46 protein-coding genes (2 of these 46 cut by a window edge) are annotated in these 57,671 nt (G+C 46.0%); 36 read left to right on the top strand and 10 right to left on the bottom strand.

Features of this window, described 5'->3' with window-relative positions; all coding sequences use genetic code 11:
* Window positions 1-345, bottom strand: the 5' portion of a protein-coding gene (locus tag AC0QUU_RS11595; RefSeq protein ID WP_474542951.1) for an ABC transporter ATP-binding protein. It extends 1,377 nt beyond the left edge of the window; only the first 345 of its 1,722 coding nucleotides appear in the window; its start codon is at window positions 343-345; the stop codon falls past the left edge of the window.
* A gap of 303 nt (window positions 346-648) precedes the next feature.
* On the opposite strand from AC0QUU_RS11595, the gene AC0QUU_RS11590 reads away from it, so the two are divergent.
* Window positions 649-1,578, top strand: a complete 930-nt coding sequence (locus tag AC0QUU_RS11590) for a tRNA dihydrouridine synthase (protein ID WP_474542950.1) — start codon at window positions 649-651, stop codon at window positions 1,576-1,578.
* Here the strand turns inward: AC0QUU_RS11590 and AC0QUU_RS11585 are convergent.
* Both AC0QUU_RS11585 and AC0QUU_RS11580 read right to left on the bottom strand, forming a co-directional pair.
* Entirely contained in the window at window positions 1,539-3,167 is a 1,629-nt protein-coding gene (locus AC0QUU_RS11585) for a CTP synthase (RefSeq protein WP_474542949.1), read from the bottom strand. The genes AC0QUU_RS11590 and AC0QUU_RS11585 overlap by 40 nt on opposite strands.
* A 321-nt stretch (window positions 3,168-3,488) precedes the next feature.
* Complete coding sequence (locus tag AC0QUU_RS11580; protein ID WP_474542947.1) at window positions 3,489-4,967, bottom strand: DUF1846 domain-containing protein; 1,479 nt, start codon at window positions 4,965-4,967, stop codon at window positions 3,489-3,491.
* A 245-nt stretch (window positions 4,968-5,212) separates the two neighbouring features.
* On the opposite strand from AC0QUU_RS11580, the gene ftsH reads away from it, so the two are divergent.
* The 4 genes from ftsH (at window position 5,213) to AC0QUU_RS11560 (ending at window position 11,186) form a co-directional block, all read left to right on the top strand.
* Entirely contained in the window at window positions 5,213-7,246 is a 2,034-nt protein-coding gene (gene ftsH, locus AC0QUU_RS11575; protein ID WP_474542945.1) for an ATP-dependent zinc metalloprotease FtsH, read from the top strand.
* Between the two features lie 137 nt (window positions 7,247-7,383).
* Window positions 7,384-9,234, top strand: a complete 1,851-nt coding sequence (uvrC, locus tag AC0QUU_RS11570) for an excinuclease ABC subunit UvrC (RefSeq protein WP_474542943.1) — start codon at window positions 7,384-7,386, stop codon at window positions 9,232-9,234.
* A 59-nt stretch (window positions 9,235-9,293) separates the two neighbouring features.
* On the top strand, window positions 9,294-10,226 hold the full coding sequence (hprK, locus tag AC0QUU_RS11565) for an HPr(Ser) kinase/phosphatase (RefSeq protein WP_474542941.1): 933 nt from the start codon (window positions 9,294-9,296) through the stop codon (window positions 10,224-10,226).
* Between the two features lie 24 nt (window positions 10,227-10,250).
* A complete protein-coding gene (locus AC0QUU_RS11560) occupies window positions 10,251-11,186 on the top strand; it encodes an ROK family glucokinase (protein WP_474542939.1) in 936 nt (311 codons plus the stop codon).
* Between the two features lie 89 nt (window positions 11,187-11,275).
* Here the strand turns inward: AC0QUU_RS11560 and AC0QUU_RS11555 are convergent, their stop codons facing one another.
* The gene (locus AC0QUU_RS11555) at window positions 11,276-13,855 is read right to left on the bottom strand and encodes a transglycosylase domain-containing protein (protein ID WP_474542938.1); all 2,580 of its coding nucleotides are present in this window, start codon (window positions 13,853-13,855) and stop codon (window positions 11,276-11,278) included.
* Between the two features lie 291 nt (window positions 13,856-14,146).
* On the opposite strand from AC0QUU_RS11555, the gene AC0QUU_RS11550 reads away from it, so the two are divergent.
* Window positions 14,147-14,800 (top strand): YigZ family protein, encoded by a 654-nt coding sequence (locus AC0QUU_RS11550; RefSeq protein WP_474542937.1) that lies wholly within the window; start codon window positions 14,147-14,149, stop codon window positions 14,798-14,800.
* 85 nt (window positions 14,801-14,885) lie between these two features.
* On the opposite strand, the gene hpf is transcribed toward AC0QUU_RS11550, so the two are convergent.
* Window positions 14,886-15,443, bottom strand: coding sequence for a ribosome hibernation-promoting factor, HPF/YfiA family (hpf, locus tag AC0QUU_RS11545; protein WP_474542936.1), 558 nt, complete (start codon window positions 15,441-15,443; stop codon window positions 14,886-14,888).
* A 198-nt stretch (window positions 15,444-15,641) separates the two neighbouring features.
* On the bottom strand, window positions 15,642-17,471 hold the full coding sequence (gene typA / locus AC0QUU_RS11540; RefSeq protein WP_474542935.1) for a translational GTPase TypA: 1,830 nt from the start codon (window positions 17,469-17,471) through the stop codon (window positions 15,642-15,644).
* A gap of 238 nt (window positions 17,472-17,709) precedes the next feature.
* Here typA and AC0QUU_RS11535 point away from each other — a divergent pair, with 238 nt between their 5' ends.
* The 11 genes from AC0QUU_RS11535 (at window position 17,710) to AC0QUU_RS11485 (ending at window position 31,346) form a co-directional block, all read left to right on the top strand.
* The gene (locus tag AC0QUU_RS11535; RefSeq protein WP_474542933.1) at window positions 17,710-18,339 is read left to right on the top strand and encodes a single-stranded DNA-binding protein; all 630 of its coding nucleotides are present in this window, start codon (window positions 17,710-17,712) and stop codon (window positions 18,337-18,339) included.
* A gap of 134 nt (window positions 18,340-18,473) precedes the next feature.
* The gene (gene dapB, locus AC0QUU_RS11530; RefSeq protein ID WP_474542932.1) at window positions 18,474-19,232 is read left to right on the top strand and encodes a 4-hydroxy-tetrahydrodipicolinate reductase; all 759 of its coding nucleotides are present in this window, start codon (window positions 18,474-18,476) and stop codon (window positions 19,230-19,232) included.
* Between the two features lie 55 nt (window positions 19,233-19,287).
* Window positions 19,288-21,249 carry a fructose-1,6-bisphosphatase gene (locus AC0QUU_RS11525; protein ID WP_474542931.1) on the top strand — a complete coding sequence of 654 codons (1,962 nt, stop codon included), beginning with the start codon at window positions 19,288-19,290 and terminating at the stop codon, window positions 21,247-21,249.
* Window positions 21,250-21,278: 29 nt separating this feature from the next.
* A complete protein-coding gene (locus tag AC0QUU_RS11520) occupies window positions 21,279-22,130 on the top strand; it encodes a sigma-70 family RNA polymerase sigma factor (protein ID WP_474542930.1) in 852 nt (283 codons plus the stop codon).
* 76 nt (window positions 22,131-22,206) lie between these two features.
* Complete coding sequence (locus tag AC0QUU_RS11515) at window positions 22,207-22,575, top strand: hypothetical protein (RefSeq protein WP_474542929.1); 369 nt, start codon at window positions 22,207-22,209, stop codon at window positions 22,573-22,575.
* 108 nt (window positions 22,576-22,683) lie between these two features.
* Window positions 22,684-23,472, top strand: a complete 789-nt coding sequence (gene hisA / locus AC0QUU_RS11510; protein WP_474542928.1) for a phosphoribosylformimino-5-aminoimidazole carboxamide ribotide isomerase — start codon at window positions 22,684-22,686, stop codon at window positions 23,470-23,472.
* 72 nt (window positions 23,473-23,544) lie between these two features.
* A complete protein-coding gene (locus tag AC0QUU_RS11505) occupies window positions 23,545-24,864 on the top strand; it encodes a transposase (RefSeq protein ID WP_474541810.1) in 1,320 nt (439 codons plus the stop codon).
* A gap of 307 nt (window positions 24,865-25,171) precedes the next feature.
* Window positions 25,172-27,751, top strand: coding sequence for a preprotein translocase subunit SecA (secA, locus tag AC0QUU_RS11500; protein ID WP_474542927.1), 2,580 nt, complete (start codon window positions 25,172-25,174; stop codon window positions 27,749-27,751).
* A gap of 33 nt (window positions 27,752-27,784) precedes the next feature.
* Window positions 27,785-28,907 (top strand): peptide chain release factor 2 gene (gene prfB / locus AC0QUU_RS11495; protein ID WP_474542926.1). Its coding sequence is split into 2 segments (ribosomal slippage): window positions 27,785-27,859 and window positions 27,861-28,907, totalling 1,122 coding nucleotides; the frame shifts between segments, so codons are not numbered across the junction.
* Window positions 28,907-30,127 (top strand): homoserine dehydrogenase, encoded by a 1,221-nt coding sequence (locus AC0QUU_RS11490; protein WP_474542925.1) that lies wholly within the window; start codon window positions 28,907-28,909, stop codon window positions 30,125-30,127. The genes prfB and AC0QUU_RS11490 overlap by 1 nt, the downstream gene beginning before the upstream one ends.
* 16 nt (window positions 30,128-30,143) lie before the next feature.
* Complete coding sequence (locus AC0QUU_RS11485; protein WP_474542924.1) at window positions 30,144-31,346, top strand: cofactor-independent phosphoglycerate mutase; 1,203 nt, start codon at window positions 30,144-30,146, stop codon at window positions 31,344-31,346.
* Window positions 31,347-31,446: 100 nt separating this feature from the next.
* Here the strand turns inward: AC0QUU_RS11485 and AC0QUU_RS11480 are convergent, their stop codons facing one another.
* Both AC0QUU_RS11480 and AC0QUU_RS11475 read right to left on the bottom strand, forming a co-directional pair.
* The gene (locus AC0QUU_RS11480) at window positions 31,447-31,833 is read right to left on the bottom strand and encodes a helix-turn-helix domain-containing protein (RefSeq protein ID WP_474542923.1); all 387 of its coding nucleotides are present in this window, start codon (window positions 31,831-31,833) and stop codon (window positions 31,447-31,449) included.
* A 135-nt stretch (window positions 31,834-31,968) separates the two neighbouring features.
* Window positions 31,969-32,418, bottom strand: a complete 450-nt coding sequence (locus AC0QUU_RS11475) for a CYTH domain-containing protein (RefSeq protein WP_474542922.1) — start codon at window positions 32,416-32,418, stop codon at window positions 31,969-31,971.
* Window positions 32,419-32,627: 209 nt separating this feature from the next.
* On the opposite strand from AC0QUU_RS11475, the gene AC0QUU_RS11470 reads away from it, so the two are divergent.
* From AC0QUU_RS11470 to AC0QUU_RS11415, 12 genes are all read left to right on the top strand, one after another.
* On the top strand, window positions 32,628-33,182 hold the full coding sequence (locus tag AC0QUU_RS11470) for a DJ-1 family glyoxalase III (RefSeq protein WP_474542921.1): 555 nt from the start codon (window positions 32,628-32,630) through the stop codon (window positions 33,180-33,182).
* 96 nt (window positions 33,183-33,278) lie between these two features.
* Complete coding sequence (tig, locus tag AC0QUU_RS11465; RefSeq protein WP_474542920.1) at window positions 33,279-34,568, top strand: trigger factor; 1,290 nt, start codon at window positions 33,279-33,281, stop codon at window positions 34,566-34,568.
* Between the two features lie 70 nt (window positions 34,569-34,638).
* On the top strand, window positions 34,639-35,220 hold the full coding sequence (clpP, locus tag AC0QUU_RS11460; RefSeq protein ID WP_474542919.1) for an ATP-dependent Clp endopeptidase proteolytic subunit ClpP: 582 nt from the start codon (window positions 34,639-34,641) through the stop codon (window positions 35,218-35,220).
* Window positions 35,221-35,241: 21 nt separating this feature from the next.
* The gene (clpX, locus tag AC0QUU_RS11455) at window positions 35,242-36,513 is read left to right on the top strand and encodes an ATP-dependent Clp protease ATP-binding subunit ClpX (RefSeq protein ID WP_474542917.1); all 1,272 of its coding nucleotides are present in this window, start codon (window positions 35,242-35,244) and stop codon (window positions 36,511-36,513) included.
* 144 nt (window positions 36,514-36,657) lie between these two features.
* Complete coding sequence (lon, locus tag AC0QUU_RS11450) at window positions 36,658-38,976, top strand: endopeptidase La (RefSeq protein ID WP_474542916.1); 2,319 nt, start codon at window positions 36,658-36,660, stop codon at window positions 38,974-38,976.
* An 8-nt stretch (window positions 38,977-38,984) separates the two neighbouring features.
* Window positions 38,985-39,581, top strand: coding sequence for a ribosome biogenesis GTP-binding protein YihA/YsxC (gene yihA / locus AC0QUU_RS11445; protein ID WP_474542914.1), 597 nt, complete (start codon window positions 38,985-38,987; stop codon window positions 39,579-39,581).
* Between the two features lie 11 nt (window positions 39,582-39,592).
* Window positions 39,593-40,768, top strand: coding sequence for a sporulation integral membrane protein YtvI (ytvI, locus tag AC0QUU_RS11440; RefSeq protein ID WP_474542912.1), 1,176 nt, complete (start codon window positions 39,593-39,595; stop codon window positions 40,766-40,768).
* 109 nt (window positions 40,769-40,877) lie between these two features.
* Window positions 40,878-41,036: a rubredoxin gene (gene rd, locus AC0QUU_RS11435; protein WP_474542910.1), complete on the top strand. Its 159-nt coding sequence runs from the start codon at window positions 40,878-40,880 to the stop codon at window positions 41,034-41,036.
* Window positions 41,037-41,296: 260 nt separating this feature from the next.
* Window positions 41,297-42,160: a DUF8171 family membrane protein gene (locus AC0QUU_RS11430; protein WP_474542908.1), complete on the top strand. Its 864-nt coding sequence runs from the start codon at window positions 41,297-41,299 to the stop codon at window positions 42,158-42,160.
* Entirely contained in the window at window positions 42,150-43,892 is a 1,743-nt protein-coding gene (locus AC0QUU_RS11425; RefSeq protein ID WP_474542906.1) for an ABC transporter ATP-binding protein, read from the top strand. The genes AC0QUU_RS11430 and AC0QUU_RS11425 overlap by 11 nt, the downstream gene beginning before the upstream one ends.
* On the top strand, window positions 43,885-44,721 hold the full coding sequence (locus tag AC0QUU_RS11420; RefSeq protein ID WP_474542904.1) for an energy-coupling factor transporter transmembrane component T family protein: 837 nt from the start codon (window positions 43,885-43,887) through the stop codon (window positions 44,719-44,721). The genes AC0QUU_RS11425 and AC0QUU_RS11420 overlap by 8 nt, the downstream gene beginning before the upstream one ends.
* 120 nt (window positions 44,722-44,841) lie before the next feature.
* Window positions 44,842-45,651, top strand: a complete 810-nt coding sequence (locus AC0QUU_RS11415; protein ID WP_474542903.1) for a PHP-associated domain-containing protein — start codon at window positions 44,842-44,844, stop codon at window positions 45,649-45,651.
* Window positions 45,652-45,665: 14 nt separating this feature from the next.
* Here the strand turns inward: AC0QUU_RS11415 and AC0QUU_RS11410 are convergent, their stop codons facing one another.
* Both AC0QUU_RS11410 and AC0QUU_RS11405 read right to left on the bottom strand, forming a co-directional pair.
* On the bottom strand, window positions 45,666-45,986 hold the full coding sequence (locus AC0QUU_RS11410) for a hypothetical protein (protein ID WP_474542901.1): 321 nt from the start codon (window positions 45,984-45,986) through the stop codon (window positions 45,666-45,668).
* A gap of 134 nt (window positions 45,987-46,120) precedes the next feature.
* Entirely contained in the window at window positions 46,121-46,963 is an 843-nt protein-coding gene (locus AC0QUU_RS11405; protein ID WP_474542899.1) for a MurR/RpiR family transcriptional regulator, read from the bottom strand.
* A 431-nt stretch (window positions 46,964-47,394) separates the two neighbouring features.
* Here AC0QUU_RS11405 and uvrB point away from each other — a divergent pair, with 431 nt between their 5' ends.
* The 7 genes from uvrB to AC0QUU_RS11370 all read left to right on the top strand — a co-directional run.
* Window positions 47,395-49,380 (top strand): excinuclease ABC subunit UvrB, encoded by a 1,986-nt coding sequence (gene uvrB, locus AC0QUU_RS11400; protein ID WP_474542897.1) that lies wholly within the window; start codon window positions 47,395-47,397, stop codon window positions 49,378-49,380.
* Window positions 49,381-49,437: 57 nt separating this feature from the next.
* Entirely contained in the window at window positions 49,438-52,284 is a 2,847-nt protein-coding gene (gene uvrA, locus AC0QUU_RS11395; protein ID WP_474542895.1) for an excinuclease ABC subunit UvrA, read from the top strand.
* Window positions 52,285-52,490: 206 nt separating this feature from the next.
* On the top strand, window positions 52,491-53,480 hold the full coding sequence (gene mreB / locus AC0QUU_RS11390; RefSeq protein WP_474542894.1) for a rod shape-determining protein MreB: 990 nt from the start codon (window positions 52,491-52,493) through the stop codon (window positions 53,478-53,480).
* Window positions 53,481-53,536: 56 nt separating this feature from the next.
* A complete protein-coding gene (gene recD2 / locus AC0QUU_RS11385) occupies window positions 53,537-55,747 on the top strand; it encodes an SF1B family DNA helicase RecD2 (RefSeq protein WP_474542892.1) in 2,211 nt (736 codons plus the stop codon).
* A gap of 17 nt (window positions 55,748-55,764) precedes the next feature.
* Window positions 55,765-56,439, top strand: a complete 675-nt coding sequence (locus AC0QUU_RS11380; RefSeq protein WP_474545573.1) for a double zinc ribbon domain-containing protein — start codon at window positions 55,765-55,767, stop codon at window positions 56,437-56,439.
* 111 nt (window positions 56,440-56,550) lie between these two features.
* Window positions 56,551-56,919 (top strand): hypothetical protein, encoded by a 369-nt coding sequence (locus AC0QUU_RS11375; protein ID WP_474542890.1) that lies wholly within the window; start codon window positions 56,551-56,553, stop codon window positions 56,917-56,919.
* Window positions 56,912-57,671 carry the 5' portion of a DUF2062 domain-containing protein gene (locus tag AC0QUU_RS11370; RefSeq protein WP_474542888.1) on the top strand. Its footprint extends 359 nt past the window's final position, so 760 of the gene's 1,119 nt are visible here — the first part of the coding sequence; it begins with the start codon at window positions 56,912-56,914; its stop codon lies off the right edge, out of view. Before AC0QUU_RS11375 ends, AC0QUU_RS11370 begins: the two co-directional genes overlap by 8 nt.

Genomic DNA, 57,671 nt, shown 5'->3' with positions numbered 1-57,671 from the left:
GGAATTGTTCCGGCTGTAGTAGGAGAAGGAAAGCTTCTCATAGTGATCGAAAAGCCGCTGACGCATATCCCGCTCCATGTGCGCGCCCATCATGTGTCCCTGGTAGCTTACATAATATTTGCACAGACTCTGCACAATGTACATAAGAAGCAGTCCTGCTGCAATCAGGGGCAGGGCGTTCAGAATGACACTGCTGTTTCTGGTGAAAAGCGTATTTGTCATTGTACGCAGGATCTGAGGATAGGCCAGATCTACAAGGCTGATCAGAGCCGCGCAAAAAAGATCAATAAAAAAGACCGCTTTGTACGGGCCATAGTAGGCAATAAACTTTTTGATTGTGTGCATGATATTTCCTCCTGTATATGACAGGGCGTTCCGGAAAATTCTGACGAGGCTTTTCTGTGCTGCAGATTTGCCGCATACCGGGTCTGCAGTCCGCAGATTATTTCAGAAACGCCGATTATGGTTTCAGTCTATGAATCATCTTAGCACACCCGTTTTTCCTTGACAAGAACAGAAATTCTGTGTTACCCTCAGTCGGCGGGAGAGGGATTTCTGTCCCCGCCTGTCCGGGCCGGCTGCCCGGCGCGGCAGGACCGGCCGCCCGCAGAATATACGTTTTATGATGAAATAGTTAAGGAGAGAAAAATGCAGCTGTATCTTGCTCCTTTAGAAGGAATTACAGGATGGATATACCGGAATGCGCAGCACGCCTGTTTCGGAGGATTTGATAAATACTTTATTCCTTTTATCAGTCCGAATCAGCATGGACATTTCAGCGCCAGAGAGAAAAAGGACGTCATGCCGGAACATAATCAGGATATGTATGCAGTGCCTCAGATTCTGACCAATCAGACGGATGACTTTCTGTATACGGCCAGGAAGCTTCAGGAGTATTATGGGTATGAGGAAATCAATCTGAATCTGGGGTGTCCGTCCAGGACGGTAGTTACAAAGTGCCGCGGCGCGGGATTTCTTGGAGAGCCGGAAAGGCTGAAGCGGTTTCTGGATGAGATCTTCGAAAAATGTACTATGAAGATATCAATTAAGACAAGGCTTGGAATGGAAGAGCCGGGAGAGTTTGAAAAAATTCTGGAGATTTATAATGACTTTCCGGTTGAAGAAGTGATTATCCATCCCAGGGTTCAGAAAGATTTTTATAAAAATACACCGGATCTTGACGCATTTGCAAATGCATTTGTCCGGACGAGAAATCCGGTGTGTTATAACGGAGATATTACATCAGTATCGGATTATCAGAGAATCAGTGAAAGATTTGCCGGGCTGGACCGGGTAATGACCGGGAGAGGAGTACTGGCAGATCCGGCTCTGGGGAGAGAGCTGAAGGGAGGCCTGTCGGCTTCTGTTCCGGAAATCCGAAAATTTCACGACCTTCTTTATGAGGGATACTGCCGGGAAATGTCGGGAGACAGGACCATCCTTTATAAAATGAAGGAGATGTGGTCCTATCTTGCCCCTTCTTTTCCGGAATCGAAAAAATATGCGAAAAAGATAAAAAAATGTGAGAAATGCCGTGCTTATGAAGCTGTAGTAGAGGAATTCTTCGCACTGTACTGAAGCGCAGCCTCTACAAATCCCTTAAACAGCGGATGTGGCTTGTTTGGCCGGGACTTCAGCTCCGGATGCGCCTGAGTGGCGATAAACCATGGGTGCTCCGGGATTTCGATCATTTCTACAATCCGGTTGTCAGGAGAGAGTCCGCACAGAGTCATGCCGCCTTTCTCCAGGTCTTCCCGGAAATCATTGTTTACTTCATAGCGGTGGCGGTGACGTTCATGGATTTCCTCTTTTCCATAGAGCTGTCTTGCCAGCGTCCCTTCTTTTAAGATGCATGGATAGGAACCTAACCTCAGAGTTCCTCCGATATCTTCCACACCGATCTGATCCGGCATGATATGAATAACCGGATGTGTAGTATCCGGGTTGAGTTCAATGCTGTGGGCGTCATTATATTTCAGTACATTCCGGGCAAATTCTACAATTGCAAGCTGCATTCCGAGACAGAGTCCCAGATAGGGGACTTTGTGGGTCCTTGCATAATGAATCGCTTCGATTTTTCCTTCTACACCCCGGTGTCCGAATCCGCCCGGCACAAGGATACCGCTTACATCTTTAAAGATTTCTTCTGCGTTTTCCGCAGTAACAGTCTCAGAGTCAACCCATTTGATATTTACTGTAGTGTGGCTGTAAATGCCGCCATGTTTTAATGCTTCCACTACACTGATATACGCATCGTGAAGCTGAATATATTTTCCTACCAGCGCGACAGTTACTTCCTGGGTGGGATGACGAAGATTCTCTACCATTTCAGTCCAGTCTTTCAGATCCGGTTTCGGGCAGTCCAGATGGAGACATTCGCAGACTACCTCGGCCAGCCGCTCTTTTTCCATTGCCAGAGGCGCTTCATACAGATATTCCACATCCAGATTCTGGAGAACGTGATTCGCGGGAAGATTACAGAAGAGAGAGATTTTGTCTTTCATCTCTGTGCTGAGCGGGTATTCAGAACGACATACAATAATGTCCGGCTGAATGCCCATGCCCTGCAATTCTTTGACACTGGCCTGGGTCGGTTTTGTCTTCATTTCCTGAGAAGCCCGCAGATAGGGGATCAGCGTAACATGAATGAGAATAACATTTTCCCGTCCCCGTTCGTGCTGGAACTGACGGATAGATTCAAGGAAAGGCTGGCTTTCGATATCGCCCACGGTGCCTCCAACTTCGATAATGGCAATTTCAGTGCCTTCTGCAGCAGGATTGCGGTAGAACCGGCTTTTGATTTCATTTGTGATATGGGGGATAACCTGTACGGTTCTTCCTCCAAAATCGCCCCGACGTTCTTTCTGAAGAACAGACCAGTAGATTTTGCCGGTTGTGACATTGGAATTTTTTGTCAGGCTTTCATCAATAAATCTTTCATAGTGCCCCAGATCCAGATCGGTTTCTGCCCCATCGTCTGTGACAAATACTTCGCCGTGCTGTACCGGATTCATAGTACCGGGATCTATATTAATGTAAGGGTCGAATTTCTGCATAGTTACCGAGTAGCCCCGGGCCTTTAAAAGCCGTCCCAGAGAAGCGGCGGTGATTCCTTTTCCAAGACCGGATACAACGCCTCCTGTAACAAATACATATTTTACTGCCATTGTAGTTCCTCCTTTTGTTCTGTGTAAAAAATGTCCGGAAAACAAGCTGATTCTGTCTGATTTCTCATGAAAGCGGTTCTGTTTTCCTAAAAAAGAGTACAGTTCAACCACAGCCTGCAGAACCGCGCCGTTGCGGTCTGACTTAAGATGCATATGATTGAACTGTATGAAATAAATACTTTCTAAGTATACACCTGATCCGGGAAAAAATACAGTTTTTTTTCTGAATCAGGTCATAAATTTATAATCAGACGGCAGAACAGAAATCCGGAAACGGGATAAACGACTGCTGTGCATATACTGTCAGACGATCTGTGCCAGTCAGTGATAGAGGTGGGAATGCTCATAGACTGCTTCGCAGGTCAGCTGTACGCCCAGTTTTTTGAAAATTTTGATATCCACATCCGAGAGCATGACGGAAGTATGTGCCTGACACCCGTCCAGTTTGGGCAGCTGAGAAAGCGCCAGTCTTGCCTCCGGACTGTCTGCCGCGCTGGCCGAGAGCGCGATTAAAACTTCGTCTGTATGAAGCCGGGGATTTTTACTCTTCAGATAATCAACCTTCAGTTTCTGAATCGGTTCGATAGACTGAGGAGAGATAATATGAAGATCGTGGTCTATGCCGGCAAGCTCTTTTAAAACATTCAGAAGAAGAGCTGCGGAAGCACCCAGAAGATTAGTTGTTTTTCCGGTAATGATTCTTCCGTCTTCCAGTTCGAGGGCAGCGGCCGGGCCATCGGTTTCTTTTGCGCGTTCAAGTGCCTTTACGGCTACTTTTCTGTCTTCAATGCTGACTCCCGCCATATTCATAAGAAGCTCGATTTTCTGTGTTTCCTTATCTGAGCAGTCTCCTTCGAGAAGAGCATCCAGGGCAGCATAGTAGCGGCGGATGATTTCCTGCCTGGAGGCTTCCCGGCATACCTCATCATCGCAGATACAGTTTCCTGCCATATTAACGCCCATATCTGTAGGAGATTTATAGGGGCTTTCGCCGTATATTTTTTCAAAAATTGTGTTCAGAACAGGGAAGATCTCCACATCTCTGTTATAATTAACGGTTGTTTCACCGTAAGCCTCCAGATGAAAAGGATCAATCATATTTACATCGTTGAGATCCGCTGTTGCCGCTTCATAAGCCAGATTGACCGGATGCCTGAGAGGAAGGTTCCAGATAGGAAATGTCTCGAACTTTGCGTATCCGGCACGGATTCCCCGTTTATGTTCGTGGTAGAGCTGGGAAAGACAGGTTGCCATTTTCCCGCTTCCCGGTCCCGGAGCTGTAATAATTACCAGAGGCCGTGTTGTCTCAATATAATCATTTTTCCCGTATCCTTCATCGCTGATGATCAGAGGAATGTTGGCGGGATATCCGGGAATGACATAGTGCAGATAAACCGGGATGTTCAGGTTTTCAAGACGGTGCTTGAATAAAAAAGCGCTTTCCTGTCCGGAAAACTGTGTAATAACAACACTTCCGACATAGAGGCCCTGCGCACGGTAAGTTTCTATGAGACGAAGTACGTCTGTGTCATACGTAATGCCCAGATCTCCGCGGATTTTGTTTTTTTCAATATCTTTGGCACTGATAACGATGACGATTTCAGCCTGGCTGCTCAGTTCTTTGAGAAGACGGAGCTTGCTGTCCGGGGCAAATCCCGGAAGAACCCGGGAGGCATGGTAATCGTCAAAAAGTTTGCCGCCGAATTCCAGATAGAGTTTATTGTCAAACTGATTAATCCGGTTTCGGATATGTTCGGACTGCATTTTCAGATATTTTTCATTGTCAAAACCGATTTTCATTTTCATTCTCCATTCCGATTTGATAACTTGTAAAGGTCTGTTTCCTGTATAAAATACTTTCTCAGTATACTATAAAATGCCACGGTTTTACAATATTTTCATAATCTTTTTATTGATTTATGGAAAACCTGTACTTATAATGGTAATAACGCTGATATGCAAAAATAATGTACTCTGCAATGTGGCAGGTAATGTCAGGCAGATTTTTTTGCGTACCGGCTTTAGTTAATTTCAGGAGGCAGGTAATGGATAACCAGAATAAAAAGAATTCCAACAATAACCGGCAGGGGTGGGGCGTTATACTGATTACCACTCTGCTGGTCACTTTTGTTGTTATGGGATTATATTCTCTTATGCAGGGCTCCAGTCCGGAAGAGATCAGTTATGACGAATTTCTTGATCTGGTGGAAGATAAGAAAGTAGAAGAAGTACAGCTGGCAAGCAACAGAATCTATATTACTCTTACGGACAGAGCCAGAGAGGAAGAATCCCGGGAGAATGACAGCAGCGGCGGAATCTCCAACATTTTCGGTCAGATTCAGAATCAGGCCGGCGGCAGCGGAGAGAGTGATCCGGACTATTATACCGGGTATGTCAGTGACGACAGACTGCCTGAGATTCTCGATGAGGCCGGCGTAAAGTTTTCCGGCGAAGTGCCGGATACGGCAGGCTCTCTGATTTTTGAAATTGTTGTGACAGTGATACTGCCGATTGTCCTTCTTGTTGTTTTGTTCAGCTTCCTCATGCGGAAGATGACAAAAGGCGGCGGTATGATGGGCATCGGAAAGAGCAATGCAAAAATGTACATGGAGAAAGAAACCGGGGTCACATTCCAGGATGTGGCCGGGCAGGATGAGGCAAAGGAGTCTCTGCAGGAAGTAGTGGATTTCCTTCATAATCCGGGTAAATACAGCGGCATCGGCGCGAAGCTTCCGAAAGGAGCACTTCTTGTAGGGCCTCCGGGAACTGGTAAGACACTGCTGGCGAAAGCTGTGGCGGGAGAGGCAAAAGTGCCGTTCTTCTCTCTTTCGGGTTCTGCTTTTGTGGAAATGTATGTAGGCGTGGGCGCGTCCCGTGTGCGTGATCTGTTCAAGCAGGCTCAGCAGATGGCTCCGTGTATTGTGTTTATTGATGAAATCGACGCCATCGGAAAAACACGTGATACAGTTATGGGCGGCAATGACGAGAGAGAACAGACGCTGAACCAGCTCTTGGCGGAGATGGATGGATTTGACACGAATAAAGGTCTTCTGATTCTTGCGGCAACCAACCGTCCGGAAATCCTGGATCCCGCGCTTCTGCGTCCGGGACGGTTTGACAGACGGATTATTGTAGACAAACCGGATCTGAAAGGGCGTGTGGATGTACTGAAGGTTCATGCCAAAGATGTACGGATGGATGAGACAGTAGATCTGGAGGCCATTGCTCTGGCTACGTCAGGAGCTGTAGGTTCAGATCTTGCCAATATGATCAATGAAGCCGCTATTAATGCCGTGAAGCATGGCAGACAGGTGGTAAGCCAGCAGGATCTTTTTGAAGCGGTGGAAGTTGTTCTTGTAGGTAAGGAAAAGAAAGACCGCATTATGAGTAAAGAAGAAAGACGAATCGTTTCCTATCACGAAGTGGGCCATGCTCTTGTGACAGCTCTTCAGAAGAATACAGAGCCGGTACAGAAGATTACAATTGTACCCAGAACTATGGGAGCTCTGGGATATGTTATGCAGACGCCGGAGGAAGAGAAGTTCCTTAACACCAAAAAGGAACTGGAGGCAATGATTGTAGTTGCTCTGGGCGGAAGGGCAGCCGAGGAGATTGTGTTTGACACGGTGACAACCGGAGCGGCGAATGATATTGAACAGGCAACAAAGGTTGCCCGGGCTATGATTACTCAGTACGGAATGTCAGAGCGGTTCGGCCTGATGGGGCTTGAGTCCGTGCAGAATAAATATCTGGACGGGCGGGCTGTGCTTAACTGCGGAGACGCGACGGCTGCGGAGATTGATGAAGAAGTAATGAAGATGCTTAAGCAGGCTTACGCAGAGGCAAAACGTCTGCTGAGTGAAAACCGGGAGGCGCTTGATAAGATTGCGGCATTTCTGATAGAAAAGGAGACAATTACAGGAAAAGAATTTATGAAGATTTTCCGTGAGGTTAAAGGAATGCCGGCGCCGGAAGAAGGACAGGAAGAGAAAATACAGACAGAGCGCATTTCAATGAAACCAGTTGAAAACACTGAAGCTGCGGATAATCCGGATAATCCGGATTATCCGCAGCCGTAACAGATTTTTATCAGAATATAAGAGATTACTTAACAGTCAGGGATTCTTCAGAAACAGCGGAAGAATCCCTGACTGTGTTTCTGTCTCTTTTTTTGATTCCCTTGCCAGAAACCAGGGGGAAAGGTATAATAAAACACATGGAAAGCAATAATTTTGATATACAGGAAGAACTGAAAAAACTTCCGGCCAGACCGGGAGTCTATATAATGCACGATGAAAAGGACCATATTATATATGTGGGAAAGGCAATCAGCTTAAAGAACCGGGTGCGCCAGTATTTTCAGGCCAGCAGAAACAAAGGCGTCAAGATCGAACAGATGGTGACTCATATCCGGAGGTTCGAGTATATCGTAACGGATTCGGAGCTGGAAGCTCTCGTCCTGGAATGCAACCTGATTAAGGAACATCATCCGAAATATAATACTATGCTTATGGATGACAAGACCTATCCGTTTATTAAGGTGACTACAGGCGAAGCATTCCCGAGAGTAGTGCTTTCGCGAAAGATGCTGAAAGATAAGGCAAAGTATTTCGGCCCGTATACAAGTTCGCAGGCTGTCCGGGATACCATCGATCTGATCCATAAACTGTATCATCTGAGAAGCTGTAACCGCTGTCTTCCGAGAGACATCGGGAAAGAGCGCCCCTGTCTGAATTATCACATTAAACAGTGCGATGCGCCATGTCAGGGATATATTTCACAGGAGGAATATGGAAAAGCGGTGAACGAGGTGCTGCGTTTTTTAAATGGAAATTACGATGCGGTGCTCAAAGAGCTGGAAGAGAAGATGAATGCAGCTTCAGAATCCCTGGAATTTGAACGTGCAATTGAGTACCGGGAGCTCATCAGCAGTGTCAGAAAAGTTGCCCAGAAGCAGAAGATTACTGATTCCAGCGGGGAAGACCGGGATATTCTGGCTGTAGCTTCTGAAGAAGAAGACGCAGTGGTTCAGGTGTTTTTTATCCGCGGAGGCCGCCTGATCGGCAGAGATCATTTTTATCTGCGTATTTCGAAGGGAGAGAGTCCTTCGGAGATATTGAACAGCTTTGTAATGCAGTATTATGCAGGGACTCCGTTCATTCCGGCAGAACTGATGCTTCAGGACGAGGTGGAGGACCGGGAACTGCTGGAGGAGTGGCTTAGTTCAAAGCGGGGGCAGAAGGTCGCGATTAAAGTACCGAAGAAAGGTACAAAGGAAAAACTGGTTGAGCTGGCCCGGGAAAATGCGCTGCTGGTTCTTTCTAAAGATAAGGAGCGCCTGAAACGGGAAGAAGGACGTACCATCGGCGCTGTAAAGGAAATTGCGGCTCTTCTTGATCTGGATAAAATAGTCCGTATGGAAGCCTATGATATCTCAAATACCAATGGATTTGAATCTGTAGGATCTATGGTAGTCTATGAGCGGGGACGCCCCAAACGGAATGATTACCGTAAGTTCAAAATCAGAGGAATCCAGGGAGCGGATGATTACGGAAGTATGCGAGAAGTGCTGACACGCCGTTTTACCCACGGACTGAAAGAAAGAGAGGAAAATGTGGAGCTGGGGAAATTCACCTCATTTCCGGATCTGATTATGATGGACGGCGGCAAAGGACAGGTAAATGTAGCGCTTCAGGTACTTGATGAACTTCATCTTCACATTCCGGTGTGCGGCATGGTAAAAGATGATCATCATCGCACACGCGGGTTATACTATCAGAATGAGGAGATACCAATTGACAGATCCTCAGAAGCGTTCCGCCTGATTACCAGAATACAGGACGAGGCCCATCGTTTCGCTATAGAGTATCACAGACAGCTCCGCGGAAAAGGACAGGTGCATTCTATTCTGGACGATATTGAGGGGATCGGCCCTGCCAGAAGAAAGGCTCTGATGCGGCATTATATGAGCCTTGACGATATACGGAAGGCAAAAATAGAGGAGCTTGCCCAAATACCTTCTATGAATGAAAAAGCAGCTGAATCAGTGTACAAGTTTTTTCATTAGTGATATAATCGACCTAAGTGTGAAGTGTAAGAAATCGAACAATGAAAAGGAGAAAACCAATGGGACACGGTGTAAAGTTAACAGAGATTGTGGAGAAAATGGATCTGAAAAATCTGACCCCGAAAGTAGAACTTGTGGATCGTGAGGTAAACGTACCGGATGTGAACAGACCTGCGCTCCAGCTGGTTGGATTTTTTGACCATTTTGATTCAAACAGAGTACAGATTATCGGAAATGTGGAGTACAATTATCTTAAAACTCTTACAGAAGAAAAAAAGACAAAAGTTTACCATGAATTGCTTGAATATAAACTCCCCTGTGTTATATTCAGCAAAAGTCTGCAGCCGGACGAGATTTTTCTTGATCTGGCAGAGCAGCATGATGTTCCTGTCTTCAATACAACGAACAGAACTTCTGCTTTTACGGCGGAGCTGACCCGCTGGCTGAATGTGAAACTTGCTCCCTGCATTTCTATCCATGGAGTTCTTGTAGATGTGTACGGTGTAGGTGTTCTGATTATGGGCGAGAGCGGAATAGGAAAGAGTGAGGCTGCTCTGGAACTGATCAAAAGAGGTCACCGTCTTGTGACAGACGATGTGGTGGAAATCCGCAAAGTCAGTGATGATACACTTGTAGGGTCTGCGCCGGATATTACCCGTCATTTTATCGAGCTTCGCGGAATCGGTATTGTAGACGTAAAATCTATGTTTGGTGTACAGAGTGTAAGAGACACTCAGAATATTGATCTTGTTATTACCCTGGAAGACTGGGACAGAGATAAAGAGTATGACAGACTTGGTCTGGAAGAGGAGTATACCGAATTCCTGGGAAATAAGGTGGTCTGCCACAGCATCCCGATTCGTCCGGGACGGAATCTTGCCATCATTGTTGAGTCTGCGGCAGTAAACCACAGACAGAAACAGATGGGCTACAATGCGGCACAGGAACTTTATAAGAGAGTTCAGGAAAACCTGATAAAAGGGAAAAAATAAAGAAAGGATTGGAGGAAGAGGAAAATGAAATATTGTTTTGGCGTGGATATCGGAGGCACGACAGTAAAACTGGGACTGTTTGAGGCAGAAGGCGCTATTGTGGATAAATGGGAGATTACCACAGATATTTCAGATGAAGGATCGGCAATTCTTCCGAATGTGGCTGCTTCTGTAGCAAAGAAGATTGAAGAGCATCAGATTGACAAAAAGGATATTATAGGAATTGGTGTAGGGGTTCCTGCCCCGGTAACATCTGACGGGGTTGTAAATGGAAGCGCCAATCTCGGATGGAAATATAAGGAAGTCAAACGGGAACTGGAAGAGCTTTCGGGACTGAAGGCTGTGATCGGAAACGATGCCAATGTTGCTGCTCTTGGAGAAATGTGGAAGGGCGGCGGCGCCGGCGAAAAAAATATGATTATGGTGACGCTGGGCACCGGAGTCGGCGGCGGAATTATTATTGACGGAAAGATTCTTGTGGGTGCGACCGGCGCCGGAGGAGAGATAGGCCATATCTGTGTCAACTATGACGAAACAGATCACTGCGGCTGCGGAAACTGTGGCTGCCTGGAACAGTATGCATCGGCTACAGGAATTGTAAAACTGGCCAAAAAGAAGTTGGGACAGGAAATGCGTGCCACGATTCTTAATAAAGAAGATGTAACTGCCAAAGATGTATTTGACGCAGTAAAAGCCGGTGATGAAGTCGCAGATGAGATTGCGGTGGAATTTGGAAAGTATCTGGGGTATGGTCTGGCAAGTCTTGCCGCGGTATGCAATCCTTCTGTTTTTGTAATTGGAGGAGGAGTGTCGAAAGCAGGAGAAGTGCTGATACCATACATACAGAAGCCCTATCTGGAGCGTGCTTTTTTTGCGGATAAGCAGGTGAAATTTGTTCTTGCGGAGCTGGGAAATGATGCGGGAATATGCGGAGCTGCAAAATTGGTAATGGAAGACTGAAAAGTGATGATTTAATACGGCATTGTTATGAGGTCAGAAAAACAGAGGATTCAGAACTTGAATCCTCTGTTTTTTGATAAATTCTGCAATTATCCGCCGTTCTGATCCGAAGTCGATGGAGTCGATGGATTTGATGGCTGATTCGAATCAGATGGCTGATTTGAATCAGACGGCTGGTTGTCAGACGGCTGGTTGTCAGACGGCTGCTGATTTGAATCAGACGGCTGCTGATTTGAATCAGATGGCTGCTGACTGTTGCTGTTATCGTTCGTATTTTCTGAGTCATTGTCTTCATCGGAGTCGGCCGGAGGAGTATATCCATGTCCGGAGCAGCTTTGAGTCGGCACAGTGTCCTCATCAAAGTATTCTGTGATTGACGGGCAGCCGCTCACTGCCAGAAGGCCTGTCTGTGTACACACTGTCTTTCTTACGACAGATGACGGAATATCAAACTCTTTATTCTCAAGATCTTCATGCACCCGATCCATAATATTTTTCCAGAGGGTTTCACGCCAGCTGGCGTTCATGCCTTCCATGGATTTGTTGTCATCATATCCGCCCCAGACACCGGCAGTATAATATGGCGTATATCCCACAAACCAGAGATCCGTGCTTTCGTCAGTTGTACCGGTCTTTCCGGCTGCGGTCATTCTGTCCAGCCTTGCCGGAGTTCCGGTTCCCTGAGTCACAACGTCTTCCATCGCGCTTGTCAGAAGATAAGCGGTGGATTCCTTGATTATCTGATGAGTATCCGGTGTAGTGTTATCGAGCAGAATGTTGCCGTCATGATCAAGAATTTCCGTGTATAATATTGGCTCTGTATATTCCCCGCCATTGGCAATGGAAGCATACGCTGCTGTCATTTCTATATTATATACTCCGCGGGTAATACCGCCGAGAGCAGTGGACTGAGCAATATCAGTATAACCCGAATAGCCTTCCTGAGTACCATCGACGAGAGTTGTAAATCCGAAATTCAGGAGATATTCATATCCTTTTTCCAGCCCTACGGTTTCGGTAAGCGTTCTTACTGCGCAGACATTCATGGAATGCTCTATAGCGTATCGGGTGGTTGTCCATCCGATATATCTGCCGTCCCAGTTGCGGACCGGTTTTCCGTTTGTATAATTGTATGGCTCATCATTTATTAGTGTGGCAAGTGTCATACCACATTCGTTAAGTCCCGGCGCGTAAGTGGACAGAATTTTGAATGCAGAACCGGGCTGTCTGGTTGAATCGGTTGCCCGGTTCAGCGAGCGGCTTGACTTTTTCTCTCCGCGTCCGCCGACAATTGCTTTTACCTGTCCAGTGTACTGATCCATAACTACGACAGAAGTCTGTGGCTGGAGTGTTATTTCAATATTTTCGTCCACCTGATCTCCAGCTTCGGTATCAATATTCAGTGTACTCTTGTATTCCTCTACTGCCGCCAGAGCTTCTTCTTCTGAGCTGAATACAGTAGGATTGCTGTCATTGTGAGCTTCTTCAATATAATCAGCCAGTTGTTCTTTGCTGTAATTTTCCGAAGTGCCGTCAGCTCTGTGTATAGTGAGTGCATATTCAATTCCATATTCGGTTATTGTCAGATACTGGCCGACATCGGCAACTTCTTCATCGCAGATCTGCTGGATTGTGGAATCCTGGGTGGATTTGATTGTAAGACCTCCGCTGTAAAGAAGATTATAAGCCTGAGTTTCCGTGTATCCTTTTTCGTTGATAAGGTCCTGAATTACATCGTCAATAAGAGCATCTACAAAGTAGGAATAAGGCTCTGAGTCATCCGTTGCTGCCGCAGTCTGCAGAATCCGGTCATAAACGGGATCCGCTATGGCCTCATCGTATTCGGACTGAACAATCCATCCCTGTTCCAGCATATTGTCCAGCACCTGTTTCCGCCTTTTCTCGTTGGCTTCGGGGTGGGTTACCGGGTCATAGCCGGTAGGGTTCTGGGTGATGGCTGCAATAACAGCACATTCAGACAGAGTCAGATCCGACACATCCTTATTGAAGTATCGGGTAGATGCCGTCTGGACTCCCAGGCATCCCTGCCCCAGGTTGATCGTGTTCATATAGGCTTCCAGGATCTCTTTTTTGCTCATCTCTTTTTCAATCTGCAGAGCAAGATATTGTTCCTGAAGCTTTCGCTCCACGCGGTCGTAAAGTGTTTTTTCACTTACAAAGTTCGGAAACACATTATTTTTGATGAGCTGCTGGGTAATGGTGCTGGCACCTTCTGAAAAATTAAAACCATTGGTTATGCCTACAACACCTGCGCGCAGTATACCCTGCAGGTCAATTCCGTTATGTTCGTAAAAACGCTCGTCCTCTATGGCTACAAAAGCATGAGCCAGATATTCGGGGATCTCATCATAGGACCGGTATACACGGTTGGAATCAGAGTTCTTAAGCGTCTCGATTTCCGTGCCGTTCTGATCTACAATTGTGGTCGTATATCCCTGCGGCATTATATCGTCTGCCGTTACATTCGGTGTATTGTCTATAATCCTTTTTGCCATAACAGCGATTCCGATAACACATATTACAGCCAGAAGCAGTATACATATAATGAGTGCCTTGAAAAATCGGACACCGACGCGTTTTGTCTTCATTCTCTTTTTGGAAGAGATTTGGTTCTTTCTTTTCGAAAGATTCTGTTTCCCGTAATTCACGAATAGCATCCTCCTTTTTTAACTCTTATGATTATATCAAATATGGTCTTTTAAATAAAGGATAAAATAAAAACTTCACATTTTGGCCGTAAAAATTAAGAAAAATTTCTGATTTTATCAAAGAACGTACAGATACGGAGAAATTCCCCGGTATGATTTGTCTTGTGAATCGGGGAGGGGTCTGTTATAGTAAAATATAACCGGCAGTGCCGCAGACGGATACGCATGGTACAGATACAGCAGACCATATATGGTTTGGTACGATTAATAAAAACAGAAGAGGAGCGAGATATGGACAGCTATTGTACTGTTTACAGGGAAGGAACAGGAGAAATCGTGGAAAAAAAATCCCGTTTTATTGCCCGGGTCTTTCCTGTTGCATCAGAGGAAGAAGCCTTTGATTATCTGGAGGCCGTAAAAAAAGAATACTGGGATGCAAGACACCACTGCTGGGCCTATATAATCGGAAGAAATCCGGGAAACGAAAGAATGAGTGATGACGGGGAACCTTCCGGAACGGCAGGTAAGCCGATTCTGGAAGTACTGAGAGGAAAAGGTTTGACAGATGTATTTGTGGTCGTAACAAGATATTTCGGAGGTACTCTTCTTGGAACCGGCGGGCTGGTCAGGGCATATTCGGGCGCGGCGGCAGAAGGTCTCGCGCATACAGAGATTATAACCAGAATTCACGGCGCAAAACTCAAGATTGATACGGATTATACAGGAGCAGGAAAAATCCAGTATCTTCTGGGACAGAGAAAGTTAACAGTTCTTGACAGTATTTATACGGAAAAAGTAGAATTTCTTGTTTTAGTTCCGGAAGAAGAAAAAAATGCAGTGAAAAAGGAAATTATGGAAGTTTCATGCGGACAGGCAGGAGTAGAAGAACAGTGCGAATGCTGGTTTGCGTGCACAACAGACGGCATACAGATAACAGAGGAATAAGAGAAGAAGGGACGATTCCCGTGGGGAACCGTCCCTTCTTCTGTCCCTGGGGACAGAGGGCATTCAACCAAAATTATTTATCGGCTTATGAAAATTCCGGTTCAATCAGACCGAAAGAACCGTCTTTTCTCTTATATACCACATTGACTTCATCTGTTTCGGCATTGGAGAATACGAAGAAACTGTGTCCCAGAAGTTCCATCTGAAGACATGCATCTTCCGGATACATGGGTTTGATGCCGAAACGTTTTGTGCGGACAATCCGTATCTCGTCATCTTCCGGCGACGCTTCCTCAGACTCAATAAATTCTTTTTTAATTCCGCCTGCAGATACTGCGGAAGTAGGATGTCCCTGGCTGCGCGCAACCAGCTTGTTTTTATATTTGCGAAGCTGGCGTTCGATAACTTCTTCCACAAGGTCAATAGATACATACATGTCGCTGCTTGTCTGTTCAGACCGGATAATATGTCCTTTTACGGGGATTGTCACCTCGATTTTCTGCCGGCCTTTTTCTACGCTGAGTGTTACAATAATTTCTGTTTCAGGAGTGAAATACCGTTCAAGCTTTCCTAATTTCTGTTCGATAGCGTCCTTTAATCCGGAGGTTACCTCAATGTTTTTTCCGCTGATAATAAAATTCATGCTGCTCAACTCCTTTGTTCATATTTAACATAAACGGAGAAGAAAACTCTGTTTATATTATAAAAATATTATAACATGGAACCACATTAATGTATAGAACGAATCAGCGGATCATGAATTTTTTTGAACAGCGGGATAAACTGTCCAATACTGGTAAAAAAATCTCCCTTTTCCGGCGGGGATAAAGGGAGATTTTTTTCAGTTTTTCATAGCGCTTCTCTTACGCATTCTGGAATCCAGGATTTTTTTGCGGATACGGAGGGATTTCGGCGTTACCTCCAGCAGTTCATCTGTGTCGATAAAATCGAGAGCCTGTTCCAGACTGAGGATCTTAGGCGGCGTAAGACGCAGAGCCTCATCTGCGCTGGAGGAACGGGTATTGGTCAGATGCTTGGTTTTGCATACATTAAGTTCGATGTCTTCTGCTTTCCCGTTCTGTCCTATTACCATACCGGCATATACTTTTTCGCCGGGGCCAATGAACAGAGTGCCGCGCTCCTGAGCGCTGTACAGTCCGTATGTGACAGATTCTCCAGTCTCAAAAGCAATAAGTGAGCCCTGCTTACGGTACTGGATATCTCCTTTATATGGAGCATAGCCGTCAAAACTGGTATTCAGAATACCATTTCCTTTTGTATCGGTAAGAAATTCGCCTCTGTATCCGATCAGACCGCGTGACGGAATAGAGAATTCCAGGCGGGTGTATCCGCCGTTGGACGCGCCCATATTGCGGAGCTCCCCTTTTCTCTGCCCCAGTTTCTCAATTACAACTCCGGTAAATTCATCAGGAACATCAATATATGCGACTTCCATCGGCTCCAGTTTCTTTCCGTTTTCATCTGTCTTATAAAGAACTTCCGCTTTGCTGACGGCAAATTCGTATCCTTCTCTTCGCATATTTTCAATCAGTACGGAAAGATGCAGTTCACCGCGGCCGGATACTTTGAAGCTGTCTGTATTGTCCATCTCTTCTACACGCAGACTGACGTCAGTGTTCAGCTCGCGGAAGAGACGATCCCGCAGATGACGGGAGGTTACATATTTTCCTTCCTGACCTGCAAACGGGCTGTCATTTACGATAAACTGCATGGCAATTGTCGGCTCTGAGATCTTTTGGAAGGGGATCGGCTCCGGATTTTCAGGAGAGCAGAGGGTATCTCCGATTGAAATGTCCGAGATGCCGGAAATGGCTACAATCGAGCCTATGGTTGCTTCCTTTACTTCAACTTTATTCAGCCCGTCAAACTCATAGAGGCGGCTGATCTTTACTTTTTCCCGCTTGTCCGGATCGTGGTGGTTGACAAGGACCATTTCCTGGTTTACCGCAATTGTGCCGTTATCTACTTTCCCGATTCCGATACGCCCTACATATTCATTGTAGTCAATTGTACTGATCAGAACTTGTGTCGGCGCCTCCGGATCTCCTTCCGGAGCAGGGATGTATTCGAGAATTGTTTCGAAAAGGGGCTTCATATCTTTTTCTTCGTCGGACAGATCCAGGACTGCCACACCTGCTTTTGCCGATGCATAGACAAAAGGACATTCCAGCTGTTCATCGGAAGCGCCAAGATCGATAAACAGTTCAAGCACTTCGTCGATTACGGCATCCGGGCGTGCTTCCGGACGGTCGATTTTGTTAATGCATACAATGACCGGAAGGTTTAATTCCAGCGCTTTGCGGAGGACGAATTTGGTCTGGGGCATAGCTCCTTCAAAAGCATCTACCACAAGGATAACGCCGTTTACCATTTTCAGCACGCGTTCCACTTCACCGCCGAAATCCGCATGGCCGGGGGTATCGATAATATTGATTTTTACTCCTTTGTAATGGACAGCTGTATTTTTGGAGAGAATGGTAATACCTCTCTCTCTTTCGATATCATTGGAGTCCATAACACGTTCTGCGACCTCCTGATTTTCACGGAATACGCCGCTCTGCTTTAAAAGTTCATCGACCAGAGTGGTTTTGCCGTGGTCGACATGGGCAATAATCGCAATATTTCTTATATCTTCGCGTTTGGTCTTCATATTTCTACACTCTTTTCCTTCAATAAATAATCTTCGGTTATGCCGGTAATATGATGGCTGTAACTTTTTTATTTTATCACATAATTTTTATTTGGCAAGGTTCAGATGCAAGACAGGGATTCAGGTCTCGGAATATGTCGAACGATTTCTGATACGTGAAGTTCTAATCAGTAATCTTATTTCATACATTTAGTAGTGACTCAAAAATACCGAAAAGAGGAAGGGAGAACTACAAATTATGTCAGATAAGATTATTGAGAACAATCAGGTGACGGTCATTGGAGAGGTGGTATCAGAATTTACATACAGCCATGAGGTTTTCGGAGAAGGCTTTTATATGGTCGACATCCTGGTAAAGAGGCTGAGCAGTTCAAATGACAGGATTCCTGTCATGGTGTCGGAACGCCTGATCGACGTAACAGAGGATTACAGAGGCGAGTGCATTATGGTTTCCGGACAGTTCCGGTCTTACAACAGGCATGAGGAACAGAAAAACCGTCTGGTGTTATCCGTATTTGCAAGGGAGATTGAGTTTATTGATGAGGAGCCGGACGGAGCCCGGACAAATCACATTCTCCTGGAAGGATATATGTGTAAACGTCCGGTTTACCGGAAGACGCCTCTGGGAAGAGAAATTGCGGATCTTCTGCTTGCAGTAAACCGGCCGTACGGGAAATCGGATTATATTCCCTGCATCTGCTGGGGAAGAAATGCAAGGTATGCTTCCGGGTTCGACGTAGGGGAACATGTGAGGATTCTGGGCCGGATTCAGAGCAGGGAATATGTGAAAAAACTCTCGGAAACAGAGACGGAGACACGCACGGCCTATGAGGTTTCGGTAAGCAAACTGGAGTGTATTGACGATTGAAAGGGAATGCAGAAGCAGCCGATCATTCAAAGATTAAATGGATATCATATATTGAGATAAGCTCTCAAATGTGATATCCTCTTTTTATAGTTTGTGTTTTATTTCAGAATGCAGAAATAGAGAGGAGAAAGACGATGATAAAAATACTGATGCATGGATGCAACGGGAAAATGGGAAGAATGATTACAGATATCGTGAAAAACGATGAAAATGCTGTTATTTCTGCAGGTGTAGATGCTTATACAGCGGTTCCGAATGATTATCCGGTGTTCGAATCCCTGGAGAAATGCGATGTGGATGCCGATGTAGTGATTGATTTTTCCAATGCCGGGGCAGTGGACGGACTTCTGGATTACTGCATGGAAAAAAATCTGCCGGTTGTGCTGTGTACAACCGGACTTTCTGAAGAGCAGCTTGAGAAAGTAAAAACTGCTTCACAGCAGATCGCAATCCTTAAATCCGCAAATATGTCCATGGGAATCAATCTTCTTTTGAAGCTTCTTGCAGAGGCAGCCAAGGTTCTGGGACCGGCAGGATATGATATTGAGCTTGTAGAGCGGCACCACAACCAGAAAGTTGACGCACCCAGCGGCACTGCGCTGGCTCTGGCCGATTCCATTAATGAGGCTCTCGACAATAAATATACTTATGTATATGACAGAAGCCAGGTGAGAAAGAAAAGAGAAAAAGACGAGATTGGCATATCAGCAGTCAGAGGCGGAACTATTGTGGGGGACCATGAGGTGATCTTTGCCGGTACAGACGAAGTAATTGAGTTTAAACACACCGCGTATTCCCGAAGCGTTTTTGGAAAAGGAGCAGTGGAGGCCGCAAAATTCCTGGCAGGTCAGGAAGCGGGAATGTATGATATGGGAGATGTGATTCATTTTTAAGCAGGCGGCGATGCAGACTGCGGATATCCGCTTGATTAATTAAGGAGAAAAAAGAATGAGAGATCTGGAAACAAGATATCTGGAAAGGCTGTCAGATTTGTATCCAACCATCGCATCTGCCTCCACAGAGATAATTAATCTTCAGGCAATTCTGAATCTTCCCAAGGGAACGGAGCATTTTCTGACAGATATCCACGGAGAGTATGAGGCCTTTTCTCATGTTCTCAAGAACGGCTCAGGGGCTGTCAGAAAGAAGATAGATGAAGTCTTCGGCAATACGATGAGCGCCAGGGATAAGAAGACGCTTGCAACGCTGATTTATTATCCGAAGGCGAAGATGGATATCATTAAGCAATCAGAGACGAATATGGAAGACTGGTACAGAGTCCATCTGTATCTTCTGATTGAGGTGAGCAAAAGGGCGGCCAGTAAATATACCCGATCAAAAGTGAGAAAGGCGCTTCCGAAGGATTTCGCCTATGTGATCGAGGAACTGATTACGGAAAAGGCGGAAGTCCGGGACAAAGAATCTTATTACAATGAAATTATTTCTACGATTATACGGATCGGACGGGCGGAGAATTTTATCATTGCCATATCAGAACTGATTCAGCGCCTGGTCGTAGATCATCTGCATATAGTGGGGGATATTTATGACAGAGGACCGGGCCCGCACATTATTATGGATAAACTGATGGCGTATCATTCTGTTGACATTCAGTGGGGCAATCATGATGTTGTATGGATGGGGGCAGCTGCCGGACAGAGAGGCTGTATTGTCAATGTGATCCGGATCTGTGCCCGTTATGGAAATCTGGATATACTGGAGGACGGATACGGAATCAACCTTCTGCCTCTGGCAACTTACGCCATGCGGGTATATGGAGATGATCCCTGTTCCTGTTTTAAACTTAAGGGAGCAACAGACACAGCCGCGACAGATTCTGAAGAAATGCAGATGAATCTGAGAATTCACAAGGCAATTTCAGTGCTTCAGTTTAAGATTGAAGGACAGATCATTCAAAGGAGGCCGGAGTTCCATCTGGAAGAGCGGGCCATGCTTCACAGAATCAACTATGAGAAAGGGACAATTACTCTTGAAGGCAAGGAGTATCCTCTTTCCGATACGAACTTCCCCACCATTGATCCGGAAGATCCCTACAGGCTGACCCCGGAGGAAGAAGAGATCATGAACCGTCTGGAACATGCTTTCGCGAACTGCGAAAAACTGCAGCAGCATATGCGGTTCCTTCTTACAAAAGGCGGGCTGTATAAAGTGTATAATGATAATCTGCTCTATCACGGCTGCGTGCCGCTCAATGAGGACGGAAGTCTGAAAGACGTGGAGATTTACGGAAAAACATACCGGGGCAGGGAACTTTATGACGTGCTGGACAGTTATGTCAGAAAAGGATTTTTTGCACTGGATGAAAATGAAAGACAGGCCGGAAAAGATATTATGTGGTTTATCTGGCTGCATCCGGACTCTCCGCTTTTCGGAAAGAATAAAATGGCTACCTTTGAGAGATGTTTTCTTGCTGATTCCGAGACTCACGTTGAGAAAAAGAATCCTTATTATTTCCTTATCGAAAATGAGAAGGTAATCGACGGCATTCTCCGGGAATTTGGCCTTGACCCGGAAAAAGCTCATATTGTAAACGGACATGTTCCGGTAAAAAGGAAGGACGGAGAGAGTCCGATTAAATGCGGCGGAAAAGTAATGGTTATTGACGGAGGCTTTTCAAAGGCATATCAGAAAGAAACCGGAATTGCGGGATATACGCTGATTTACAATTCTTATGGACTTCGTCTTGTGGCGCACGAACCTTTCGAGTCCACAGAGGCCGCTATTGCCAAAGAAAATGATATTCATTCGGAAACGATGGTAGTACAGAGAGTATATGACCGGTATCTGGTAGGAGATACGGATGCGGGAAGAGAGCTGAGAGAGCAGATTGCCGATCTGGAACGTCTGCTTGCCGCATACCGGAACGGAGAGATTACAGAGAAGATCTGAATACTTCAGAGACATCACAGGAGGAAGATATGGCACAGAATTCAGAAAAGACAACGAATTATTCTCAGGAAGCAGAGACATCCGAACCGCTGAAGATTTATCTGCAGGAAATCGGACAGATCCCTGTTCTTGGTGAAGAGGAAGAAAAGGAACTGGGCAGAAGAATTGCCCGGGGAGATGAGTCGGCCAGAAAGAGGCTGGCTGAGGGCAATCTGAAACTGGTCGTATCCCTGGCAAAGCATTATAAGGGAAGAGGCGTTCCTCTTCTGGATCTGATACAGGAAGGAAATATGGGACTGATGCATGCGGCGGAAAAGTATGACTATCAGAAAGAAAACCGTTTTTCCACTTATGCGGCATGGTGGATAAAGGAGGCCATGATGCGGGCGATTGACCAGCAGTCCCGGGAAATCCGGGTCCCTGTCCATGTGGCCGAAAATATGAAAAAAGTACAGAAAGCGGCCAGAGAGCTGCAGCAGACGCTGGGGAGAGATGCCACTCCGGGCGAGATTGCGGCAAAGCTGGGGGACAAATCTGAAGAAGATGTAAAAAATATCATAACATATCTTCAGAACCCGGTTTCGCTGGAAACTCCCGTGGGAGAAACGGGAGAGGACAGTCTCGGCGATATGGTGGAGGACAGGACAGAGAAAACTCCTGAAGAAGCAATGGAGCAGATTGTAGAGAAAGAGGAGGTATCAGAACTTCTGGAAGCGCTGAATGAGCGGGAACGCCAGGTTATCCGGCTGCGGTACGGCCTTGATGGAGGCAGGACGCATACGCTTGAGGAGATAGGAGAGCAGCTGAATGTAACAAGGGAAAGAGTGCGCCAGATTGAGGCCAGAGCAATGGAAAAGCTGAGAACAAACGCAGAAAAGTAAAAAAATCCCTGTATAAATATTGCAAAAGTGCAGATAGTAACAGTACTACAATATTTATGGAAAGGGAGATAATCTTATGAACAAAATGAAAAAAATTCTGCTGCTGACAACCTGCGCTTTTGTTCTCCTCGGAACAACTGCATGCAGCAGTAAGGATAATGCGGATAACGGAGCAGATCAGACCACACAGGACAATAATAATACAGATAAGAATACGGACAATAATACAGACAGTCAGAAGAATGATACTATGAACGATGCTACCGGCGGAGACAGAGACGGAGACGGCGTCCTGGACAATGCCGTAGATGATGTAACTGATGGGGTAGATAAGGTGACGGATGACATTACAGATGACGTGGACAAGGCAGCAGATGATCTGACTGAGAACAATGGCCCTCAGAAGGATACGGATAATTCGGACGGGAATAATAATTCAAACTGATAATTTTACCAGACAGCAGAGACATGGCCAGGCGGATCACAGATCTGTTCTGGCTTTTTGTTTCGGAAAAAGTCCTTCCGGGCAGAGTTTTATGAAAAGGAGCAGTATATGAGATTCAGACCCTGTATTGATATACATAATGGAAAAGTAAAACAGATTGTAGGAGGAAGCCTTCGGGATGAAGGAGACAGCGCAAGTACAAATTTTTCTTCAGAAAAAGGAGCAGCTTTTTATGCTGATCTGTACAGAAAAGATCATCTTACCGGCGGGCACATTATCCTTCTGAATCCGGCCTCGTCAAAATACTACAAGAAAACAAAAGAGCAGGCCATGGAAGCTCTGAAGGCCTATCCGGGAGGACTTCAGATCGGAGGCGGCATTACGGCGGAAAATGCGATGGAATATCTGAATGAAGGAGCCAGCCATGTGATTGTGACTTCCTATGTTTTCTCAGAAGGTTCCTTCCGGAAAGAAAATCTGGAGAAGCTGGTACATACAGTGGGAAAAAAGCGGCTTGTTCTTGATCTGAGCTGCAGAAAAAAGGACGACGGTTATTACGTAGTTACAGACAGGTGGCAGAAATTTACCGGGGTAAAAGTAATGCCGGAGACGTTGGATAAGCTGGCCGGTTATTGTGACGAATTTCTCATACACGGGGTTGATGTAGAAGGGAAAGGTTCCGGTATGGAGTCAGAGCTGGTTCGTATGCTTGGCCGGTGGGAGGGGATTCCGGTCACCTATGCAGGAGGCATTGGCTCACTTTCTGATCTGGAGGCTTTTCGCAGGGTCAGCGGAGGGAAGGTGGATTTTACGATTGGAAGCGCACTGGATCTTTTCGGAGGTACAATCCCTTACAGCCACGTAACAGCTTTGACAGGTAAAAATAATTCGCACTAAATCTATTGAAAATACACAGCTTCACTGCGAAAATAGAATTATTACAAAAAATTTTTTCGCGGTGAGGCTGAAATGGGAAGAAAAGAACAGAGAATACAAAAGAAACTTGAAAAAAATCCAATTAGAGAACTTAATAAAATCCAAAACAGATATTATAGTCAGCTGTTTTGGAAGTTTGCCCAAACAAAGGATCCCCGACATCCGAGCTATATCACATATACAAACCGGATGATGCTGGGGACTTTATATTATAAGGGAATCGCGGGGATTGACAGTATGCAGGAGATGACAGAACAGTTTAATGAAGAGACGGTTTCTAAAAATCTGTCTGCATTTATAGGGGAAAAAGCCGGGGAATACGTTCCCCATCATGTAACAGAGAATGAGTATCTGGAAAGGCTTGCTCCTATGGAGTTGGAAGAAATCAAGCAGGACCTGGTGTATCATCTGATCCGGAGACGATGCTTTGAGGATGCAAGATATAAGAAAAAATGGCTGATCATAGTGGATGGGACACAGCTATACTGCGGACAGAGAAAACTGAATGAGCATTGTCTGGAACGGTGCTGTAATAAGGGAACAGACAAAGAGATCACACTGTATCACCGGGATGTGCTGGAGGCGAAGATCTTCTTTGGAGAAAAGCTGGTAGCCAGTATAGGGAGTGAATTCATCGAGAATAACGGGGAAGACCGGAAACGCCAGGAAAAAATGAGTGCGGAGGAGATCAAACAGGATTGTGAGACCAAAGCATTTACCCGATTGGCAGGACGGATCAAGAAAAGATTTCCCCGGCTGCCGATCCTGCTGCTGGCAGACAGTCTGTATGCATCAAAACCGGTTATGGATCTGTGCAGGGAATATAAGTGGGAATTCCTGATCCGGTATAAAAAGGGAAGTATTCCGAGCATAGCGGAAGAATACGAAAAGATACCGGAAAAAGGGAAAACAGAGAAAGCCGAATTCGTGAATGATATTGATTATGATGGCAAACCGGTACACGTATTAAGATATCGGGAAGAAAAGGCTGGAGAAACAACAGAATTCCAATGGCTGAGCAGCATAAGGATTACCAAAGGGAATGCGGAAAAGATGGCGGAAACGGGAAGAAAGCGCTGGAAGATAGAGAATGAAGGATTTAACCGGCAGAAGAACTGGCAGGGAAGCATTACCCATACATGCAGCTGGGATGACCAGGCGCAGAAGAACCATTATCTAATGGCACAGATCTCGGATTTTGTGAAACAGTTGTATGAGTATTATTATCTGGAGAAGAATGGGATCAAAAAGAAGCAAAAAAATATATCTTCTGATTTGTTAGCCAGCTTTGGACGGCAACTAACAAAAGAAGATATATTCCCAGTTGATGAAAATACACAGTCATTCAACTGAGATAAGTATAGCAAAGGAAGTGGTGCCTGCCAAGAGGAAAATGAACTGAATTATCTACAAAAAGAGGAAATTCGGTCATCAGGGCCTTAAAAGTGAATAAGTTCGGAAGAAAAACCAGTGTTGTGGATAACTTATTTTTTCTTAGAAATTCATTGGCATATGGCAGGCAAATATATTTTTACCGTTTAAAACTGGCCACGTAAAGAATTTGTTGAATTAGACGACGGTTAGTGTTAGAATGAAAAACAGAGCGGCGTCTGGGGTGACCGACGGCGCCGAAATTAGTATAAGGAGTTTATTGCTGAATATGGGTATTATAGAGAAAATTTTCGGAACCCACAGTGAAAATGAATTGAAGAGAATCTATCCCATTGTAGACCGGATAGAGGCACTGGAGCCGGAGATGAAGGCGCTGTCGGATGAAGAACTCAGAGGAAAGACAAGAGAATTTAAGGAACGCCTGAAAGAAGGAGAAACGCTGGATGATCTTCTGCCGGAAGCGTATGCGGCTGTCCGCGAAGCGGCCTTCCGGAGTCTGGGCATGCGTCACTACAGAGTACAGCTGATCGGCGGAATTATTCTTCATCAGGGAAGAATTGCCGAGATGAAGACAGGAGAAGGAAAGACTCTTGTGTCTACTCTTCCTGCATATCTGAACGCTCTGGAAGGGAACGGCGTTCATATCGTCACTGTCAATGATTATCTGGCAAAACGTGACGCTGAATGGATGGGAAAAGTACACGAATTCCTTGGGCTTACTGTGGGCGTTGTGCTGAACAGCATGGATAAGACGGAACGTCGCGCAGCCTATGACTGCGATATTACTTATGTAACAAACAACGAGCTGGGATTTGACTACCTGCGGGACAATATGGTTATTTACAAGGAACAGCTTGTACAGAGAGGGCTTCATTTTGCCATCATCGATGAGGTTGACTCTGTTCTGATTGACGAGGCCAGAACGCCTCTGATTATTTCCGGTCAGAGCGGCAAGTCCACAAAACTCTATGAGGCCTGCGATATTCTTGCCCGCCAGCTGGAGCGCGGTGAAGCAAGCGGAGAATTCTCCAAGATGAACGCGATCATGGGAGAAGAGATTGAGGAGACCGGAGACTTTATTGTCAATGAAAAAGAAAAGACCGTCAATCTGACCGAAGACGGCGTAAAGAAAGTGGAAAAATTCTTCCATATTGATAATCTGGCTGACCCGGAGAATCTTGAAATACAGCACAATATTATTCTTGCCCTGAGGGCACATAATCTTATGTTCAAAGATCAGGACTATGTGGTTACCGCTGAGGGGGAGGTTATGATTGTCGATGAGTTTACCGGACGTATTATGCCGGGCCGCCGGTATTCGGACGGACTGCATCAGGCAATTGAAGCCAAGGAACATGTGAAGGTAAAAAGAGAGAGCAAAACACTGGCCACCATTACTTTCCAGAATCTTTTTAACAAATTTGACAAAAAGAGCGGTATGACAGGTACGGCTCTGACAGAGGAAAAAGAATTCCGCGATATTTACGGCATGGATGTTGTGGAGATTCCCACCAATGTGCCGGTTCAGAGAAAAGATCTGGAAGACGCGGTATACAAGACGAAAGCGGAAAAATATAAAGCCGTTGTTCGGGCGGTTAAGGAGGCGCATGCCACAGGACAGCCGGTTCTGGTCGGTACAATTACCATTGAAGTATCAGAACTTTTGAGCAAGATGCTGAAAAAAGAAGGCATTCCTCATAATGTGCTGAACGCCAAATATCATGAACAGGAAGCGGAGATCGTTGCGGATGCAGGTGTTCACGGCGCGGTAACCATTGCTACCAACATGGCAGGACGTGGTACCGATATAAAGCTGGATGACGATGCGAGAAAGGCGGGAGGCCTGAAGATTATTGGTACAGAGCGGCATGAATCCCGTCGTATTGATAATCAGCTTCGCGGACGAAGCGGACGTCAGGGCGACCCGGGAGAGTCCCGTTTCTATATTTCTCTTGAGGATGATCTGATGCGTCTGTTCGGTTCTGAGCGTCTGATGAGCGTGTTTAATGCTCTGGGTGTTGCAGACGGCGAGCAGATTGAGCACAAGATGCTTTCCGGAGCCATTGAGAAGGCTCAGAAGAAGATTGAGAGCAACAACTTCGGTATTCGTAAAAATCTTCTGGAATATGACCAGGTAATGAATGAGCAGAGAGAGATTATTTACGGAGAGAGACGCCGGGTTCTTGACGGCGAGAGTATGCGCGATACGATTTACAATATGATTACAGAATATGTGGAAAATATTACAGATAAATTCGCATCTTCTGAAATACATGCAGATGACTGGGATATCAAAGGCCTGGCTCTGACACTTCACAATGAGATACCGCAGATGGAAGTTCCGTCAGAAGAAGAGTGCAAAAAGATGCATCAGAAGGAACTTAAACATCTTCTGAAAGAGCGTGCTGTTAAAGCATATGAGGCAAAGGAAGCAGAGTTCCCCGAGGCAGAGCAGCTGCGTGAAGTGGAACGTGTTGTTCTGCTGAAAGTCATTGACGCCAGATGGATGGATCATATTGATGATATGGAACAGCTCCGTCAGGGCATCGGCCTTCAGGCATACGGACAGAGAGATCCTCTTGTTGAATACAAGATGACAGGATATGATATGTTCGGCGCTATGACAAATGCAATCGCGGAGACGACAATCCGTACTCTCTTCCATATTCGTGTAGAACAGAAGGTAGAGAGAGAAGAAGTCGCGAAAGTAACCGGAACGAATAAAGACGAGTCTGCTGTACGGGCTCCGAAGAAACGGGAAGAGAAAAAGATCTATCCGAATGATCCGTGCCCGTGCGGAAGCGGAAAGAAGTATAAACAGTGCTGCGGACGAAAACAGAGAGCGTAAGCAGGCTGCACAGGAAAGAAAGAGGTGATTAAGGTGGTTTTATTGGATGAACTGAAGTCCAGACTGGGCGCATACGAAGAACCGCTGAAAGATTTGAGGGATTCACTTTGACCTGGCGTCAAAGAAATTAAGAATCGAAGAATTGCAGAAACGCCTGGAAGAGCCGGGATTCTGGGATGAACCAGAAGTTTCTCAGGAGGTAATGAAAGAGCTGAAAAATCTTCAGGATTCTGTAGAAGAAATTGAAAAGCTGTATTCGGATTACGACGACATGATGCTTCTGATCGAGATGAGTCAGGAGGATGCCGATGAGGAGACTGTTCACGAAATTGAAGAAGAACTGGAGCAGTTTGAAAAGAAATTTGAAGAGCTGCGGATCAGTACTCTTCTGACCGGTCCCTATGATAAGGATAATGCCATTGTGACGCTTCACGCAGGAGCGGGAGGAACAGAATCCTGCGACTGGGCCGGCATGCTTTACCGGATGTATACCCGGTGGGCCGAGAAAAAGGGATATGATGTGGAGGTTCTGGATTATCTGGAGGGCGACGTGGCCGGAATCAAAGGCGTAACCTTTGAGGTGAAAGGAGAAAATGCATACGGATATCTTCGCTCAGAGAAGGGCGTGCACCGTCTTGTGCGTATTTCTCCCTTCAATGCGGCAGGAAAAAGGCAGACTTCCTTTGCTTCCTGCGATGTGATTCCGGATATTGAAGAGGACATTGACATTGAAATTAATGAAGACGATCTGAAAATCGACACCTACCGGTCAAGCGGTGCGGGAGGCCAGCATATCAATAAGACATCGTCTGCAGTAAGAATTACCCACCTTCCTACAGGAATTGTGGTTCAGTGTCAAAATGAACGGTCACAGCATATGAATAAAGATAAGGCCATGCAGATGCTGAAGTCGAAACTGTATCTGCTCAAACAGCAGGAACAGGCCGAAAAAATGTCGGACATCAGAGGCGAGGTCCGGGAGATTAATTTTGGAAGTCAGATCCGGTCCTATGTGATGCAGCCATATACGCTCGTAAAGGATCACAGGACCAATGCAGAGGTCAGCAATGTAAACAGTGTAATGGATGGAGGCATTGATCCGTTTATCAATGCATACCTGAGTATGAATGCAGAAGTACAGAAAGGAAAAGAGTAATGGTTAATATAGCGGTAATGGGATATGGCACAGTTGGCTCAGGCGTAGTAGAAGTAATTAATACGAACAGCGCTGTTATCAATCAGCGGGCAGGAGATGAGATCAATATCAAATACGTTCTGGATTTAAGGGATTTCCCGGGAGATCCCATCCAGGAAAAGATTATTCATGATGTGGATATTATTATTAATGACCCGGAAATCAAGATTGTGGTTGAAGTGATGGGAGGCATCGAACCTGCATATACTTTTGTGAAACGCTGTCTGGAGGCCGGAAAAAGTGTGGCTACGTCCAATAAGGCGCTTGTGGCAAAGCATGGAGCGGAACTTTTATCCATTGCAAGGGAGAGGGAACTGAACTTTCTGTTCGAGGCCAGCGTAGGGGGCGGAATTCCTATTATCCGTGCTCTTAATTCCAGCATGACGGCGGATGTTATTGAGGAGATTACAGGTATCCTCAATGGAACAACCAATTACATGCTCACAAAGATGTTCTATGAAGGCGCAGACTATGACGAAGTTCTGAAGGAAGCTCAGGACAACGGTTACGCAGAACGTAATCCGGAGGCGGATGTGGAAGGCTATGATGCCTGCAGGAAGATTGCCATTCTTTCTTCTCTGATATCCGGTCAGCAGGTGGATTATGAGGATATCTATACGGAAGGCATCACAAAGATTACAAAACAGGATATGATGTATGCAAAAGAGATGGGAATGACGATCAAACTTCTTGCATCAAGCAAGCGGCACAAAGATCATCTCCATGCAATCGTGGCGCCGGCTCTGCTTGGAAAGGATCATCCGCTTTATAATATCGATGATGTATTTAACGCGGTTTTTGTACATGGAAATATGCTGGGAGACGCCATGTTCTACGGCAGCGGAGCAGGAAAACTCCCCACAGCCAGCGCGGTTGTGGCTGATGTTGTAGATGAGGCAAAACATCTTCACAGAAATATTATGACTATGTGGAAGAGCGAGAAACTTATTCTTGAGCCGATTGAAGATACATGCAAACGTTTCTTTGTACGCGTGTCCGGAAATCCGGAAGAGATGAAGGAGAAAGTGGAGAATCTGTTTGGTGAGGTACAGGTTGTAAAAGTACCTGCTCTTGAAAATGAATTTGGTTTTATGACGGAAGTGATGACGGAAGGAGACTACAGGAAAAAGGCAGAAGAACTTCCGGAAATCCTTCATATGATCCGCATCGAAGAGAGATAACAGGAAGGAATATAACATGAAATATATCGTAATTTTGTGCGATGGAATGGCGGATGAGCCTGTTGAAAGCCTGGGAGGAAAGACTCCTCTGGAGGCGGCGCATACACCGGGGATGGACGGACTTGCCGGAAAATCAGAAATCGGGATGGTGAGGACGGTGCCGGAAGGAATGTCGCCGGGCAGCGATACCGCAAATCTTTCGGTAATCGGATATGATCCTCGGAAATATTATTCGGGCCGTTCTCCTCTGGAAGCACTGAGTATAGGAGCCGATATGACAGAAGATGACGTATCTTTCCGCTGCAATCTTGTAACATTATCTGAAACAGAAGAGAATTATGAAGACAGACATATTCTGGATCACAGTTCAGGCGAGATCAGTACGGCGGAGGCTGCGGAACTGATGGAAGCTTTAAAGAAGGGCCTGCAGAGAGAAGGATACACTTTCTATACAGGCATCAGTTACCGCCATCTTCTGATTCAGAGCAAAGGAAAAGTGGCGGAACTGACTGCTCCCCATGATATTCTGACAAAACGGATTGGCGAATATCTTCCCGGGGATCAGGTGCTGAGGGAAATGATGGTAAAAAGTTATGATATACTTAAAGACCATCCGGTTAATATAAAACGCCGTGAACAGGGGAAAAACCCTGCGAATTCTGCATGGTTCTGGGGAGCCGGGACCCGTCCGGCTCTGATTTCTTTTGAAAAGAAAAACGGAGTGAAGGGAGCCATGATCTCCGCGGTGGATCTGCTGAAGGGAATTGCCGTAGGAGCGGAGATGGATAACATTGCCGTAGAGGGGGCCAATGGCGGACTGGATACCAATTATGCCGGGAAAGGTCGGGCGGCAGTAAAAGCGCTGACCCGGGACGGTTATGATTTTGTTTATGTGCACATTGAGGCTCCCGATGAAATGGGACATCAGGGAAGCGCGGAGAATAAAATTCTGGCTATTGAGCGGATTGACGAGCAGATTATACGTCCTGTTGTACAGGCCTTCCGCGAGGCCGGCACAGATTACAGGATGCTGATCCTTCCGGATCACCCCACACCTGTCAGGGTAAGAACCCATACAGGAGATCCGGTGCCCTATCTGCTTTATGACAGTACCAGATCTGTGGACGGTCCGGCTGCATACAGCGAAAAAACCGGAAAACAGACGGGGATTTATGTAGCAGAGGGATATACGCTGATTTCCCGGCTGCTGGAGAAATGAATTTTCCGGAATGTGTTGATATAAAATGAAAAATAAAAGATGGATGCCGCAGTTATCCGGTTTGCAGTATGCCGGATGTGCGGCTCCATCTTTTTACTTTTTATTCCGGAAGATCTACGCCGAGTACTTTCTGAACCAGCCGGCGGTCATCCGCCCCGGCCTTCCGGTAGTGTGTAAGGATATTAAGTTCTTCCTGTGTCAGGTAGAAGGTATCTGCATTCTCAATAATCATTCCGCGGAAATATGGTCCGTGGCTTTCATTTACAATTCCGTTTTTTGTACAGGTTTGTGTAAGCAGCTGCTCCAGAGTGACGCCATAAATATCGGCAAGACGGATCAGCATGCCGATATCGGGAATGCGTTTGCCCCGCTCATAATTGGAATAAGCCTGCCGTGAGATATTCAGTTTATCGCCAATCTGTTTCTGTGTATAGTTGTAAGCTTTTCTGAGTCTCACCAGATTGTCTGTCAGTTGAACATTTGACACGGCGCACCTCCATTTACAAAAAATTGCTGATATCGTTTTTCATTATAACAATTTTTACTGTAAATGAATTTGTATGCAACAGAACGAGAAATAAATGCGGAAAGAAACAATTTGTTTCCTGCGGGCGGGCGTGATTTATATTTTGCTCAATGTACTGTTGTGATAAAGAGGTGACATTGTCACATCTTCGCCCAGCCAGGCCGGGGCCACAAATGAATTGGCCGATTCCTCATCCGGAAACTCGATTTCTGCAATAACAAGAGGTGCCAGGCTGTCTTCAAAAATATCCAGTTCCAGCGTTAAACCGCTGTCCAGCGGGATTACATACCTTTTTTTCTGAATCAGACGTCCGTCAATTTTCGGCTTCAGATGCTCATAGGCCTCTTGTGTCAGGGGAAGATTATATTCCTCACGGACCATCAGTCCCTTTGATTTATATGTGAGAAAAAAACTTTTGTTGTCTCTCCGGATGCGGACCACCGGGGAAGTGCAGAGATAGCCCTGTTCAATTTTTCTGCAGGGATAATCTTCGGGGTTAAAAGGCAGTGAATTCAGATCAGGAAGAAATTTACGTTCAATTTCCATGTTTTATATACTCCTTTCTTCTTTCCTGTTACAGTTCGGGTGATAACTTTCTTCATCATAATACGTCTGCAAAAAAATGTAAACCATTGCATTTCACGGTCTGTTTTGATAAAGTGAAAGATGTAGGACCGCGGTTCCACGGGCTTTTCCGGCAGAGAAACGCCGTAGGACAGGCGATAAGACTACTGTGCGGATTGGAGGTATGATTGATGAAAAAAGTATATGTGTTTCTCGCAGATGGATTTGAAGAGATCGAGGGGCTGACCGTTGTTGATGTCCTCCGCAGGGCAGGAGCAGATACAGAGACTGTTTCTGTAATGGGAAGAAAGGAGATCAGGGGCTCCCATGAGATTCAGATTCTGGCGGACAGTCTGTTTGAGGATGTGGATTTTTCGGATGCCCGGCTTCTTGTACTCCCGGGAGGTATGCCGGGAACATTAAATCTGAAAGCCCATACAGGTCTCACAGAGCTGCTCAGACGTTTTGACAGGGAAGAAAAGTACATTGCCGCAATCTGTGCCGCTCCGAGCATTCTCAGCGGTCTGGGCATGCTGAAGGGAAGAAAGGCCTGCGCATACCCTTCTTTTGAAGATAAACTGGATTGCGAAGAGGTTGTATCAGCTCCGGTTGTAACCGACGGACATATTATAACGGGAAGGGGAATGGGAGCCGCCATTGCCTTTGCCCTGAAACTTACGGAGCTGCTTTTCGGAGAGAAAAAAGCAGATGAAATCGCAGAATCTATAGTATATAAAGCAGATTAGACAGAAACACTCAAAAAACACTGGAAATGTCAGGGGTTGTGTGCTATACTGTTTCAATGACTGCAAATATAATTTGCGCAATCAAGGAGGAAGAAAATGAGTTTACAGGTAGAGAAGTTAGAACATAATATGGCGAAGCTGACAATTGAGGTGCCGGCTGAGGACGTAGAGAAGGCCCTTCAGGCTGCTTATCTGAAAGAACGCAGTAAAATCAGCCTTCCGGGATTTCGCAAGGGCAAAGTTCCGCGCCAGATGATTGAAAAGATGTATGGACCGGAAGTATTCTATGACGAGGCAGCTAATCATATGATATCAGAGGCATATGGAAAAGCCTTTGATGAGTGTGAACTGGAGATTGTATCTCAGCCGAAAATTGAAGTGACTCAGCTTGAAAAAGGAAAGTCTTTTATTTTTACGGCTGAAGTTGCTGTAAAACCGGAAGTGACTCTCGGTGAATATAAGGGTCTGAAAGTAGATAAAGTTTCTACAAGAGTGACTCAGAAAGAAGTAGACGAAGAGATTGAGAAAGAGCGTGAGCGCAATGCCCGTACAATTGATGTGACGGACAGAGCTGTACAGGATAAGGATATGGTTACCCTTGATTTCGAAGGATTTGTAGACGGTGAGGCATTCGAAGGCGGAAAGGGCGAAAGCTATCCGCTGACAATCGGATCGGGATCATTTATTCCTGGCTTTGAGGAGCAGCTGATTGGCGCTGAGATCGACAAAGAAACAGAAGTTAAGGTGACATTCCCGGAGGATTATCAGGCTGAGGAGCTTGCCGGAAAGGATGCCGTGTTCAAATGTACTGTACACCAGATTAAGGCGAAAGAACTTCCGGAGCTGGACGATGAGTTCGCTTCCGATGTATCCGAGAGCTGTGAGACTCTGGAAGATTACAGAGCAGAAGTAAAGGCAAAGATCAAGGAACGCAAGGAGCGTGAGGGACGTCAGAAAAAAGAAGATCAGGCTGTAAATCAGGCGATTGAGAATTCCCAGATGGATATTCCTCAGCCGATGATCGATCTTGAAGCAAAACAGCTGGCGGATGATTTCGCGCGCCGTCTTATGCAGCAGGGAATGAGTGTTGATCAGTATTTCCAGCTTACAGGTCTGTCTGAGGACAAGATCATTGATGAGCTGAAGCCGCAGGCTGAGAAACGCATCAAGACAAGACTGGTTCTTGAGGCTGTTGTGGCAGCAGAGGATATTCAGGTATCTGACGAGCGCCTTGATGAGGAACTTCAGAAAATGGCTGATTCATATCAGATGGAAGTCGACAAACTCAAAGAGTTTATGGGTGAAAATGAAAAGAAACAGATGAAGGAAGACATTGCAGTTCAGGAAGCAGTGACTTTAATCGCAGATGCAGCGGTAGAAGGCTAAGCAGTGTTTATAAAGGTGTGCCGCCGGAAGGTACACCTTTTGTCAGATTATAGAGAAAGAAGGAAAAGATATGAGTTTAGTACCTTATGTCATTGAGCAGACGAGCCGCGGAGAGCGCTCTTATGACATATATTCAAGACTGCTCAAGGAGAGAATTATTTTCCTCGGGGAAGAGGTAAGCGACGTCTCGGCAAGTGTAGTTGTGGCCCAGATGCTTTTCCTTGAGGCAGATGACCCGGAGAAGGATATCCAGCTTTATATTAACAGCCCGGGTGGTTCTGTTACAGCAGGCATGGCAATTTATGACACAATGCAGTATATCAAGTGCGACGTATCTACTGTGTGTATCGGAATGGCAGCCAGTATGGGCGCATTCCTGCTTGCGGGAGGCAAAAAAGGAAAACGTTTTGCACTTCCAAACGCAGAAATCATGATTCATCAGCCGTCCGGCGGCGCACAGGGGCAGGCTACAGAGATCCAGATCGCCGCGGAGCATATCCTGCGTACAAAACAGAAGTTAAATGAGATTCTGTCAGCCAATACAGGACAGCCCCTTGAGACAATCAAGGCAGATACGGAGCGCGATAATTTTATGTCCGCAGACGAAGCGAAAGCATATGGTTTGATTGATGAAATATTAGTAAGCCACTAATGGCGGTATGAGGTGACATATATGGCAGGGAAAATGATGGATGATATCGTGCGCTGTTCTTTCTGCAATAAGACCCAGGCGCAGGTCAGAAAGCTGATCGCGGGCCCGAACGGGACTTATATTTGTGACGAGTGCATCGGCATCTGCTCCGAGATTATTGAAGAGGAGCTGGATTACAATGACGGAGGAGCTTTTGACGATATCAATCTCCTGACACCGGAGGAAATCAAGAGTTTCCTGGATGATTATGTGATCGGACAGGATGAGGCGAAAAAAGTTCTGTCTGTTGCAGTATATAATCATTACAAGAGGATTATGGCGGAGCAGGATCTGGGGGTAGAGCTTCAGAAGAGCAACATTCTTATGCTGGGGCCTACAGGCTGCGGAAAGACGCTCCTGGCTCAGACGCTTGCAAAGATTCTCAATGTTCCTTTTGCAATTGCAGACGCTACCGCTCTGACAGAAGCCGGATATGTCGGGGAAGATGTGGAAAACATTCTGCTGAAAGTAATTCAGGCTGCAGACGGGGATATCGAACGCGCCGAGCACGGTATCATCTATATTGATGAGATTGATAAGATTACGCGTAAATCAGAAAATCCGTCTATTACCCGGGATGTATCAGGCGAGGGCGTTCAGCAGGCGCTTCTCAAGATTATAGAAGGAACGGTGGCGTCCGTACCTCCCCAGGGGGGCAGAAAGCATCCTCATCAGGAACTGATTCAGATAGATACAACAAATATTCTGTTTATCTGCGGCGGCGCTTTTGAGGGAATCGATAAGATTATTGAAACACGTCTTGACAGAAAATCCATCGGTTTTAACGCGGAGATAGCCACAAAACATGAGTACGATATGGATGTGCTGCTGCATGAAGCTCTTCCTCAGGATCTGGTAAAATACGGCCTGATTCCTGAACTTGTGGGCAGACTGCCTGTAACGGTATCCCTGGATCTTCTGGATAAGGAAGCACTGATCCGGATTCTGACCGAGCCAAAGAGCGCAATCGTAAAGCAGTACCAGAAACTTCTGGAACTGGACGGGGTCAAACTGGAGTTTGATAAAGACGCTCTGACGGCGATCGCGGAGACAACTCTGGCAAGAAAGACCGGGGCAAGGGGCCTGAGAGCGATTATGGAAAATATAATGATGGATACCATGTTCCAGGTACCTTCTGATGAGACAATCAAAGAATGCCGCATCACAAAGGAGGCTGTGCTTGGAACCGGAAGCCCGCTTTATCTGCGTGACGGAGAAGAACGCAGATCTTTTCTCACATCAGAAAGCGCATAAAAGCGGGTCGGATAGCAGGCGTGCAGACCGATGCTGGCAGGAAAGCTGATAGCACGCCTCAGAGGGAAAGTAATGGCATTCCTGGAAAATGAGGCGGGTGCAGCTTAGATCTGTACCCGCCTTTTAGATTAGGAGGAAACAGAATTGGACAACGAGAGAAAAAGCATGCCTATGGTGGCGCTCAGGGGAATGACAATTCTCCCTGAAATGGTAGTGCATTTTGACGTGAGCAGGGAGCGCTCCATTGCCGCGGTTCAGGAGGCTATGACAGAAGAACAGAAAATATTTCTTGCTGCCCAGAAATCCATAGAGACGGAGAATCCTGGAAAAGACGATGTATATGAGGTCGGTACGGTAGCAACAATAAAGCAGATTATTAAGCTTCCAAAACACACAGTGCGCGTACTGGTGGCAGGTGAGGAGAGGGGAATCTTAAAAGAAATCGAGTCAGATGAACCGTATCTCAGAGCTCTGGTAGAAATTGTAAACGAGTCAGATGTGGAAGTGCCGGATAACGTAAATGCTCAGGCTATGGAACGTGGTCTGAAAGATATGCTTGTCGAATATGCGGCAAAAAACGGCAAGATGTCAAAAGAGGCGGTTGCCGGCCTGCTTGAGATAAAAGGCCTGAAAAAACTGGTTGATGAGATAGCCGCAAATATTCCCCTTAACTATGCTGATCAGCAGGAACTGCTGAGTGAGACGGATTTTTGGAAACGGTATGAAAAGCTGGCATTTAAACTGGTGAATGAAGTCCAGATTATGAATATCAAAGAGGAAATCCAGAGAAAAGTTAAAGAACGTGTGGACAAACACCAGAGAGAATACATTCTCAGAGAGCAGCTGAAATTGATCAGGGAAGAGCTGGGAGAAGAGTCTGCCATATCAGACGCAGAAGAGTTTGAAAATGCCCGGAAGAAGCTGAAAGCTCCGAAGGAGGTAAAAGAGAAGCTTCAGAAAGAAATTAAACGATTTAAAAGTTCTCTTAATTCACCGGCTGAAAGCGGGGTGATCCGCACATATATAGAGACGCTTCTTGAAATGCCATGGGATAAATCAGTCAGAGATATTCATGACATTGCCTACGCGAGAAAGGTGCTGGATGAGGATCACTACGGTCTGGAACAGGTAAAAGAAAGGATCCTGGAGTTCCTGGCAGTCCGCACTCTGACGAAAAAAGGAGACAGTCCTATTTTATGTCTGGCAGGTCCGCCGGGCACCGGAAAAACGTCCATTGCAAAATCTCTGGCAAGGGCAATGAAGAAACCTTATGTCCGCATTTCTCTGGGCGGTGTGCGGGACGAAGCGGAGATACGTGGCCACAGAAGAACTTATGTGGGTGCAATGCCCGGTCGCATTGCCGCCGGAATCCGTTCGGCCGGAGTAAAAAATCCGGTTATGCTGCTGGATGAGATCGATAAAGTCAGCACAGACTATAAAGGAGATACTTTCTCCGCTCTTCTGGAAGTGCTGGACAGTGAACAGAACAGCAAATTCCGGGATCATTACCTTGAGGTACCTCTGGACCTGTCCGAGGTGATGTTTATAACCACGGCAAATACGCTGCAGACAATTCCCAGACCGCTTCTGGACCGCATGGAAATTATTGAGATTACCAGTTATACGGAAAATGAAAAACTTCATATCGCAGAGGAACATCTGATTCCGAAACAGCTGGAAAAGAACGGTCTGAAGGCCGGTCAGCTTACATTCAGCAGACATGCAGTCTGGAAAATGGCACGTAATTATACAAAGGAAGCCGGCGTGCGCCAACTGGAGCGGGAGATTGGAAATGTATGCCGAAAAGCCGCTAAAGAGATTCTGACAACAGATAAGAAGAAAATCAGTGTAACAGACAGAAATCTTCATAAATTCCTGGGAAAAGAAAAATATTCCTATCAGATGGCAAATCTCGCCCCGGAGGTGGGGATTGTACGCGGACTTGCATGGACCAGCGTGGGAGGCGATACTCTTCAGATTGAGGTAAATATTATGCCCGGAACCGGAGACATTATGCTGACCGGACAGATGGGCGATGTGATGAAGGAGTCGGCTACTACGGGCATCAGCTATATCCGTTCTATCAGCAGACAGTACGGAATTGCAGATGACTTTTTCGCAAAACATGATATCCATGTTCATATTCCGGAAGGCGCTGTTCCGAAAGACGGGCCTTCGGCGGGGATTACAATGGCAACGGCCATGTTTTCTGCCGTTACAGGGAAAAAGGTACGGGCAGATCTTGCCATGACCGGCGAGATAACGCTGCGGGGACGGGTGCTTCCCATCGGAGGTCTGAAAGAAAAACTTCTGGCAGCCAAAAGTGCCGGAATAAAAACAGTACTTGTTCCGAAGGAAAATGTAGCCGACGTAGAAGAACTTTCTTCTGAAATCACAAAGGGACTGGAAATTATTCCGGTGGAAAGCATGGAAGAAGTATTAAAAGAAGCACTGGCGGAATAGGAGGGCATGTGGTAATAAAAAGTATTAATCTGGAGACCGTATGTGGCATCACCAGTACGCTCCCGGAAAATGACAAACCTGAGATTGCGTTTGCAGGTAAATCCAATGTAGGGAAATCATCCCTGATCAATGCGCTGATGAACCGGAAGTCCTATGCCCGGATTTCTGCTACGCCGGGGAAAACGCAGACGATTAATTTTTACAATATTAATGACGTGATGTATCTGGTGGATCTTCCGGGTTACGGTTACGCAAAGGTATCTGAGAAAGAGAAAGAGCAGTGGGGCAGACTGATTGAAAGATATCTTCACAGCTCTGCGCGGCTTAAGGCTGTATTTCTTCTCATTGATATCCGTCATGAGCCGTCGGCCAATGATAAAATGATGTACCGGTGGATCGTTGATCAGGGCTACGAACCGGTTATAATCGCCACAAAACTGGATAAAATAAAGCGCAGTCAAATACAGAAACATATAAAAATGATAAGAGAAGGTCTTTCCCTTGTTCCGGGAACAAAAGTGATCCCGTTTTCTTCTTCTACAAAACAGGGGAGGGAAGAAATATGGGAGCTGATTGAAACAAGAATCAGTTCGGAAGATATTTGAGGAGGAAAGAAATGGAAAACAGGCGTCCTTACTGGCAGGTGTGTGTAAGGCTGCTGTTCAGTCTGCTGGCCACGGCTGCGTTTGTTATTGTCTGCTGGAAGCTGATTGGATTTCTTATGCCGTTTGTTATCGGCTGGATTATTGCGTCGATAGCATCTCCGCTTGTAAACTGGCTGGAGAAAAAACTGAAAATTGTAAAAAAACTGGGATCAGCTCTCATTGTCATACTTGTACTGGGATTGATTGTTCTGGCAGTTTATCTGGTCATCAGCCGGCTTGCTGTGGAAATCGGAAAGCTGGCACGGGATTTTCCGGGGATGTATGCCCAGCTTGAGACAGGATTAAGGCAGATCGGAGATACATTATCAGGTGTTTTTGAAAGGCTTCCGGACGGAATACAGAGAGGTCTGAACAGCGTGGCGGAGAATCTGGATCAGTATATGGGAAGCTTTGTTTCAAGAATCAGTGAACCTACAGTTGAGGCTGCCGGAAATTTCGCGAAGCGTGTGCCATCCTATCTTATTTCTTTTATTGTGTCGGTCATGTCTGCCTACTTCTTTATCATACAGAGAGAAGAGGTGCTGCAGTGGCTGAAGAAAGTATCTCCTCAGTCGGTACAGAAAAGAATGACACTTGTTATGGATAATCTGCGCTATGCAGTCGGAGGATATTTTAAGGCACAGTTTAAAATCATGCTGGTGGTATTCGCAATTCTTCTTGTGGGACTTGGATTTCTGGGAACAAGCTATTTCGGCCTGGCTGCCTTCCTGATTGCCTTCCTGGATTTTCTTCCGTTTTTCGGGACAGGCACGGCAATGATCCCCTGGGCGATATATGAGTTTTTTATGGGAGATTATAAGATGACAGCGGCCCTTGTAATTATTTATGTAATTACTCAGGCAGTTCATCAGCTGGCTCAGCCGAAGCTGGTGGGAGACAGTGTGGGGCTGAATCCGCTTGTCACGCTGTTGCTTCTTTACATCGGATACCGTCTGGGCAGTGTGATCGGTATGATAATTGCGGTGCCCATCGGTATGGTGCTGATTAATATGTTCCAGGCGGGTGCGTTTGATTATATTTTTGATGATGTGAAAATTCTGATTAACGGAATTGTAGGGCTCCATGACAGTCCGGCGAGTGAAAAGCCGGAAAAACAAGGAAAAGAAAAAACAGAGCAGTCTCGTTGAAATCCTGACGGGTATATGCTATCATGTTATAGGAGTGAAGGAAAAATCTCCGGAGGGATCCGGATTGATTCCGGACAGGCTTTGAATATGAGAACAGGAGGAACAGAATATGAAGAAATATGTTTGCGATGTATGTGGATACATTTATGATGAGGAGACGGGAGATCCGGAAAACGGAATCGAACCGGGAACAAAATGGGAAGATGTACCGGATGATTTCGTATGCCCGCTGTGCGGCGTAGGAAAAGACGAATTTTCTGAAGTATAGTTTCAATTGTTTGCGCGAACAGTAATATTGTATGCAAAAAGAACTGCCATCTGTATCGGATGGCAGTTCTTTTTGTACTATGAAAATTTTATTTCATAATTTCATTTACGGAAATTTTACTTACATTTTAATGGCTTATGATATCGGATATGTTTCTCTGATTATATAATAGCTTTGTCAGAAATGATAAAAAATCAGCAAATAAAGGAGTGCTTTCAGAAAAACGTTTACAGAAAGATTCTGAGAGTATTCTGAGAGTTATGGAGGAGAAAACAATGAATCCGGAAAACAAAATTACACAGTCACAGAAAATGATGGTATTTGTGCTTTCAATGTCTCTTTATGGTCTGGCAACTCTGTTTACAGAGCTGATCCCTTCTTTCCAGGTTGGAATCGTGGAATTCTCGGTAGAGTATTTTCTGTTTATTCCCCTTACGCTGTCCATGCTGTTTGATCCGCTGTCCGCAGCTCTGGGAGCGGCAACGGGAGAGCTTGTTTTCAGTGAAATAATGCTGGGACAGTTCGGCGGACTCGGTGAACTGGAAAAATTCCTTACAGTAACAATCGGCGTATATATAGCGGGCCGCCTTGTGAAAAATCCGAAAAACAGAAAAATGGTTGCAGCGGCATCTATTCTCGGAGTGACGATCCAGCAGCTTATGGGATGTGTAGTCGATATCCTGAAAGTTCAGTTTGCAGTAGAGGATTTTGAAGCAGTAGCGGGACTTCCGGAAAGTGTATTTTTTACCGAAGGCTTTGCCTGTCTGAATGATATTCTGTTCTCGGGCATTCTGTTCTGTATGCTGCCGGCCGTATATCTTGTTCCGAAACTTTATGGAAAGATCGAGCCTCTTCTTGGTATGAAGCCCAGGGATGAAAAAACAGTGCTTGGATCAGAGAATGCAATTTCGCTGAAGGTAGTTCTGCTGAGTCTTGCAGGGTTTGTTGCAGCGATCGGAGCCGAGCTTCTGGCATCAGGCGGTTATGAGCTGATTGACTGGGAAGCGGCATGGGCGGAAAGTACAGGAGCATTTATAACTGCAATTATTGTAGCGGCGGTTGTACTTCTGATTGCAGTCGGAGTGATCCGGAACAGAGCAGCCGGTTCAAAAAATGCAGGATGAGAAAGAGCTGAAAGGGAGATCTGCAGTGAACACGATAGAAATAAAAAATCTTACATTTACATATCCGGGCGCTAAGGCGCCCACACTGAAGCAGGTCAATGTCAGCATCGAAAAGGGAGATTTTCTCGCAGTTATTGGAAATAATGGCTGCGGGAAATCTACTTTGTGCAGGACGCTGAACGGTCTGATCCCTCATTTCATTACAGGAGACATAGAAGGGGATGTTTTTATCGACGGCAAAAATACAAAGGAAGAAGAAATAGGAACCCTGGCGAAGAAAGTCGGCTATGTGTATCAGGATTTCGAGAATCAGATCGTCTGTCCGACCGTGCTGGAAGACGCCTCTTACGCATGCCTGAACTATGCAATGGATAACTATATTGAAAAAGGGAAAGAAGCGCTCAGAGTGTGCGGCCTGGGAAATAAGATGAATGACTATGTATGGCAGCTGTCAGGCGGGCAGAAACATCTGCTGGCGCTGGCGGGGACTGCAGCTCTGAGTCCGGATATTCTGATTCTGGATGAACCGATTGCCCAGCTGGATCCGGCCCATGCGGACGGAATATATGAAGTGCTGAAAGAACTGAATGAGAAATATCAGAAGACGGTTATTGTAATTGAGCATCATACCGAATATATTACCAGATACTGTAAACATGCCCTTCTCATTAAAGACGGAAGTGTAAAGTGGAAACTTCCTGCAAAAGAAGCCATGCGCCGGGTAAAGGAACTGCAGGAGAGCAATATCTTTCCCCCTCAGGTGACGATTGCCGCACAGAGGATGGAGGATGCGGGGCTTCTTCCAAAGGGAACAATGCTTCCTGTAAATATTGAAGAGGGGGAGAAGATTTTTTCTCCGTTTCTGAAAAACAACCGGACAGAATACGGAGCAAAGCCGGTAATGAAAGAGCATGACAAGCTGGTGGAATTTGAAAAAGTTACGGTAAAGTACCGTTCTGTTAAAGGGGAGCCGCCGAAGATATTCGACGATTTCAGTCTGGATATCGGAAAGGGAGAAAAGATCGCTCTGATCGGTTCCAACGGCGCAGGAAAGTCCACCATGCTGAATCTGATGATGGGGCTGATTCACCCGGAATCAGGCCGGGTGTCAGTAAAAGGAAAGCTGACCAGAGATATGTCGAAGGAAGAGCTGGGCCATACGATTTCCATGGTGTATCAGAATCCGGAAGAAATGTTTATCAAAGACTCCATCCGGAAAGATATTGAATATGCCATGAAGGTGCGGAAAATTGAAAATTACGAAGAGAGGACAAAGGAGCTTCTGGAAATGTTCCGTCTTACTGATCTGGCGGACCGGGACGGGCGGCTTCTGTCCGGAGGACAGATGCGCCGGGCTTCCCTGGCGATCGGAATTGCGCTGAATCCGGAAATGCTTCTGCTGGATGAGCCTACGGCCAATCTGGATATTGCCACACGCCGGGAGATTATGAAAACACTGCAGATGCTGAAAGGAATTACCGATACAGTAGTGATCGCCACCCACGATATGCAGCTTGTGTGTGACTGGGCAGAGCGGATCATAGTACTGTCATCCGGATATGTGATTGCAGATGGCACTAAGGAAGAAATCTTTGCGGATATGTTTGTGCGGGGCAGGGTCGGCATCCGTCCTCCCCAGATTTATGATATGGGAAGACAAATGGGAATTATCAGCCCCTGTTTCACAATAGACGAATTTATAGAACATTTCAGAGGTGAGAAGTATGCGTAAACTTACGGAAAATATTCTGGACAAAATTTCGATTGACTACCTGAGAAATCAGGTACTGAAAAATGCATACGGAAATGATGACACAGCCATTGCAAAACTGGATCCCCGGGTTCTTCTTATATGGTATCTGTTTTTTGGACTGGTTCCATGGTTTTTGAATGATGTCATCCTTCTGCTGTTTCTTTTCCTGTTTGTTGTAGCAACGACAAGAACAGCCAGAATCGCGCCACTGGTGCTTTTCCTCTTCTGTATCGGTGTATTTTCACAGACCGGTTATCTGTTCATTGTAGCGTTATTTTTCGGGGGAAATGCGGAAACCATTGCACCTCTGCTTGTGATGACGCTGAAAGTGGCAATTGTGTCTCTGGCTTCTATCACTGTTTTTTCCGGACTCGATCCCGACAGACTGGCTAACGGACTGCTCTGGTTCGGGTGCCCGGACCAGCTTTCCTTCAGCATATCTTTTGCTTACAGGATTCTTCCGGTTCTGATGGAGGAATTTCAGAATATTCTTTTGTCGTACCGGCTGAGAGGCAATCCGCCCCAGAAGAAAACCTTTTTCGGCAAAATACGCTATCTGTTTTATCAGATAAAAATGATTATTCAGTCGTTTTATCCGCTGATGCTGAATACGGCGAAGCGCTCCCGCACGACAGTGGAGGCCCTGGAACTGAAAGGGTACAGGTATTCGCTGAAAAACCCGCAGGTAAAACGCCTGAAACTGGCTATGCTGAAAGTGACAAAAGGGGATTATATATTTATTTTGATTTCCGTGTGCTGGGCAGCGGCAAGTTTCGGAGCTTCGGCTCTGCTTGGAAATGTCCTGTAAATGAACAGATTCTGTAAAAGGCAGAACACGGGACGGGAATGCCCGTATCAGCAGAGAAAGGAATCCTGCGGCAAGGTTTTGCAAGGATGCGCAGTAAAGACATACTCAGAAACTGAAAGGATGTGTAGTAAAGTGAAGATTGATTTCCATACACATGGAAAACTGGCAAAAAAACTGCCTTTTTCCCCGGATTATACGGACTGGCTGTTCCGGGAGGCACGAAGGGCCGGACTGGATGCCCTGTGTCTGACAGAACATTTTAATACTCTTGGATTTGATGAGGTATACCGTTATATAGAAGGGCATTGCACCAGAGAGGGAGACAGTCTTGTGACGGAAGACGGATTCCGGATATTTCCGGGAATGGAGGTAGACATTGCCGAAGGCGGACACACGCTTGTAACCGGACCGCTGGAGTGTATCCTTGAGATGAACCGTCGTCTGGAGCCAAATAAGGAAAAAGGGAATTTTCTGCCTTTTGATAAATGGTCGGAAATGGTTTCAGAATATCCGGTGCTCTTTGGCGCAGGACATCCGTACAGAGAAGGGGGCAATATCCCTTCCCTGCCCGTAGAAATGCTGAAAAGATTCATGTTCCTTGATATTAACGGGAAAGATCTGGCAGAAGACTGCGATGGGACATGGAAAAAGATGCGCCGTTTGTCGAAAAAGCTGAACAGACCGCTGGTGGCAGGCAGTGATACCCATCAGTCCTTCCAGTACGGCTGCGTGTACAACGTATTTGAAAGAGAAGCCCATACAGTGGAAGAACTCTTGCGGCAGATACAGGCCGGAGATTATGAAATAAAAATGTCCGATAATCTCAGTTTTCAGGTGGAAACAGCAGGGATACTCAAACGCTCACTTAAAGAAATACATGCGCTGGGCGGAGATTATGTGGGAGTACTGCTGAAAGGGGCGGAGATATAAGGGAAATTTTGAATTTATCTGCGGCATGCGATTGAAAAAAAGTCTGAAAATACTTTGATACAGAGTAAACAGAAATCGTATTCGGAGAGCGGCTGAGGAGATTTTGATCTCCGTTCCGCAGAATAAAGTAAAACAGAAAAACCCTGGATACAGGCTAAAAACAGGATTTTCAATGGAAACTCACGTTCCGCTCGGACAGCTCCATTGAAAATCCTAACGCCTGCACCCAGGGTTTTTGTTTTACTAAATTCTGCTCCAAAGTCGCCCAAAATCTCCTCAGCCGCTCTCCGAAAGGCGCATCCTGCCATCTGTATCCCGCTGTTTTCTGCTCTCATCCCGCCGGCACTTAGAGCGCGTCCTGTGCGCTCTTATGTACCGCTGCGCCGCGTCCGAACGAAAGTGCGCTCTCCGGCACCATACCCGGACTCCCCGGCGGAAGTTTCCTCTCTCACAAATACAAATTCACTATTCAGCGGGGGATTTCTGCTTTGTAGTGTTCTTTCAGCTCATACAGGCTGTCCAGATATTGTTCGGAGCGTTTGCCCATTTTCGCGCCGATCATTACGACGAGGGCGTCCAGAAGTGCTGCAGGGGCGGACATGGAGTGGTACTCCATAGGCTCACCCCGATAAACATACAGGGGGATGACCCTGCTGTCATTGGCAGTCTGGTAAAGGCGACTGGTGAAAAAGACACATGTATAGTGTACTTTTTTCTGATGATCCAGCAAAACCTGCGCTTCTTTGGGCGTCTTCTGAAAACCGAACAGGATTACCAGATCTTTTTCGGTGAAAAGATTCATATACTCAAAAAGTTCAGAGCTGCCCGGCGGCAGCAGAATAGTCCGGATGCCGAATCTGGTCAGCCGGAAGTGCGTCAGGTGGGCCAGGGAGAGGGCGGCGCCTTTGGCATATAAATATACGACTTCAGCTTCTGTAATGGCAGAAACCGCCTGCTCCATGAGGTCAGGATCAAGAAATGCAAGCGTTTTTTCGATGCAGAACTGCTGATGAAGAAGAAAGCCTCCCGGTGTGCCGGCTGATGTACTGGCAATGGTCGAGTTCAGCTTTCCGGCAGGCGAGTCTGTACCTGACAGATGCTGCAGAACTGTGCTTTTCAGTTCTTTAAAATCCGCATATCCACAATGGCGGGCAAATCTGGAAATTGTAGGTTCAGAACTTCCAATTGCCCGTGCGGCGTCACCTATAGTCATATGAACAAAAGAATCCGGATTTTCAATAATATAGTTAATGATTTTCTGCTCCGTCTTTGTAAAGTCGGTATGTCCTTTTGTAAAATAAATATCAGTCATATAAGTTCCCTTCAATTAAAAATTATCGGTTTTGATCAGGATCAATGTAATAATAATATCATATGACAGGAAAAAAAGAGTAAAAGAAAGATAGAAAATATGTAAAATAAAAATAAGAACATACATTCGAATAATCTTGCAATCAATATATAAGTGTAGTATATTAGTTTCAGGATAACGCAGTATACTTTGCGTCCTGTGTGCCGGACGTGGGAAATGAGGTACATTTCGTGCTGTTTGTCCGGACTTTGTAGATAGAACAGCACGAAATGTACTGAGTGATATCAGACAGATAAAATGATTTTGTGACTCAGGTATTTCAGAATGTTGAAAAAGCCTTCTCCGGTGCAGCAGAGAAGCAGGACTTTATATAGAGAATGAATTGCGAATTATGTAAAGAAAATCTGTCAGAAAGAGGAGAAAAAATAGGAATGGATCATTTCGAATTAGTATCAGAATACAAACCCACCGGCGACCAGCCCCAGGCGATCGCCGACCTTGTCAAAGGTTTCAAGGAAGGCAATCAGTGCCAGACCCTTCTGGGCGTTACCGGTTCCGGAAAGACATTTACCATGGCAAATGTGATTCAGCAGCTGAATAAACCGACACTGATCATCGCGCACAATAAGACCCTGGCGGCACAGCTCTACGGCGAGTTCAAGGAATTTTTCCCGAACAACGCCGTAGAGTATTTCGTCTCCTACTACGACTACTATCAGCCCGAAGCCTACGTCCCCTCCTCAGACACCTACATTGCCAAGGATTCCGCCATTAACGAGGAGATCGATAAACTCCGCCTCTCCGCCACCATGGCACTGACGGAGCGTCGGGATGTGATCATCGTGGCCAGCGTTTCCTGCATCTACGGTCTGGGAAACCCTGTAGACTACCAGAACATGGTAATCTCTCTGCGCCCGGGAATGATAAAAGACAGAGACGAAGTGATGGCAAAGCTGATTGATATTCAGTATGACCGCAATGATATGGACTTTCACCGCGGTACCTTCCGAGTACGGGGCGATGTGCTTGAGATCATACCCGCATATGAAAGCGAGACTGCGGTACGGGTTGAATTTTTCGGGGATGAAATTGACCGTATTACAGAGATAGATATTCTTACAGGAGAGATAAAAGACGAACTGAAGCATGTAGCGATCTTTCCGGCATCACATTATGTTGTGGATAAAGAGAATATAAAGAGGGCAGTGCACGACATTGAGGAGGAGCTTGATGAACGGGTGAAGGAGTTCAAGCGCCAGGATAAACTTCTGGAGGCGCAGCGTATAGCAGAACGGACGAACTTTGATATCGAGATGCTTAAGGAGACGGGGTTCTGTTCGGGAATTGAGAATTATTCCCGGCATCTTGCAGGACTTGCGCCGGGACAGCCTCCATATACTCTGATCGACTATTTCCCGGATGATTTTATTATGATGATCGATGAGTCGCACAAGACGATTCCGCAGATCGGAGGTATGTATCACGGCGACCAGTCGCGAAAGACTACCCTGGTAGATTACGGATTTCGGCTGCCTTCGGCAAAGGATAACCGCCCCTTGAATTTTGAAGAATTTGAAAATAAGATTAATCAGGTTCTGTTTGTATCGGCAACACCCGGGTCCTATGAGGAACAACATGAACTTCTGCGGACAGAACAGGTGATCCGGCCTACCGGGCTTCTTGATCCGGAAGTATCGGTGCGTCCGGTAGAAGGACAGATTGATGATCTGATTGGCGAGATCAATAAGGAAGTATCAAAAAAGAATAAAGTTCTTGTTACTACACTGACCAAACGCATGGCGGAAGACCTTACGGATTATATGCGTGAGGTGGGTATCCGTGTAAAATATCTTCACTCTGATGTAGACACGCTGGAACGTACGGAAATTATCCGCGATATGCGTCTGGATGTATTTGACGTACTGGTCGGAATCAATCTTCTGAGGGAAGGGCTTGATATTCCGGAGATCACTCTTGTAGCAATTCTGGATGCAGACAAGGAAGGATTCCTGCGTTCAGAAACGTCTTTGATTCAGACAATCGGACGTGCTGCCCGTAATGCGGAAGGCCATGTTATCATGTATGCGGATACGATTACGGACTCTATGCAGATGGCGATTGATGAGACAAAGCGCCGCCGTGAGATCCAGATGAAATACAATGAAGAGCACGGCATCACTCCGCAGACGATCCAGAAATCTGTCCGTGACCTGATCAGTATATCAAAGAAAGTTGCGGCTGAAGAGATGCGCATGGAGAAAGATCCGGAGTCTATGAGCGCTAAAGAACTGGATAAGCTCATAAAAGATATGACAAAACAGATGAGGAAAGCTGCGGCAGAACTGAATTTCGAGGCTGCGGCAGAGCTGCGGGACAAACTGGTTGATCTGAAGAAGATGCTGAATGACATCGAATGACAGGCTGCTTGCTGACCAATAATATTAAACATAACAGGAAGGAAACGATAAAAACACATGGGAACGAAGATGGATGCCCGGAAATATATCAGAATCCGGGGCGCAAATGAGAATAATCTGAAAAATATTGATGTGGATATCCCGAGAAATGAACTGGTTGTCCTTACAGGTCTGAGCGGCTCCGGAAAATCCTCTCTTGCTTTCGACACGATTTATGCAGAAGGACAAAGGAGATATATGGAGTCGCTGTCGTCTTATGCAAGACAGTTTTTAGGGCAGATGGAAAAACCGGACGTCGAGAGTATAGAAGGGCTGTCGCCGGCTATTTCTATAGATCAGAAATCAACAAACCATAATCCCCGCTCTACCGTGGGAACTGTGACGGAGATTTATGATTACTTCCGTCTCCTCTATGCCAGAGTCGGCATTCCGCACTGTCCGAAATGTGGCAGGGAGATAGCTAAACAGACTGTGGATCAGATGGTAGATCAGATTATGTCTCTACCGGAACGCACAAGGATTCAGCTTCTGGCGCCTGTAGTCCGCGGCCGCAAGGGTACTCATGCAAAGCTTCTGGAACAGGCAAAGCGCAGCGGATACGTACGTGTGCGCATAGACGGAAATATGTATGAACTGTCTGAGGACATCAAACTGGAGAAAAATATTAAACATAATATTGAAATTATTGTGGACCGCCTGATTGTACGCACGGGGATTGAGAAACGTCTGACGGATTCTGTGGAGAATGTGCTCCATCTGGCGGAAGGACTTTTAGTAGTAGACGTGATCGATGGGGAACCGATGAATTTCAGTCAAAGCTTTTCATGCCCGGACTGCGGTATCAGTATTGAGGAAATTGAGCCCAGAAGCTTTTCCTTTAATAATCCTTTCGGCGCATGTCCGGAGTGTTTTGGCCTGGGATACAAAATGGAGTTTTCGGAAGAACTGATGATTCCGAATCCGTCACTTTCCATCAATGAAGGTGCAATTGCTGTTCTGGGCTGGCAGTCCTGCACGGACAAATCCAGTTTTACACATGCGATTCTGGATGCTCTCTGCAAAGAGTACGGATTTGATCTGGATACACCGTTCGAGAAATATCCGAAGAAGATCCACGATGTGCTTATTCATGGGACAAATGGAAAGAGTGTGAAAGTTTTCTATAAAGGACAGCGGGGAGAAGGCGTATATGACATAGCTTTTGAAGGGTTAATAAAGAATGTGGAACGCAGATATCGGGAGACCGGTTCGGAGTCTTCAAAAGCAGAATATGAGACTTTTATGAATATTACGCCATGTTCTGCCTGCAAAGGGCAGAGACTGAAGCCCGGTGCGCTGGCAGTGACTGTCGCCGATAAGAATATCGCTGAGGTGACCGCGCTTTCCATTGAAAAATTGCAGTCATTTTTAAATAATCTGAAATTATCTGATACGCAGATGATGATCGGCGGTCAGATCTTAAAAGAAATCAGCGCAAGAATACAGTTCCTGATGGATGTGGGGCTGGATTACCTTACACTGGCCCGGGCGACCGGAACACTGTCCGGGGGAGAAGCGCAGCGCATCCGCCTGGCTACACAGATCGGCTCCGGACTGGTAGGCGTGGCATATATTCTGGATGAGCCGAGCATCGGGCTTCATCAGAGAGACAATGACAAGCTGCTGGCTACTTTAAAGCACCTGAGAGATCTGGGAAACTCACTTATTGTGGTAGAACATGACGAGGATACCATGATGGCGGCAGATTATATTGTAGATATCGGGCCGGGCGCAGGAGAGCACGGCGGGGAAGTTGTTGCCGTGGGAACAGCTCAGGATATAATGAAAAATAAAAAATCCGTGACGGGGGCATACTTATCCGGAAGAATCCGGATCCCGGTGCCCGAGGAGCGGAAGAAGCCGGCGGGGTGGCTGAAAGTGATCGGCGCCCGGGAAAACAACCTGAAAAATATTGACGTTGCATTTCCCCTTGGTGTGATGACGTGCGTGACCGGAGTTTCCGGCTCCGGCAAGAGCTCTCTTGTAAATGAAATCCTGTACAAAAGGCTGGCCCATGATCTGAACCGCGCCCGGACGATTCCCGGAAAGCACAGGAAAATTACAGGACTGGATCAGGTGGACAAGGTGATCAATATTGATCAGTCACCTATTGGCCGTACCCCGAGATCGAATCCGGCAACCTATACCGGAGTATTTGATCTGATCCGCGATCTCTTTGCCGCGACGCCGGATGCCAAGGCTCGGGGATACAAGAAGGGCCGGTTCAGTTTTAATGTAAAAGGAGGCCGCTGTGAGGCCTGCGCCGGCGATGGTATTTTAAAAATTGAGATGCATTTCCTGCCGGATGTATACGTACCCTGCGAAGTATGCGGCGGCAAAAGGTATAACCGGGAGACGCTGGAAGTAAAATATAAAGGAAAAACAATTTATGATGTGCTCAATATGACAGTAGAAGAAGCACTGGAGTTTTTTGCTCATGTACCAAGTATCCGCAGAAAAATGGAGACGCTCAACGATGTAGGACTTTCCTATATCCGGCTTGGACAGCCGTCTACAGAGCTTTCCGGCGGCGAGGCCCAGAGAATTAAACTGGCTGCTGAGCTCAGTAAAAGGAGTACCGGCAGGACCGTTTATATTCTGGATGAGCCTACAACGGGACTGCATTTTGCGGACGTGCATAAGCTGACAGAGATTTTAAGAAGACTGGCGGGAGACGGAAATACGGTAATAGTTATTGAGCATAATCTGGATGTAATCAAGACGGCAGATTATATTATAGATATAGGCCCGGAAGGCGGAGACAGGGGAGGAACGGTGGTGGCCTGCGGTACACCGGAGGAGATCGCCCGGAGTGAAAAATCCTACACGGGAAAATATATTGATGCAATCCTTAAGAAAAAATAAAAATGGAAAAAAGTATTTTCATTTTTTGAAAAGTTTATTATACTAGTGATGCAGACAGGCTGGGTATGTATATTTATCAGTTTGTCCTACAGAGAAAGAGAAAACCTTTCGGGGAGAAAATACAGTGTTCCGGCACAGGCAGTAATGCCGTGCCGGAAAAGGTTTACGGGAAAAAGAGTATAGACAGTTTAGAAGGGAGAGTCAGTATGTCAGTAGATCTCGGAATAGATTTGGGAACTGCCAGCGTACTTGTGTACGTTAAGGGAAAAGGCGTTGTGTTAAAAGAACCTTCAGTTGTGGCGTTTGACCGGGATACAAATGTAATCAAGGCTATTGGAGAGGAGGCCCGGCTGATGCTGGGGAGAACTCCTGGAAATATTGTGGCGGTGCGTCCGCTGAGACAGGGTGTAATTTCTGATTACACCGTAACAGAGAAAATGATCAAATACTTTGTTCAGAAAGCCCTGGGAAAACGTACTTTTAAGAAACCACGTATCAGCATCTGTGTTCCCAGCGGAGTTACAGAGGTTGAAAAAAAAGCGGTGGAGGAAGCCACATTTGCGGCAGGAGCAAGAGAAGTTCATCTGATAGAGGAGCCGGTAGCGGCAGCAATTGGAGCCGGAATTGACATTGCAAAGCCCTGCGGCAATATGATTGTAGATATTGGAGGAGGAACTGCGGATATAGCTGTGATCTCTTTGGGCGGGACAGTTGTAAATACATCCATCAAAGTGGCAGGAGACGATTTTGATGAGGCAATTGTACGCTATATGAGGAAAAAGCATAATCTTCTGATTGGCGAGAGGACTGCCGAAGATATTAAAATCAAAATCGGTACAACATATCCTCTTGTAGAAGAAGAAACCATGGAAGTGAGAGGACGCAATCTTGTTACGGGACTGCCGAAAACAGTAACAGTTACTTCTTCGGAGACAGAGGAGGCTTTGAGGGAAGCTGCCAGTCAGATTGTTGAAGCAGTTATTGCAGTGCTTGAACAGACGCCGCCCGAGCTCTCGGCAGACATTCTTGACAGAGGAATTGTCCTGACAGGCGGAGGCGCGCTTCTTCGGGGGCTGGAAGAACTGATTGAAGAGAAAACAGGCATAAATACTATGACGGCGGAGGATCCGATGAAAGTTGTGGCGATCGGAACCGGTCAGTTCGTAGAGTTTATGAGCGGAAGGAAGGATTACTAGGACAGGGGTGTGAACAGGAGGGCGCACCCCTGTCCTGCTGTGAGGAAGGAACGGCAGTGGAAGTTGTTACAGGATATGTGGAGCACATTGTGTTCCGCAATGATGAAAACGGGTATACTGTATTTCGTCTGGAAAATGACGATGGAGAAATAACCTGTGTGGGAAACTTTAACTTTATCAGCGAAGGCGAGAATATGGAGCTCAGGGGAGAATATACTAATCACAGCGTATACGGCCTGCAGCTGAAGGTTTCTTCTCATACACTGAAGGAACCGGAGGATGTCGTATCTATTGAACGCTATCTGGGCTCAGGAGCAATAAAAGGCGTGGGGCAGGCTCTCGCAGGAAGAATTGTAAAAAAATTCAGGGAGGATACGTTCCGCATAATCGAAGAAGAGCCTGAACGGCTGGCAGAGATAAAAGGAATCAGCGAGCGTAAAGCCAGAGAGATTGCAGAACAGGTTGAAGAAAAAAAGGATATGCGTAAAGCTATGATCTATCTTCAGAAGTATGGCATATCCAATCGACTCGCGGCAAAAATCTATCAGCGTTACGGACTGGATGTATACAAAGTTCTGGAAGAAAATCCTTATCAGCTGGCGGACAGTATAGAAGGAATCGGGTTTAAAACGGCAGATGAAATAGCCGCCCGGATCGGCATACATACAGATTCGGATTACCGGATAAAAAGCGGACTGTTCTATACACTTCAGCAGGCGGTTTCAGAGGGGCATGTATATCTTCCTCAGGAGGAACTGCTGAGACGGGCCGGGATTCTGCTTGAAGTTGAGATAAAAGATATGGAAAAGCATGTGATGGATCTGTGTATTGAGCGAAAAACCGTGATGAAGGAACACGAAGGGGAGATACGCATATATCCGGCGCATTATTATTATCTTGAACTGAATACGGCAAAAATGCTTCATGATCTGGATATCGACTGTGAGATGCCGGAAGATCTGATGGAATCACGGCTGCGCAGGGTGGAGGAAAGCGAAGAGATCGAGCTGGATCCCATGCAGCACAGAGCGGTTATCGAATCTATCAAACATGGGCTTCTTGTACTTACCGGAGGACCGGGGACAGGAAAGACGACTACCATCAACACGATGATCCGTTTTTTTGACAGTGAAGGGATGAGTATTCTTCTGGCCGCGCCTACAGGAAGGGCGGCCAAACGAATGACAGAGGCAACCGGTTATGAGGCGCAGACGATTCACCGCCTTCTGGAGGTTAATGTTAATCCGGAGGAAGAAGGAAGTATAGGCGGATTTCTGCGGAACAGCCAGAATCCTCTTGAGGCAGATGTGATTATTATAGATGAGATGTCAATGGTTGACCTGCCTCTGATGCACGCTCTCCTTTCGGCAGTTGTGCCGGGGACGCGTCTTGTGCTGGTGGGAGATGTAGATCAGCTTCCGTCTGTGGGGCCGGGCAGCGTGTTAAAAGATATTATTGCCTCAGGCAGATTCCCGGTTGTTACGCTTACCCGGATTTTTCGTCAGGCCGGAGAAAGCGATATTGTAGTCAATGCCCATAAAATCAATGCCGGGGAGCCGGTCGTGCTGGATAATAAAAGCCGAGACTTTTTCTTCTTGAGGCGGCAGGACGCAGATACGATTATTGGCGTCGTTATCATGCTGATTCAGAAAAAACTGCCGAAATATGTTCACGCACATCCTAATGAGATTCAGGTGATGACTCCTACCAGAAAAGGTCTTCTGGGGGTGGAAAGGCTGAACGGCATTCTTCAGCGGTATCTGAATCCTCCGCAGGAAGGCCGGACAGAACGGGAGATAAACGGAAGACTGTTCCGTGTGGGCGACAAAGTAATGCAGATTAAAAATAATTATCAGCTTGAGTGGGAGGTTTCCACAAAGTTTGGACTTACTGTCGATAAAGGAACCGGAATTTTTAATGGAGATATGGGGATTATTACAGAAATTAATGAGTATACGGAGACTCTGGAAGTAGAATTTGATGAGTCAAGAAAAGTAAAATACAGCTTTGAGATGACAGAGGAGCTGGAACTGGCATATGCTATAACGGTTCACAAATCTCAGGGAAGCGAATATCCGGCGGTAATTATTCCGCTGCTTGCCGGTCCGAAGCTGCTGTATACCCGTAATCTTCTGTATACTGCCGTGACAAGAGCTAAGAAATGCCTTACGATTGTTGGGAGTGATGCTGTATTTCAGGAAATGATACAAAACAAAAACGAGCAGGCCAGGTACACAAGCCTGACAGAGCGTATCTGCGAATTCTAAGGCTCCTGCTCAATTTTCTGTATCCGCCGGTCTGTCCTTTCTGCGGAGAGATATACAGGGAAGGAATCTGTCCGGACTGCAGAAAAAAGATAATATATATCCGGGAACCCCGCTGTATGCGCTGCGGAAAACCACTGCAAAATGAAAGTTGCGAATACTGTGCCGACTGCCAGGAAAAAGCTTCCAATGTTGTGCAGGGACGAAGTCTGTGGCTGCATCAGGATCCGGTGCCCGAGTCTGTATACCGCTTCAAATATCATAACAGACGCTGGTATGGTGTGCTGTTTGCCCGGGAAATGGCAGTATATTATGGAAAATGGATCAGCTCAAAAAAAATAGAGGCAATTATACCGGTTCCGCTGCATCCCTCAAAAAAGAGAAAACGGGGGTTTAACCAGGCGGAGATTCTGGCCAGGGAGCTGTCGGAGCAGACGGGAATCCCGGTTTATACAGATGTTCTTTTCAGAATAAGAAAGACAAGTCCCCAGAAAATGCTGGGACCTGGAGAAAGAAAGGCAAATCTGAAAGGCGCATTCGCGGTTTCCGCAAAGTGGAAAGCATGCAGAAATGTTCTTCTTATTGATGATATTTATACTACGGGAAGTACTATTGAACGCTGCGCCGGGATGCTGAAAAAAGCCGGAACGGAAAATGTCTGGTTTTTAACTATAAGCATTGGACAAGGTATCTGAGTATATGCTATACTAAAACATAATGACCAAAATAGATAAAGGAATACGTTGTACAGGAAGGGTGTGTAGAACGTTATGCTTGATAAAAGAAAAATACGTCTGATGACAAAAATGGCAATATATGAAAAAAAATACGGGGAAGAAGATATTAAAATCAGCGGTTACTATAAAAAAGATTATTCAAGTCTGAATACATGGATTACGCTGATCTGGGTTTCAGCCGGATATCTTCTGGCTGCGGCGCTTTTGGTTTTATGCGGAGCAGATGCAATTCTGGAGGGCCTTACCTTCCTGAAACTTCTGGTGCTTATTGCAATAGCAGCAGGCGCTTATTTTGCTCTGCTGATCATTTATGGCATAGGTTCCGGAAAGTTTTACAGAAGGAAACATACTCAGGCGAAACAGCGGGTAAAAAAATATTACAGGGATATGTCCCGTCTTGAAAAGATCTATAAGAAGGAGTACAGAGACCATGAGTAGCTTACTTGTTTGGAAAGAAAAAATGCAGAGACTTTATGCGAATTATTCTCTTTATATTCTGAAGGCACTTCAGCTTCTGATGGGTCTGCTGCTGTTTGGAATGATTAATTATAACATTGGTTTTATGAAGACAGCCTCTTCTGTTTTCTGTACAATAGGGCTGGCAGTGATCTGCATGTTTCTTCCAATGATTGTCATGACACTTGCAGCTGCGGCGCTGGTTCTTGTTCATTTTTATGCTCTGTCCATGCCGATAGCGGTTATTTCTGTTTTGATTTTTTTGCTTATGTATATTTTCTATTTCCGGTTTACTCCGGGAAAATCATGGCTGCTGCTGGTAGCGGTTCTTGCATTCGGCCTCAGAATTCCTTTTGTTGTGCCGGTTGCATTCGGACTTCTGGGTACTCCGGTCTGGATTGTTCCGGCAGGCTGCGGCGCAATTGCCTATTACATGATCCATTTTGTAAAAGTATCTGCCACTGCATTGAAGAGTTCAGGTTCAGATGAACTGGCACAGGGACTTATCAGTTTTACCAAGCAGGTGCTGGTAAACCGTGAAATGTGGATTATGGTGATGATCGTCATAATCGGGATTCTGCTGGTAAACGCGTTGAAAAACCGGGCTGTGGATCATGCATGGAAGATCGCGTCAGTAACCGGAGCTGCGGTCTGTATTGTCGCGGCTGCGGCCGGAAATTTGCTTCTGGATGAAAAAATATCCTATGTAATTATTATACTCAGTGCTGTTCTGG

Source organism: Mediterraneibacter sp. HA8405, assembly GCF_056148955.1.
The sequence above is the reverse complement of the archived record's forward strand: the minus strand, read 5'-3'. Positions and strand labels throughout refer to the sequence as shown.

What these genes read in the sequence shown, in the direction of transcription:
- uvrC (WP_474542943.1), top strand. Translation starts at nt 7,384, where the DNA reads ATGGAAAGCAATAATTTTGATATACAGGAAGAACTGAAAAAACTTCCG.
- AC0QUU_RS11560 (WP_474542939.1), top strand. Translation starts at nt 10,251, where the DNA reads ATGAAATATTGTTTTGGCGTGGATATCGGAGGCACGACAGTAAAACTG.
- AC0QUU_RS11535 (WP_474542933.1), top strand. Translation starts at nt 17,710, where the DNA reads ATGTCAGATAAGATTATTGAGAACAATCAGGTGACGGTCATTGGAGAG.
- AC0QUU_RS11475 (WP_474542922.1), bottom strand. Translation starts at nt 32,418, where the DNA reads ATGGAAATTGAACGTAAATTTCTTCCTGATCTGAATTCACTGCCTTTT.
- AC0QUU_RS11425 (WP_474542906.1), top strand. Translation starts at nt 42,150, where the DNA reads ATGCAGGATGAGAAAGAGCTGAAAGGGAGATCTGCAGTGAACACGATA.
- rd (WP_474542910.1), top strand. Translation starts at nt 40,878, where the DNA reads ATGAAGAAATATGTTTGCGATGTATGTGGATACATTTATGATGAGGAG.
- AC0QUU_RS11505 (WP_474541810.1), top strand. Translation starts at nt 23,545, where the DNA reads ATGGGAAGAAAAGAACAGAGAATACAAAAGAAACTTGAAAAAAATCCA.
- AC0QUU_RS11375 (WP_474542890.1), top strand. Translation starts at nt 56,551, where the DNA reads ATGGCAATATATGAAAAAAAATACGGGGAAGAAGATATTAAAATCAGC.
- AC0QUU_RS11520 (WP_474542930.1), top strand. Translation starts at nt 21,279, where the DNA reads ATGGCACAGAATTCAGAAAAGACAACGAATTATTCTCAGGAAGCAGAG.
- mreB (WP_474542894.1), top strand. Translation starts at nt 52,491, where the DNA reads ATGTCAGTAGATCTCGGAATAGATTTGGGAACTGCCAGCGTACTTGTG.
- AC0QUU_RS11525 (WP_474542931.1), top strand. Translation starts at nt 19,288, where the DNA reads ATGAGAGATCTGGAAACAAGATATCTGGAAAGGCTGTCAGATTTGTAT.
- AC0QUU_RS11415 (WP_474542903.1), top strand. Translation starts at nt 44,842, where the DNA reads ATGTGTAGTAAAGTGAAGATTGATTTCCATACACATGGAAAACTGGCA.
- AC0QUU_RS11485 (WP_474542924.1), top strand. Translation starts at nt 30,144, where the DNA reads ATGAAATATATCGTAATTTTGTGCGATGGAATGGCGGATGAGCCTGTT.
- hprK (WP_474542941.1), top strand. Translation starts at nt 9,294, where the DNA reads ATGGGACACGGTGTAAAGTTAACAGAGATTGTGGAGAAAATGGATCTG.
- AC0QUU_RS11550 (WP_474542937.1), top strand. Translation starts at nt 14,147, where the DNA reads ATGGACAGCTATTGTACTGTTTACAGGGAAGGAACAGGAGAAATCGTG.
- dapB (WP_474542932.1), top strand. Translation starts at nt 18,474, where the DNA reads ATGATAAAAATACTGATGCATGGATGCAACGGGAAAATGGGAAGAATG.
- AC0QUU_RS11590 (WP_474542950.1), top strand. Translation starts at nt 649, where the DNA reads ATGCAGCTGTATCTTGCTCCTTTAGAAGGAATTACAGGATGGATATAC.
- AC0QUU_RS11420 (WP_474542904.1), top strand. Translation starts at nt 43,885, where the DNA reads ATGCGTAAACTTACGGAAAATATTCTGGACAAAATTTCGATTGACTAC.
- clpP (WP_474542919.1), top strand. Translation starts at nt 34,639, where the DNA reads ATGAGTTTAGTACCTTATGTCATTGAGCAGACGAGCCGCGGAGAGCGC.
- secA (WP_474542927.1), top strand. Translation starts at nt 25,172, where the DNA reads ATGGGTATTATAGAGAAAATTTTCGGAACCCACAGTGAAAATGAATTG.
- tig (WP_474542920.1), top strand. Translation starts at nt 33,279, where the DNA reads ATGAGTTTACAGGTAGAGAAGTTAGAACATAATATGGCGAAGCTGACA.
- AC0QUU_RS11585 (WP_474542949.1), bottom strand. Translation starts at nt 3,167, where the DNA reads ATGGCAGTAAAATATGTATTTGTTACAGGAGGCGTTGTATCCGGTCTT.
- typA (WP_474542935.1), bottom strand. Translation starts at nt 17,471, where the DNA reads ATGAAGACCAAACGCGAAGATATAAGAAATATTGCGATTATTGCCCAT.
- AC0QUU_RS11410 (WP_474542901.1), bottom strand. Translation starts at nt 45,986, where the DNA reads ATGAGAGCAGAAAACAGCGGGATACAGATGGCAGGATGCGCCTTTCGG.
- uvrA (WP_474542895.1), top strand. Translation starts at nt 49,438, where the DNA reads ATGGGAACGAAGATGGATGCCCGGAAATATATCAGAATCCGGGGCGCA.
- AC0QUU_RS11430 (WP_474542908.1), top strand. Translation starts at nt 41,297, where the DNA reads ATGGAGGAGAAAACAATGAATCCGGAAAACAAAATTACACAGTCACAG.
- clpX (WP_474542917.1), top strand. Translation starts at nt 35,242, where the DNA reads ATGGCAGGGAAAATGATGGATGATATCGTGCGCTGTTCTTTCTGCAAT.
- hisA (WP_474542928.1), top strand. Translation starts at nt 22,684, where the DNA reads ATGAGATTCAGACCCTGTATTGATATACATAATGGAAAAGTAAAACAG.
- AC0QUU_RS11515 (WP_474542929.1), top strand. Translation starts at nt 22,207, where the DNA reads ATGAACAAAATGAAAAAAATTCTGCTGCTGACAACCTGCGCTTTTGTT.
- ytvI (WP_474542912.1), top strand. Translation starts at nt 39,593, where the DNA reads ATGGAAAACAGGCGTCCTTACTGGCAGGTGTGTGTAAGGCTGCTGTTC.
- AC0QUU_RS11470 (WP_474542921.1), top strand. Translation starts at nt 32,628, where the DNA reads ATGAAAAAAGTATATGTGTTTCTCGCAGATGGATTTGAAGAGATCGAG.
- AC0QUU_RS11490 (WP_474542925.1), top strand. Translation starts at nt 28,907, where the DNA reads ATGGTTAATATAGCGGTAATGGGATATGGCACAGTTGGCTCAGGCGTA.
- uvrB (WP_474542897.1), top strand. Translation starts at nt 47,395, where the DNA reads ATGGATCATTTCGAATTAGTATCAGAATACAAACCCACCGGCGACCAG.
- AC0QUU_RS11580 (WP_474542947.1), bottom strand. Translation starts at nt 4,967, where the DNA reads ATGAAAATCGGTTTTGACAATGAAAAATATCTGAAAATGCAGTCCGAA.
- AC0QUU_RS11405 (WP_474542899.1), bottom strand. Translation starts at nt 46,963, where the DNA reads ATGACTGATATTTATTTTACAAAAGGACATACCGACTTTACAAAGACG.
- ftsH (WP_474542945.1), top strand. Translation starts at nt 5,213, where the DNA reads ATGGATAACCAGAATAAAAAGAATTCCAACAATAACCGGCAGGGGTGG.
- hpf (WP_474542936.1), bottom strand. Translation starts at nt 15,443, where the DNA reads ATGAATTTTATTATCAGCGGAAAAAACATTGAGGTAACCTCCGGATTA.